The sequence below is a fragment of the Microbulbifer maximicatervae (SeqCode) genome, assembly GCF_052467225.1.
Map to the genome: position 1 here is coordinate 1576812 of NZ_CP174303.1, position 56995 is coordinate 1633806.

Sequence of the window (56995 nt, forward strand, 5' to 3'; positions counted from 1 at the left end):
GTTACCCACTTCGTGGGCTACGCCGGCGGCCAGGCGACCCACAGAGGCCAGGCGCTCGCTGTGGATAAGTTCCTGTTCCAAGACCTGTGTTTCAGTAATGTCCTCCAGTAACAACATTTGTGCATCGCCGCGCTCGTCGCGGGAGCGTTCGCTGCGGCTGCGTTTTTGCCGTGCCTTGTGCAGGTTGAGCCAGTGGCTATTGCCGTCGAGGCTCACCTGTTGCTTAAAGCGGCTGGCATCAGTGGATAGGGCGAATTCCCCCAGCAGGCTGCGCCAGGGTTCCGCCAAGTATTCCAGTTTCGAGCCGATTACCTCGCTGGCACTGATACCGGTGAGGTCCTGCATGGCGTAGTTCCACAGCAGGACTTCTCCGTCGCGCCCCAGGGAGCAAGCGGCCATTGGCAGCTCTTCCAGCATTTGGCGGTGATACAGACGCAGGTTATTGAGTTCTGCGGCCAGGCCAGTGAGCTGGTGCTTATAACGGCCCAACCGGGTCTCGATCAGGTGAATGTCCTTGTTTGCCGGCTGATCGCTGTTCTGGAACGGGAAGTGTCGATCAATAATTTGCACCGCCAGAACACGCCCCAGCAGGCCGGAGAGATTGGACTCCAGCTTGTTGCGCAGTTGACGCAGGGCGTAGGGGCGGCGCTCGTTGTCCGGCAGATTGAGGGCGGCGAGAGCGCGTTTAACTTCTTTATTCGCAGTAGCGGCTCCGAGGCTTTCAGCCAAGCGCAGGCGAAAATCTGCGGCAGATTCCACATCCAGTCCCAGGCGCAGAGCCTGGGCGATGGTGTCGTCGCTACACAGGTCAGCGGCGTACTGCTCCAGGCTGCTGGTGCGGGTGAACAGAGATAGGCCGACAAATAACAGGACATTGACCCCCAGTGACAGGGTGGTGATCTGTGTCCAGATAGACATCCCCAGGGGGATCTGGAGGGAGGTGCCGGGCAGGGTGATGCCGGTAATCCCAAAAATTGACGGAATTAGCAGGCCGCCCCCCCAAAGCAACATGCCCGCCAGCAGGCCACCGACAAATCCGCGTCGATTGCCTCGCGGCCAGTGGATTACAGCAAAAATCCCAGGCAGAAATTGGAGTGATCCGATAAATGCCAGCAGGGCCAGATCCGACAGGGAGAGTCGGTTGTTGAGTAACAGGTAAAAGGCAAAGCCGGCAATAAATAGAGCGGCGATCAGAGCGCGGCGCAACCACACCAGCTGCCGGTACATATTGTCCTCAGAGTGCCAGCGGGTGCCGGGTAGCAGCCAGTGGTTCATCACCATGGTGGCGAGGGCCAGGGTGATCATAATCAGCGCGCCAGTGGCTGCTGACAGGCCGCCGATAAAGGCCAGGGTGGTGAGCAGTGCCGAGCCACTGGCGCGGGGAACCGCCAGGGAGAAGTACTGCACCGGGCCGGCCACATCCAGGGCAAAGCCCGCCCACATGATGGGGAAGATGGGCAGGGCCATCAGCAGCAGGAACAGGGGGAAGCCCCAGCTGGCGGTGCGCATTGCCTGTCCGGTGGGGCGCTCGGCAATACTCAGGTAAAAAATATGTGGCATAGCCACGGCAGTGGCGATAAACACCAACAGTAGGGTATGGGATGAGCCCTGCTTGATGGGGGTGTAGAGCAGCTGGTGCATATCGGGGTTCTCCAGCAGCCACTCATCCAGGCCGGAAAACCCTCCGAAGACGCCGTAAATGGCATAGCCGCCCACAGCGGTGAGAGCCACCAGTTTTACCAGGGACTCCAGGGCCATGGCACTGGCCAGGCCCTCGCCACGCTCGCGGGTAGCGCCGTACATACTGGTGAATACCGCCAGCAGCACGCAGTAGAAAAATGCGATTAAATTTTTGCTCGATACACCGCTGTCCGGCAGCGCCAGGGCTGCCACACTATCCCGCGACAGCAGCGCCAGGGTCTCAGATACCGCCTGGATTTGCAGGGCGATCAGGGGGAGCAGCGCCAACAGCATAAACAGGGTGGCGAGAGTCCCCGCCTGGCGGCTGTGATAGCGGAACACCAGAAGATCTGCCGGGGAGTACAGCTGGTAGCGCTGTGCCAGGCGCGCCAGTGGCTCCAGGGCTACTGGCGCAAACAGGAACATGGCGCCGGTGCCCAGATAGTAGGCGAGTACCCCGTAACCATATTGCCAGGCCAGGTCGACGATACCGTAGAAGGTCCAGGCCGATAATGATACGCCCAGGGAGAGCACATAAACCAGCGGATGGCGCACCCAGCGGGAAGGCAGCCAGCCCTTGGAGGTGGCGAAGGCGACAAAAAACAGGGTGGCGATATAGGCCACTCCCACCAGGGCAATGTGGGCAATATCAAAGCTCATTCGATTTGCGCCTCCACTGGATAAAAATCGCCAGTAGGATCAGCACGAACCAGAGGATAAAAGGCCGGTACCAGGCGCCGACGGGATTGATCATCCAGGTAAAGATGGTGGGGGAGAATACATAACCCACCAGTACCAGCAGAATTAATAGTGTGCGGTTACTCATAGATCGCCTTGAAAACCCGCTAGAGAAATTTGTTGCCCGCGCACTGTACCGGTGAGAAGTCATCCCTGTGTAATCGTCAACGCGGGTTATCAGCCGGACCCCTAAGGGCGGCTGGCGCGGAAATGGTAAGTGCAGCTTGGAATCAGTGCAATTGGCGGTTGCGCATATCTACCTGGTGGCGGCGCCAGCGTGCGGTAGCCCACTTGAGAATATGCTCGGGGGATTCTGTTAGGGCAGTGTTTGGCAGTTTGAAGCCGAGGAACTGTAAAGCCTTACACAGGTTACCGGAAGCCATGTTGTCGTCGATAGCCGGCGCGTGATTTTGTTTGCTGAGTTTTTGCCTGTAGTCAGGGCCCATCACCAGCGGCAGATGGCCGAACTGGGGGGGAGTAGCGCCGAGGATTTTAAACAGGCGCTGTTGTGCACCGGTGGTATCCAATAGATCTGAGCCGCGCACCACCTGGTTGATTTGTTGGTCGATATCGTCGACAACGACTGCCAGTTGGTAGGCATAGAGGCCGTCGCGGCGCTTGAGAATGGTGTCTTCGCGGATGAGCTGCCGTTGCTCTCCGTGCCAAATATCCACAAAGCTTTCCTCGCCGCCTGCGCATTGCAATCGCAGCGCTGAGGGTTCGCTCACATCGTATTTAAGGCGACAGAAGTCGTTCGCATGTCCACCATTTTTCTTAATCTGGCTGCGTGAGCAGTCGCAGGGGTAAATCAGTTGCCGTTGGCGCAGTGTGGACAAGGTTTCCTCGTAGAGTGCGTAGCGCTTGCTCTGCCATTCGACGGGGCCGTGCCAGTGCAGTCCGTGGGCTTCCAGGGATTTCAGAATGCGGGTTGCCGCGCCGGGCTCTTCCCGGGGAGGGTCGAGGTCTTCCATGCGCAGGAGCCAGTGTCCGCCATGGGCGAGGGCGTCAAGGTAGCTGCCGACGGCGCACACCAGTGAGCCGAAGTGGAGCGGTCCACTCGGGGAGGGTGCGAAGCGACCAATATAGGGAGTTGTGCTGTTCAAAATGAATAGGGGCGATACATTGATCGCCCCCTCCGAGCAGGGCGATCGCAAGCGAACGCCGTGCCGCTATCGGTTGTGGATCAGCCGGAGATCTGCCGTTCCTTGATTTCCGCGAGGGTTTTGCAGTCCACGCACAGAGTGGCGGTTGGACGGGCCTCCAGGCGGCGAATGCCGATATCAACACCACAGGCTTCGCAGAAACCGTAGTCATCCTGGTCGATAAGCTCCAGGGTGGCATCGATCTTCTTGATCAGCTTGCGCTCGCGATCGCGGGTGCGCAATTCCAGGCTAAATTCTTCTTCCTGGCTGGCGCGGTCTGCGGGATCGGGGAAGTTTGCGGCCTCGTCTTTCATGTGGGAAACGGTGCGGTCCACTTCCGCCATCAGCTCGGCCTTCCAGGCCAACAGCAAGTTGCGGAAATGCTCCTGCTGCTTCTCATTCATGTACTCTTCGCCCTGCGTCTCCTTGTAGGGCTCAAAGCCGTGCAGAGATTCGGTGCTCGCAGCAGTTTTGGGCATAGTCGTTGCCTCTCTTTCTATACGGGCCCCCCTTTATGGGGGCGATACCACCAAATTCAATCTAGCCTAGACCGGAATCTTTCTAAGTGATGCTTTTTTCACCTATCAAATTCGCTGCGGTGTCAGGCTAATCCTGTTCTCGGTACCGATACCCCTGGCGACCGAGAGCGAGGAAGCTATCAAATCTGCGCGATTCGCGCCACAAATAGTTGTCTGCTATTTTGTGGCGCCTGAAATTACAGCCAAGTGGTCCAGCCCGTGAAATTTACCCCCCCGTTGCAAAAGGCAACACTTTTGCGCCGATACAAGCGCTTTCTCGCCGATGTGGAATCTGCCAGTGGTGACGTGTTTACCATCCACTGCCCAAATACGGGGTCTATGAAGAATTGTTGGGTGGAGGGGGGAGACTGCTGGTACTCCGATTCTGGCAACCCCAAGCGCAAGTATCGCCACACTCTGGAAATCTGTACGACCCCGGATGGAGCCCTGGCGGGGGTGAACACAGGCCGCGCCAATGCTCTGGTTGAAGAGGCCATTCTGTCTGGCGTAGTCAGCGAGTTACAGGGCTATGAATCCCTGCGCAGGGAAGTGCGTTACGGCGAGGAAAACAGCCGTATCGATCTGTTGTTGTCCGGCGCCGATGGGGACTGCTACGTGGAAGTGAAAAATGTGACCCTGGCAGATGGGGTGCAGGGTTACTTCCCCGATGCGGTAAGTACTCGGGGCGCCAAGCACCTGCGCGAACTGCAAAAGTTGGCTGAGAGCGGAGTGCGAGCGGTACTTTTTTACTGCGTCCAACACAGCGGTATCGAGATGGTGCAGGCGGCGCGGGAAATTGACTCTGCTTATGCTGATGCCCTGGATTCCGCTGTCGATGCTGGTGTGCAAGTGCTTGCATACCGCGCGAAGCTCGATGCTGAAGGCGTCGAGCTGGCGGAGGCCCTGCCTTTTCTCCTGTGAGGGAAAGGCAGGGGGCTGTCAGTCGGCCAGTAATGCGTAGAGACCATCCTGTGCATATTCCACGGGTACTGGGGTCAGGGCATCACCAGTACAGGGCCCGGCGATACACTCCCCGGATTCAATCAGGAATAGCGCGCCGTGGGAGGCGCACTGAATAAGTGCGCCATCGGGATCGAGGAACTGGTCTTCCTGCCAGTCCAGATTGATGCCCCGGTGAGGGCAGGTATTTTTGTAGGCGTAGACCTCGCCATCTTTCATCACAGCAAACACATTGTCAGTGCCGGCGGCAGTGTCTCCGAGGGAGAACCCTTTAGATTGACCTTCGCTTATTTCGTCATAGCGACACAGGAAGTACTTCTGCATAGATTATCGGCTCCCGGCCTAATTCTTGTTCAGGGCGCAAGCGCCTGCTTATTCGGGTGCCGCGAGTCTAATGGACGTATAGCGAATTGTCCCGTCACGCAATATGCCGATAGTGATTTCGTCACCGGCACTGTGCTTTTCCAGGGCATTGAGCAGATCGTCGTAGCTGCGAATCGGCTGCTGTTCTATTTCTACAATCACATCGCCTAATTCCCAGCCTCCACCCCGGGTGCGGTGGATACCGCGCAAGCCGGCTTTCTCTGCGGGAAGCCCGGGAGCGGTACGCAATACGGCGACCCCTTCAAAGCCGTAGCGGCTACTCCACTGGTCCGGGGCGGATTCGATACCAATAATCGGGCGCACCAGGCGGCCGTGATTGATCAGTTCCGGCACAATTTTTTTGACCGTATCCACTGGAATCGCAAAGCCAATACCGACACTGGCGCCACTGGGGCTGTAAATTGCGGTGTTGACCCCGATTAAACGCGCTTGGGAATCCAGCAATGGGCCGCCGGAGTTACCTGGATTAATAGCAGCATCAGTTTGGATAACATTACGAATGGTGCGGTTGTTGGCGGCTTCAATTTCCCGCCCCAGGGCGCTGACCACCCCGGTGGTGAGAGTGGTGTCCAGGCCGAACGGGTTGCCGATAGCCAGTACTTTGCGGCCTACCGCGAGATTGCTGGAGGTGCCCACAACCAGCGGTTTTAGCAACTCCCTGGGAGCGTTAATTTTCAGAACTGCCAGATCTTTTTCCGGCGCAGATCCCACCAGTTCGGCCGGCCACTCGCTGCGATCCTGCAAAGTAATAGTGATTTGCCGCGCACCCTCAATAACGTGAAAATTGGTGACAATATGGCCCTGAGTGTCCCAGATAAATCCGCTGCCGGCGCCTTTGGGCACTGAGTGGAGGCGCAGGGTCCTGCGATCCCGCACCAGGGTTTCATTGGTGACATAGACCACTGACGGACTGGCAAAATTGAACACCTGCATGGTGTTGCGCTCGTCGTCGGTGGCAAAGGTTTCCGCCTGCGCAGATATTGCCGGGGTAAGCAGTAAAAAGACTGAGATTAAGCTGGCGCGTAGAGTTTTAAGTAGAGTCATTAATACAATCCTCCCTTTGAACTACCGGATTGGAAGAGACGTCTGTAACTGTCGTCTTCCTTTTTGTTTGTTGCTGTTTTGAAAGTGTATCTTGTTTGCAATCGTTATGCGGTGTTGGCTGTTTATTGGGGGCTGCTGGCGAGATTTAAAGTTGGGGGCTATGGATCGGAACTCACTTTAGCTGAGCGTCGCCGACTGCTGCTGGAGCAATGAAATTTCTGCGGTGGGATTAATGGTGACATCTGCGCTAGTTTTGTCGAACAGTACAAAACCTGTTACGGCCTGTCAGGTTGACTCGCAACGGGCCTGGTGATTAAAAAACAGTACCAGGTTCCGGACCGTTGTTACCTTGCCAAAATAGGGATTGCTTTGATAGTCCTCAAGGGTTCGCCCGGTTCTTTGTGCGATCTCTTCAAATAAGTCCAGATAGAGATCATCTTCATCCAGTTTTAGGGTATTAAAGAAATCATCTGATGTTTGAATTGGGACCAGTTGTTTGGTGGGAAGTGTCGCTTGTAGTTGCTCATACACCGCTCTAATAATCCATGTATCTACAATTTTGCAATCAAACTCCCGGGCAAATTCACAAATGGATAAACCTTTGCGGTTGTCACGTAGATGTTGGAAATGCCTATCAATTTTGGGTTGTTCGAGATAGCCCCAAATTATGGCCAATAATACTAAGCCAACTAAAGCTAAAAGGTATATTGGATGGTAAATAAGGAGAGCTAACACTGCTGTTAGAAAAGCAAATAGTGTAAATTTACTTGCCCTTTTAGGCTTGTATTTAGGCATAAATCTTGATGCTTTTCTCATGTTTTTATTATTGCTCCAATGTTGGTAGTTTTAGCTTTTGTTCCAGTTGAACAAAGGTTTTTTCTGTGTAGGGGCCAAAAACAAACTTGGAAGAATCTGCAAATTTGTGGTCTTTAAGTCGATCTATGTAATAGTAAACGCAGGCACCCTCAGGGCAAGCGTAGACTGAGACGAACATCTCGTTTGCACTGATATGATGTGGCTTATCGATACGGCGGATGTAGGCATCGTCACCCAAATTAAAACCAAGGGCTTTTTCGCCATCTATCCAATAAATCTCGTAAGGGCCGTCACTCCATGAAGGAGAACACCCAATTAAAAATATTGCGACGAGTAGTGGGATGTACTTCAGGACACTTCTTTGCATAAATGCTTTTACTTTGCATCTGTCCACATAGAAAATAACTACGTTTTAGTGGCAGCTCTGTGAGAAATTGAAACTACAGCTCTGATCACTTATCTATCCAATTAGGCACTAATTACGGAAGTTTTGCAGGGCGAGAATACGATCATCCAGTGGTGGGTGCGTGGCCATAAGCGCTCCCATGCTACCGAATATACCGAAGGCTTTCATATTGCCGGGTAGGGGTTCCTCGTGGCCGCGATCGGACTCCACCTTGAGCCGTTGCAGCGCGGCAATCATGGATTGGGGGCTGGCCAGTGTGGCGCCGGCATGGTCGGCCCGATATTCACGGCGGCGACTGAACCAGGCGACAATCATCATGGCGAAGAAGCCGAATATGATGTCCATAACAATGGATGTGACAAAATAGCCGATGCCCAATCCCTCTTCGTTGCGCAAGATAACCCGGTCTACGAAGAACCCAACCAAGCGGGCAAGGAACATCACAAAGGTATTTACCACGCCCTGGATCAGTGCCAGCGTCACCATATCGCCATTGGCCACGTGACCAATTTCATGGCCAATAACGGCGCGGGCTTCCTCTCGGCTGAAGCGCTGCAACAGACCGGCACTGACAGAGACCAGGGCGCTGTTGCGATTCCAGCCGGTGGCGAAGGCATTCGCCTGGGGCATTGGAAATATCCCCACATCTGGCATACCGATGCCCGCCTTGCGGGAGAGTTCCCGTACGGTTTCTACCAGCCACTGTTCATCGGCGCTGCGGGGCTGCTCGATAATTTGTGTGCGGGTACTGACCCGTGCGATGGTCTTCGATAAGAGCAGGGAAATAAAAGATCCGCCAAAACCAAAAATCGCGCACATCAGCAACAAGGCGCCGAGGTTGAGATCGACACCGTTTGCCTGAAGAATTCCCCCAATTCCAAAAATATTGAAAATAATGCCAACCAATACAAGGACAGCAAGGTTGGTCAGCAGGAATAGCCCAATGCGCAACATCGGATCTCTCCTTTGAGTGAGTGTCTTTACGGAATTATTCCGCGGCTCCACCGGTAAGTTTAGATAGGGTTGGCGCAACTTGCCTTACTGTAGATCGGCACAGCTTGGCCTGCTGTGCCGAGTCCGTCGAGTGCGCGTGTCTGCGACTCTTTCCGTGGTGCTTGAGGGGAATTACTAGTCAGAGTTTTGGGTGGCAAGGAGGCGGTCGACCTCGCTGGTGAGGTGTTGTTTCAGCTCCGGCTCCAGGTCGTTCCAGTGCACATCCATCAGCGCGCCCTGAAGAGCGTAGAGCATTACTTTGGAGGCGTTAATCCCCCGATTGCGAATGCTGATAAAGGCCTCGACAGGCCCAACCCTGCGCAGGTCATCGTGGGAGCGAATGCCAATAGAGTGGAGAATATTGACCGAGGCCAGGCCCAGGTTTTTTAGTTTTAATAGTTCTGATTGACTCGGGTGCATTCGGTTTTCCCTACCAGTTTGAGCGTCCGTTGTCGCAGCCAACCCCTCGACTGCGGCTTTGAACTTAACATAAATTAACAGGTGGCTAACAAACATTACCGCCAGATTATTGTGCGGCGCGCCTGCTTTTGGTGCCCCTGCTTTGGTGCCATAGTTAAGGGCGATTGTCTGCGCTCTGTTAAAGTAGGCATAGCCTGTTGAATAATTTAGCCTGCCCTTTGGAGTTCGCCTAATAATGAGATGCAAATGTTATCGACACCGCTGAAGCGTATGTTATTTGGACTCGGCGATGAGCATGTCATTGTCGACCCAGCTTCTGACCAGCTTTTACATCCCGAAGCACTGATCGCCTTCCAGCGCTTGAGTCGGGATGCCCGTGAAGAGGGGTTTGCCCCTAAAATCGTTTCCGGTTTTCGCGCCTTTGATCGACAACTGTTGATTTGGAATGCCAAAGCGCAGGGTCACCGCCCGGTTCTCGATAGTCACGGTACTCCCCTGGATATTGAACAGTTAAGCGAGCGGGAGCTGATCTTCGCTATCCTGCGCTGGTCCGCATTGCCGGGAGCATCCCGTCACCACTGGGGTACCGATTTCGATATTATCGATGCGGCGGCAGTCCCCGCTGACTATGCAGTCCAGCTCACCCCCCAGGAGGTGGCGGACGACGGAGTTTTTGGCGCCTTCCACCGCTGGCTGGATAACCAAATCAGCACGGGTAATAGTTATGGGCTGTTCCGGCCCTATGCAGAGGATCGCGGCGGAGTCGCACCGGAACGCTGGCACCTGAGCTATGCCCCCAGGGCCCGAGAGCTTCAGGAACTTCTCAGCGTGGAGCGCCTGTCCGAGTTGCTGCAGGAGTCAGAACTATCCCTGGGCACTGCGGTTTGCGAGCACCTTCAGGACATCTATACGCGCTATATCTGGGTTCCGGATCACTGCTACCCCCCATTTAATGGGCAACTATAGCGGCCTGTTGAGATAGGTTGGTTACAGTTCATTACCACCTCAATGGGGGGTGGCAAGAAAGCTACTTTGCGATGGAGGCTTCCTCTTGAAAGGGGCTAGTGATCCTGCCAAGCTGCGCCGCAGTGAATGCCCTGGGGAATATAAGGGAGATGAATTATGGGTGAGGAAGCGGCCGTTCAAGGGCAGCGGGATATCTGGCAGGCGATGCGGGCTGAAGCCTCAGAGGCGGCTGCTGGCGAACCTATCCTGGCAAGTTATTTCCACAATACCATTTTGCGCCACAAGTCTCTGGGTGATGCTATGGCGGATCACCTGGCTTCGGTGTTGGAGCACAATGCCCTCACGGCAACCGCACTTCAGGAAGTGATTGCCACGGCTCTGGCTAATGATCCGAGTATTTCCCACTGTATGAGCGAGGATATTTGCGCTTGGTATGACCGGGACCCGGCTTGCGACCAGTACCTGACGCCTTTCCTGTATTTTAAGGGTTTTCACGCCCTGCAATCCCACCGGATAGCGCACTGGTTGTGGAATCAAGGCCGCCATACCTTGGCGCTCTATTTCCAGAGCCAGGTATCGGAACAGTTCTCGGTGGATATCCACCCAGCAGCGCGATTTGGCTGCGGGATTATGATCGATCACGCCACTGGATTAGTGGTGGGGGAGACCTGTGTGGTTGAGGACAATGTCTCGATTCTCCACTCGGTGACATTGGGCGGCAGTGGCAGCGGCAGCGGCGATCGCCATCCGAAAATTGGCCCCGGAGTGATGATTGGCGCCGGTGCTAAAGTACTGGGTCCGGTTAAGGTGGGAGAGGACGTCAAAATTGCCGCCGGTAGCTTGGTCTTGCACGATGTGCCCGCTCATACAACCGTCGCCGGTGTTCCCGCCCGCCAGGTAGGAGGGCGTGTTGAAGGGGCCCCGGCTTATACCATGGACCAGACTCTGGATTCGGAAGAGTAACTCAGGGAAATATTATTGATGTCGCAATCCACCTACAGCTTGGTTTTTCGCGGTGATTTGGTGGCGGGTTTTACCGCTGGTGATGTAAAAGCCAGTATGGTGCGCCTGTTTAAAAGTAATCCCCAGGCGATAGAGAAACTATTCAGTGGGCGCCCGCTGGTACTGAAAAGAGGCTTGTCTCTGCCCCAAGCACAGCAGTTTCAGGCAAACCTGGCCAAAATAGGCGCACAGGTCAGCATTAAGGATGAAAGCGGAACAGCTGTTACTGAGCAGAGCAAGCCCAAGGAGGAAGCTGCGGCCAAACCGCAGTGGACCTTGGCACCCATGGAGGGAAACCTCGTAAAGGAGCATGAACGCAAGTCGGTGGAACCGGTCAGCGTTGAGGTAGAGCATCTCAGTTTGCGTGCAGCGGAAGGCCAGCTTCTGGATGAGAGTGAGCGCAAGGGGGAGGAGCCGTCTCCTGTCCCTGTTCCCAATTGGGAAGTTAACTGACAGGGTCTCTCCTAACAGGCAATAAAAAAACCGGCACTAGGCCGGTTTTTTTATTGCTCAGAGTCTTCTGAAAGAAGTGAGGCTTAGCCTTCTTCTTTCAGGTAGCGCTCGCGGGAAGCCATAACTTCTTTGCGTGCAGCTTCGGCGTCAGCCCAGCCTTCTACTTTAACCCACTTGCCCGCTTCCAGGGCTTTGTAGTTTTCGAAGTAGTGCTCGATCTGCTTGATCAGCAGCTCGGGCAGGTCGCTGATTTCTTCAATGTGATCGTACAGCTTGGTCAGCTTGGTGTGCGGTACGGCCAGCAGTTTGGCATCAACACCGGATTCGTCGGTCATGTTCAGAACGCCAACAACACGAGAGCGGATTACAGAACCAACCATTACCGGGTAAGGCGCGACAACCAGCACGTCCAGGGGGTCACCGTCTTCAGACAGAGTCTGGGGCACATAGCCGTAGTTTGCTGGGTAGAACATGGGAGTGGCAACGAAACGATCCACAAATACTGCGTCAGAGTCCTTGTCCACTTCGTATTTGATCGGGTCGTGGTTGGCAGGGATCTCGATGATTACGTTGATATCGTTGGGCAGTTCTTTACCTGCCGGGATCTTTTCGAAGCTCATTGCTGGTCCTGAATGAATAGATAACTGAAAATCTGGAGCGCGGATTATATATGCTGAGGGGCTCGGCTGAAAGTCACGCCTGCGCCGGGTTTATGGCGTCGAAGCTCGTCTGGCGGGTCTATCCTGTAACTCGGAGATAACAACAACGGGGCAGGACCAGTCATGGTAAAGGCACGGGAGGTAAAAACCGCTCAGGAGGCCCGCGCAATTGTCGAAGAACGAGGCCTCAGTCATGTCAAAGTGGGCTTATTCGATACCGATGGTGTAATGCGTGGCAAATATATGAGCCGCGCCAAATTCCTCTCATCCCTGGAAAAGGGCTTCTCGTTTTGTGATGTGGTCCTGGGCTGGGATGTTAAGGATCAGCTCTACGACAACACTCGTTATACCGGTTGGCATACCGGATATCCAGACGCCCCGGTACGTATACTCCCCGATAGCTGCCGTGATGTGCCTTTTGAAGGCGATATGTTGTTGTTTCTCGCGGAGTTTGATGGTCGAGCCCAGGCGCTGTGCCCCCGCGCAGTTCTGCGCAGGGTGATTGAACGCTGTCGCTCATTGGGATTTGATCCCTGTGCCGCCCTGGAATACGAATTTTTCCTGTTTGACGAAACGCCCGATTCAGTGCGGAACAAGGGTTTCCGCAATTTAAAGCCTTTTACCCCCGATGTGTTTGGCTATTCCATACTGCGAAATTCCGTACACGGAGAGCTGTATCGGGAAATCCTGGAGCTGAGCGAGCGCATGGATTTCCCCTTGGAGGGATTACACACGGAAACAGGCCCGGGAGTTTTAGAGGCGGCTATTGCAGTGGATGGTGCTGAGGCTGCTGGAGACAAAGCTGCCCTGTTTAAAACCTTTATAAAAGTGCTGGCACAGCGGATGGGTTTGATGGCTACTTTTATGTCCCGCTGGTCCAGTGAGTACCCGGGGCAAAGCGGGCATATTCATTTGTCACTGCGCAATAGTGGCAGCGGTGATTCCGCCTTTCTCGATTCGAGCCAGCCTGATGGTATCAGCCAGATAATGCGTCAGTTCATAGCTGGGCAGCAGAGGCTGATGCCGCAATTCCTTGCCCTGATGGCACCGACCGTTAACAGTTATCGCCGCCTGGTACCAGGTTTTTGGGCACCGACGGGAGCCAATTGGGGGGTGGAAAACCGCACAACGGCACTGCGTGCTATCCCCGGCGGCGACACTTCCCAGCGCGTCGAATACCGCTTGGGGGCCGCCGATGCAAACCCCTATTTAGCACTGGCAGCAGCTTTGGGCTCGGGTCTTTACGGCGTTATGCAGCAGTGGCAGCCCAGTGAGCCTGTCGCCGGTAATGCTTACTCGCTGGAGTTGGAAAACGAACAAGTGCTGCCGGGCACACTGTGGGAATCCACGCAGCAATTCAAGGCGTCAGAAGCGGCACAGGAATTATTTGGCAGCGACTTTGTTGAACACTTTTCTGCCAGTCGCGAGTGGGAGGAGCGGGAATATCGCCGCCATGTGAGTGACTGGGAGTTGGAGCGGTACTTCGAAATTATTTAATTGGGAGTATCGACGCCGATGAAGACTACAAAAATCATGCACCACCTTCAGTGTATTTCTCCTATTGATAACAGTGTTTATGTAGAGCGCGCTCTAGCGGGAGAGGTGGAAATCCGTGTAGTGCTGGATAGGGCCAGTAAGGCACAAAAAGCATGGAGGCGAACTCCCCTCAATGAGCGCATCGCTATTATCGAGCGGGCTGTGGAAATATTTGCCGTTAAGAAAGAGCGTTTGGGGCGGGAGCTGTGTTGGATGATGGGGCGCCCAATCCGTTATGCAGGAGGAGAAATTAACGGGTTTATGGATCGTGCGCAGACCATGGCACAGCTTGCTACTGAAGCCCTCGCTGACATTCAGTTACCTGAGAAGCCGGGTTTTACCCGGTTTATCCGCCGTGAGCCATTAGGGGTCTCCCTGGTAATTGCCCCGTGGAATTACCCTTACCTGACGGCGGTTAATGCAGTGGTGCCGGCATTGCTATCGGGTAATGCAGTTATTTTAAAACACTCGGCACAGACGCCGCTGTGTGCTGAGCGAATGGTGGAGATTTTTCGCGAGGCGGGATTGCCCTACGGTGTTTTTCAGTTTCTTCATTTAAATCATGCTTATACCCAGCGATTAGCCTGTGCGGGGGAAATCCAGCATGCTGCCTTCACCGGCTCGGTTGGCGCTGGCGCGAATCTAGAACGCACAGTTGCCGGTCGATTTATTCAAGTGGGACTTGAACTGGGGGGGAAAGATCCAGCCTATGTTCGCGCCGACGCCGATATTAACCAGGCTGTGGCAGCGGTAGTCGACGGCGCCTATTTTAATTCCGGGCAGTCCTGTTGCGGTATTGAGCGGGCCTATGTGCATGAAGATATTTTTTCTGAGTTTATTTCCCAAACGGTCGACTTACTACGCGACTATCGACTGGGGCGCCCGGATCAAGTGGAGACCACTTTGGGGCCTTTGGTGCGTGCGGAAGCTGCCGATCGGGTTCGCGCGCAGGTGGATGAAGCGATAGCGGAGGGCGCGAAGGTCCACTTGGATGTGAGTGAATTCCCAATGGACAAGCGGGGCACCCAATATATGGCACCGCAACTGTTAACCCGGGTGCGACACCATATGCGAGTGATGCGCGAGGAGACTTTTGGGCCGGTGCTGGGGGTGCAGAAAGTGCATGATGATGGCGAAGCTCTAGAATTTATGAATAACAGCCCATTTGGTCTTACTGCGGCTATTTTTACCCGCGATGAAGATGTAGCAATGGAGATGGGAGGGTATTTAGAGGCCGGCACTGTTTTTTTAAATCGTTGTGATTACCTGGATCCGGAATTGGCCTGGACGGGTGTTAAGCAATCTGGTCGTGGATGTACGCTTTCTAAAATTGGATTTGAGAATTTAACCCGCCCCAAGTCATTTCATTTTAAACATGATGGTTAGCGGGAACGGTTGCCGGATGCAGAAAGTGAAATTGTCTGCCTGTTTTCCGAAAGGTCACAGCCTATTTTGAATATGCAAAAGTGACAGAACGTCAGAGAGGAAATTGTGGATAAATACCATGTCAATTGGAATTATCCCACGACCGTTTGGGTTGGCCCCGGTCGCATTACTGAATTGGCTGAAGCTTGCCTGGAGCTGAATATTCACAAGCCTCTATTAGTTACTGATCCTACAGTCGCCGCATTGCCACTGGTCGATAGTGCGATTAACCCATGCCAACAGGTGGGTCTGGAAGTTAGCGTTTTTTCCAAAATCAAAGGTAATCCCAATGAGATAAATATCGCCGATGGGGTAGCCAAGCTGCGTGAGCAGAAGTGCGATGGGGTCATTGCCTTGGGCGGGGGCTCGGCCCTGGATGCGGGCAAAGCCATTGCCCTTATGGCGGGACAGCAGCACAGTATTTGGGATTTTGAGGATATTGGCGATAACTACAGGCGTGTGGACCCAGAGGGTATTTTACCGCTGATTGCCATTCCCACGACGGCTGGCACAGGTTCTGAAGTTGGCCGGGTTGCGGTAATTACCGATGAGAAAGCACAGGTTAAGAGGCTGATTTTCCATCCGCGCATGATGCCGGACATCGTTATTCTCGATGCTCAATTGACAATGGGGTTGCCGCCAGACCTCACCGCAGCGACGGGAATGGATGCGCTGTCACACAATCTCGAGTCTTTTTACTCCCCTCAATACCATCCTATGGCCGAGGGAATCGCCCTGGAGGGGATGCGCCTGATCAAGGAGTATTTGCCTCGAGCTTATGCTATAGGCGCAGAACTCGAGGCGCGTCAGCAAATGTTGGTAGCTTCCTGTATGGGGGCTACAGCTTTCCAGCGGGGCTTGGGCGCTATCCACGCCCTGGCACATCCATTGGGGGCCCTGTATGACAAGCACCATGGTTTGTTAAATGCGATATTGATGCCCTACGTTCTGATCGCCAACCGTCCAGCCATCCAGGTGCCTATGGGGCATCTGGCACTTTATCTACAACTGGCCGGTAATGAGATGTTTGATAGCGGATTTGATGCGGTACTCAACTGGTTGCTCGGATTGCGCAAACAGCTGGGGATTCCCCACAGCCTGTCGGAGATTGGAATTGATGACACTGATGCCGACAGAGTTGGGAAAATGGCATCGGTGGAGCCTTCCGCTAGTACTAACCCGATGCGTTTTAACGGGATAGAGTATCGGGATATTTTCTTGCGCGCCTGTGAAGGTACCGTCACCCTGTAATAAATTCCTGCGAATAGACGACAGAAGAGAATGTGTTCCATCGACAATCGGTAAAGGACTGAATGATGCGCAGTATTATTGCTCTCTTGTTCCTCTCATTGGCCAGTATTTCCCTGGCTCAGGATTCATCGAATATTCGCACGGCTATTTTTGCAGGAGGGTGTTTCTGGTGCATGGAGCCGCCATTTGACAAGGTCGATGGCGTCCTGGAAACCACCTCAGGATACAGCGGTGGCCATGTCAAAAACCCGACCTATGAACAGGTATCTTCCGGTGGTACGGGGCATGCGGAAGTTGTTCAGGTAAAGTACGATGCGAATAAAGTCAGCTATTCCGACTTACTGAATATTTTTTGGCACAATGTTGACCCTTTTGATTCCGGTGGTCAATTTTGCGATCGCGGTGACCAGTACCGAGCCGAGATTTTTTACGGCAATCAAGAAGAAAAGGTGTTAGCAGGGGAGAGCAAGAAAAAGGTAGAAGCGGAGTTGGGTAAAAAGGTGGTGACACAAATAAAACCCGCTGCAACCTTTTATCCCGCAGAGGCCTACCATCAGGACTATTACCAACGTAATCCCCTGCGTTACAAGTATTATCGCTACCGCTGTGGGCGTGATAAGCGCTTAGAGGAGGTCTGGGGGAAAGCGCCAAGTTAACGGATTGCCTCTCCGCAGGGTGAATATGGCACCGAGTCCCACTTTGTTTGACGGGGAAGTCCTGGAAATAATCAATGACTTTCCAGTGCTTTACCGTTATATCCCGGCGGTTAGTACCAATCCGCTAATGGTATTTATTCCAGGCACAGCACATCTAGCGCGTATTTTCTACGGCTATCCCGGTGGCCGCCCAGATGATTTTATAAGTCACTGGGTCAATCGAGCGGGTTTTCCCTTCCTTGCTATTTCTTACCCTATGGAAAATGCGGTTTTTTGCAGTACTCACCCGGAGTTTACAATTCAAGATTGGGGAGATCAGGCTGCAGAAATTATTGCCAAGATTTTGTCTGAATATAACCTTCCAAATTCGGTAGTGGTGTGCGGCTGGAGTATGGGAGGGAAAATCGCTGGGGCTCTAGCGAGGGCGGCCAAAGCCTTGAATTTTTCGATTGAATGCTTTGTGGCTATGGCCGCAGAACCCGCGTTGCCGGGCTTTCTTCCCGAAGCTAATGCCAAAGCCATCGAAATGACAGTTGATGGGATGGCCAGTCGAAAGGGCATATATCCTGCCTTTTTGGCCGCGCTTGATGAGCAAAATGCCTTAAACCAACACACAATTATCCCCAAAGATATCTATCGGGAGGCGTTCCTTGGAGCAATTCCCATCGCACTTATTGGCACTGGGTTAATGTATGATGGGCAAGGGTTTAAGGAAGATCTTTCCAGGGCATTGAAAACGGCAAACACCTTTGACTTCTTGGACTATCCAATTCCCGTTGTTATTCAGAGTGATTCAATGGGGGATTTGGAAAACGTGCTGTGTAATATTGATGATTGGGCATTTATTCGCAATCGAATTCTTGCCAGTAAACTTTTAGGGGGTGCATCTCCAGAGCAGATTCCAAGGGAAAGGTGGGAGCTAGTACAGCTTATTATCCGCTCGTCTTCCGCTTATTTTTCACAGACCGTTACAGGTAACCATTTCTTCTTTGTTGGCGCTATTGGGGCGCGCACTACTGTTGATAGTATCGAAAAGCTTTTGGCCAGGGTGAGAAGTATCCAGTCCTAATAAAGCACTTTTTAATAGCCACATGGTGCTCTGGTTAAGCTGTCAGAGATTTTTAAATTAACATTTTGGTTATTTTACGATCCGCTCTACTTGTTTAAGGCTTACTACTGGGGTGGAAGAAAAGAATCACCATAGGGTCCAAGCGCGGTGTATTCTTCCCTTCTCCCTTTTTAGTAGGCTATGCAGGTTGTAAGGCTTGTTCATGCTGATATTGGGTGAAATAGAGTTTCTCAGAAAGCTCGGTAATAAAATCGATGTTTTCGACCTTGTCGGCCATGCTTTCCATTCGGTCTTCTCCATTTAATGCCCCCCAGATGCTAGCAGCCATGGCACCCAAGGTATCTGTGTCACCACCTAGAGAAAAAATATTAGCTAATACAGACGTTAAAGGAGAGTTTCGATACTTAAGTCCAAAGTAAATGGCGGTGATACAGGACTCTGGCGCGGTAATGCCATTACCCAGCCATTGCTTGATTTGCTGCGGATGTGGGATCTTCTGGTTAAACAGTAGAGTCGCACACTTTTCCAGTTTGCAGCGATATATTTCGGACTTACAGCTTACTTCCAGTTTGTTCAAAATCTCTCTGTTTGAGCGATCTTGCAGGGATTCACAGATGGCGATAGCGATCAAGTATGCTCCCTCGACAGCAACTGGATGGGCGTGGGTGATTTCAGACACCGATTGTACATATTGCTTGAGGCGGTAGTCATTTTGGGGATGGCAGAGGGCAATAATAGGTGCCCTCATGGCGGCCCCATTGCCGATAGAACCGTGCTTAAATTTTTTTCGGTTTAAATCTTGCCAGCGTTTACCATCCCTGACGCCTTTGAGTAGTTTCGCTGCACTGGGACCATACCCTCTGCTCCAGCGATAACTTTGGGCAAATTTTTTGGCTATGTGGTCCTGATCAAGGTAATTATGTTCAAGAAAGGAGGTCGCAATATCAATAGACATCTGCGTGTCATCGGTGTAACGCTTTCTACCCTGTTCGGTTTTCCCGATAATTTTCCAGAGTTGTCTTTCTAGAATGCCGCCTTCGTACGGGGCGCCAAAGGAATCGCCGATGGCTATTCCTTTAAAGCAACCTCTGTATTTACTGAGCTTTATCATTTTTTGATTTCTATACCTTACTCTCAGGGGAAGTCGCTACTAGCTATAAGGACCACTATTAATTGCTGTTATAAGTAACAATTTTATTCTAGAAAACATCTATTGGTAGTTGATGGCCCGCGAGGGGAAGGGTTTTGTTTTAGGTGAGAGCGAGCCGATATTTAAAACTAATCGGCTCGCCACTAAAGTCGCTATATCATTTAATTAATACAGGCATCGTTAGCACTTCCAAAAGTATTTCTAATCCATACATTGCCAGTGCAAGCAGGGTGGTTGTGGTCAGCAAGATCTGCGCCAGCATTATTTTCTGCGGTATTGCCAATGATCAAGTATCCGACTTGCCCCAGTCCCAACATCATAATGCCGTTAACGCCGTTATTATCTGATAGATTGTTGGCAACAATGCCGCCATCCCCACTATCAATTACAATCCCACTCGACATATTGAGAATCGTCTCATTGAATCTGATGAGAGTATTGTCACCAACGATCTTTATTCCTTGGAGACCGTTACTTGATGCAACAGAGTATCTCACACGATTACCGTCACCCATAACGCGTATGCCCATACCCCCATTGCCGCTAGCATCGGAGGCTTCAACAGTATTGCCTGAACTCCAAAGGGCGATTCCTGCAATAGAGTTTGATGAAGCAGTGATATCAAAGATTTGATGGCTGCCATCGCCTTCGGCAGATACGCCATTGTTACAGTTTGTGATAGTGCTTCCACCAACAGTATCCTCAAGGACTCTATCGCTGTCTTTCAATTGAATGCCAATTCCGCTGCCATCGCAGCTGAGGTGGTAACCCGCCATATCGAGTGATCCGCCAGCATCTATCACGAGTGCAGGATGGCTTGCGCAGCCAAGAATATCGCCGGTAAGTGATTCTGCGGTTGTAATGGTATCTCCACAGCTGACAGCTGATGCGACGGCGGAGAGCGATAGTGCTGCAATACCGGATACAGCGAGCAATGATGCTTTTATAGAATTCATATTTCTATTTTTCATATCAAATTTCCCTAATTATCTGAGTAATTAAAAAAGAGAGTGAACACCCAAAGCCATGGAGATTGTGACCTAGGTTTGGGAAAGAACCATAGGAAATTTTTCCTAATTTATTGGGTTTTATTTGATATTTTGGTGATAATAGATTGTTTTTATTCTATTAAAATATTTACTTTTTTATTTTAGGTGGAGGTGCTTAATGCTGGTGCGAAAAATGAAGAAGCCGGCATTATAAAAATAAGCGTTGTTTGGGTGTGCAATGGCTACTTTTTAAGATTTTTTGCGAGAATCTTTACGCAATCTGCCCTCTGTTCGAAAGTTGTATTGGCAAACCCGAGCACCAACCCTGAATCTTCAGTTTTATTGGAATAGAAGAGCGATAGTGGTGTGCTGCCAAATCCGTATTCGCGTAGTTTTTTTGAAAGGGTGATGTCGTCGTGTCCCGGCGTGGATATAACCAAGTGCATACCGGCACTACTGGCAATTAGTCCGGCTGGAGGTGGTATTTCTTCTCGAATAAGCTGACAGAAATGTTCCCATTTCTTCATATAGCTAGAACGCATTTTGCGAAGATGTCGCACAAAATGCCCCTCATCGAGAAAGTCTGCCACGACAGCTTGTGTGACTAAGGGGGAGTGGCCAGATAACATTTCTTTTGCTTGGGTAAATGCCGCTACTGTAGATTTAGGCACCACTAAATAGCCCAATCGTAGGCTGGGTAGTAAGGTCTTACTAAAGCTCCCCATGTAGAACACAGGTGTATTTTCTCCCATGCCCTGGAGTGCCGCGACGGGTTTATGTTGGAATGAAAACTCACTGTCGTAATCATCTTCAATTATCCAGCAGCTCGCCTGTGTCGCCCAATCCAGCAGTTTGATCCGTTCACATGCGGGCATAACACCACCCATTGGGTACTGATGTGTTGGCGTAGTAAAAAGTAACTTGGCTTGGGTTGCACTATTGACCAGCTTATCAACATCCAAGTGCTTATCTTTCAGGTTCGCTGGTACGAGCTTTGCTCCAACAGATTGGAAAGCTACTCGAGCACGGCGATATCCCGGGTTTTCTATATAAACCTTGTCTCCCTGGTTAATCGCGACCAGTGCACATAGATTCAGGGCCTCCTGAGCTCCATTGGTAATAATAATTTGTTCAGCCTTACAGCGAACTCCCCGGGAGTTGCGCAAGTATTCCGTAAGTGCCATACGCAAAGGTAAATAACCTTGGCTTTGCCCGTAACCTGTGAGAGCTAACCTGGATTGGTGGCGGCGGTATAATTTGTTCCAAATAGTGAATGGAAATGCGCTTAGATCCGGTAGGCCGGGGGTGAAGGGGAGAGATTGATCTTCACTTTTCTCACCCCAAGATAATGTCTGTGCAAAATCACCATAGTGAGAAAGTGATGGCAGGTACCTATTCCTCTGTGCTTGCCAACCTTGCCTATGTGTTTTCTTTGTGTAGGCCGGCAATTCGGGAGATACAAATACGCCTTTCCCAGGATGGCTGGTAAGGAAGCCCTCCGCTTTCAGCTGGTCCAGAACTAATGTCACTGTATTGCGGCTGATAGAGAGGAATTCTGCCAACCGGCGCGAGGAGGGGAGCTTGGTACCAGCAGCCAGCCGGCCGTTGCAGATCCAATCTACCAATTGCCGATACAATTGTTCCTGTAGCGGCTGGCCTGATTCGAGAGTTAGGTCTGTAAGTTCGGCGGCACTCAAAACTGGCACCATAAAATAATTAAAACTGGCGCTTATCAGCGTACCAGTAAGATCCTACATTGGCGATATCTATTTCATACCAGAGTGAATTAAAGGAGGTTTTATGAATTTACATTCGCCAATCTCTGATGAATTGCCAACCTCAGCGAAGAGTCGTGTACGTCGTGCTCCCAAGCGTGCCAGTTATCGGCGAGAGGATGTTTATAAGCTTGTCGACGAGCTAAAACTGGGCCATGTCGGATTTATTGAAGACGGTGAAGTCATCATTATTCCTTTAACCGTTTGGCGCCTGGGGGAGTTTTTGTATTTTCACCTGGCTAACAAGAGTCGGCTACAAAAACTATTGGAGGCAGGAGAGCAGGTCTGTATTTCATTTGCCCGTTATGATGAGTGGGTACTGGCCAAGTCAGCCTTTCATCACAGTGCTAATTATCGCTCTGCGGTATTGTTTTGCCGAGGTGAGAGGGTCAAAGAGCAGCGGGAATTTGATGCGGTTTTTAAAGCGATTATTGATGATATAGAGCCGGAGCGCTGGGATCAGGTGCGCCTCCCCAGCCTACAGGAGCGCAAGGGAACAGCTTTGATGCGCCTGACTATAGAGGAGGGGGCTTTCAAAAGCCGAACTGGCGCGCCATCCGATAATAAAGAGGATTTGGCTCTGCCTGTGTGGAGCGGGGTCAAGCCTGTGTGCCCGTTTCGCTAGTGCTCAATTTAGCAAAGTAAAGGGAGCCTTATAGGGCCTCTGCCACTACTTTTAATGCGATTTGAATGATCTCCTGCTGGCCGGCTTCAATATCGGGGATAACACCCTGTCCTTCCCAATTGGGGCGGCTGCCGGCAATCGTAGAAACCGGGCGTTTATCTGGGATACCGATTTCAAAGCCATAGGGGAGGGATTTGGGGGACTCCATCATATGTGCCCCACCGGCGCTGGCATTACCGACAATCGTGGCTCGGCCCAGCTGTTGTAGTGCGAAGGCGGTACTCTCAGATGCAGAGAAGGATCTCCCATCAATCAGAATGACCATTGGTCTGTCACTCCCATAGGTGGGCCAGGGTTGAGGTGAAATACGTTTCGGTATTTCTCTCCCCTTGCGGCTTTCAATAACAAAGGGAAAGGGAGAATGGGGGTCAATAAATGACTGCAGAACAGCATTGGCGGTTTCTTCGTCTCCGCCGCCATTACTGCGTAAATCGAGTATTAGGCCCTCGCTGTGGCGAAGCAGGGTGAAAGCCGCAGCGAGGGTTTGGTGGGCATTTTTATAGGTGTGGAAAGAAGAGAGAGAAAGGTAGCCAATGTTACCGGGAAGAATCTCAATTTTCTTAACGCCGTAGTTATTGCTGGGCGCTTCAGCCTGCCACTGTTCAATCCAATTGTGGGCTTCTTTTTGGTTATCTATATGCTCTATATAGAAATGCTTATCACCGGAAAGGGTGCGAATTTCTTTGGTAAGTGCGCTGGCTAATTGTTGGTAGTCACTACAAAGATGATTAAAGTGTTTGGATTCTGCCAGGCTATTGAGTTGAGCGGATAGCGCCTGTCCTTTTTCCTCCAATATATAGTGCTTCTGAATAGCTACTGCAGCAGCTTTAATAACCGGGCCTGTCTCAAACTGGCAGGAACTCATTGCGCCGGAACTTGCCGCGAGAGACATGGAAAAAAAACTGATTAATACCGCTAAACTCATCTTGAGTTGGCGTTTCATATTTATGTAGCCTCTATTGATAGATTTTCTTGTATCCGCTCTAAATAAGGACGTTTCTCTAAAGCTTGAATTGCTTGATTGAGCAGCTCTGATAGTTCTGTCGGTAATTCGCTATTGAGGGACTGCTCAGCTTCCAGAGTTGCTATCCACTGCTGTTTTAACTTGGGTATCAACGCACTGCCTTTGCGGGTCAAGCGTATTTTGCGCTGGCGAGCATCCTCTCCAGAAGAGGTCTGTACCAGCCCTTGCTTAATCATGTCTTTTACAGTTTGACTCACTGCGGGCTGGGAAATGTGGGTGCTCGCTACCACCTCACTAATGGTGATATCTCTCTTGTGGATAAGTGCACGCATTATCGGGGTGTAGCGGGGTTTGTAATTCTCCAGGCCACAGGCCCTATAGCTCTCTGCTACATCGCCATCCAGTAATTCCAGAATGTGACGAAGCTGAGTCCCCAGTTGGCTGTATTTCATAAAAGCTGTTCCATAAGCACTTATATAAGTGATTATATAACTTTTGGCGAACTTTTCAAGCTTCTTTGCCGCTATTCATCACCCCGTACAAATTCTTTGGCGCTTTTTTTGCATTGTGTGGCGAGTTTGGCGGGTTCTGTGTGAAATGGATTTTTGAACAAAGAGCTGAAATTTAAATTTCATATTTCATTCATCGAACTTTAGGAATTAACCGCCAATCTTTGCGCCGCGTGATCTGTGTCAGGTACGAGTGAAGAGAACATTATGAAAGAGATTGGCTTGGCTGCCCTTGCAGCCCTGGGGTTACCATTTTTGGCTGAAGAGGTCCAAGCCAGCGACCTCATTATTTCTGAATATATCGAGGGCAGTAGCAACAATAAGGCCCTTGAAATTTACAATGGCACGGGTGCAGCGGTTGACCTCAGTAGCTACAGCATTGAACTTTACTTCAATGGCTCCTCTGCGGCGGCTTCAATCATCGCCCTAAGTGGCAGCTTGGCAGACGGCGATGTTTACGTATTCGCCCACGCCAGTGCTGACTCCTCAATCCTGTCAGTAGCCGATAAGATTTATACCAGCGGCCTGTTTAATGGGGATGATGCGGTTGCCCTGAGTGGCCCCAATGGATATGTGGATGTTATCGGCCAGATCGGTGTTGATCCCGGTAGCCAATGGGGCGATAGCAGTCTGGGTACCCAGAACCAAACCTTAACTCGCAACTGGAGTGTGAGTGAAGGTCGTGTTGATGGCAGCACGGATTTTGACCCTGCTGCGCAGTGGTCCAGCTTGGGCCAGGACGACTTTTCCAACCTCGGTTGGCACAGCGAAGACGGCACTGGTGGCGGAGATGACGGCGGTGATGACGATGTTGTTCTCGGCGATTGCGGAGATACTTCTACGTTAATCAGCCAGGTTCAGGGTGATGAGTTTGAAAGCGCTCTGGAGAATGAGCGCCACGAAATTGAAGCCGTTGTTGTTGGTGATTTCCAAGATACCAGCACCGGCCTTTCCGGCTTCTTCCTGCAAGAGGAAGACAGTGATCAGGATGGCCAGATCAATACCTCTGAGGGACTGTTTGTACACGACAAAGGCTTCGGTGTAGATGTGCAAGTCGGGGATTTGGTTCGTGTCGGTGGTGTGGTTACTGAATACTATGACTTTACCGAGTTAGATGAGGTAGATGGCGTTACGGTTTGCGGTAGCGGCTACAGTGTGACTGCCGAGGAAGTCTCCCTGCCGTTTAGTTCTGCTGAAGAGCAGGAGCAATACGAGGGGATGTTGGTTGAGTTCCCGCAAGCCCTGATGGTGAATGACCACTATAACCTGGGGCGCTATGGTGAAGTCACCCTGGCCAATGGCCGTCTCTATATTCCCACCCACAACAATGAGCCTGGGGTTGCAGCCGTAGCACAGGAAAGTGCAAACGATCTTAATAGGATTGTGTTGGACGATGGTTCCAGTGTGCAGAACCCGGAAGCGGTGCCATACCCGGTCTCTGGCCTCAGTGCCAGTAATACCTTACGCAATGGTGATACGGTAGAGGGATTGCGCGGTGTAATGGGGTATAGCTACAGCGCCTACCGAGTACATCCCGTGGAGGCGCCAGAATTTGTTGCTGCCAACCTGCGTGAAAGCGCTCCACAATTACCGGGTAAGGGCAGTTTAAAGATCGCCAGCTTTAATGTTCTGAATTATTTTAATGGCGATGGTTATGGCGGCGGTTTCCCTACTTCCCGTGGGGCTGATACTGAAGAAGAATTCCTGCGCCAGAGAAATAAAATTATCTCCGCTATTTTAGACCTGGATGCCGATGTAGTTGGCTTAATGGAAATTGAGAACGATGGCTACGGTTCAGAAAGTGCTATTCAGGATTTAATTAATGGCCTTAACACGGCTACTGGCAGTGAAAACTATCAATTTATTAATCCAGACCTGACTCAACTGGGCACCGATGAAATTTCTGTGGGGCTGATTTATCGCAGCGATCGGGTAATGCCTGTAGGCGCTGCTGCGACAACTGATAGCTATCCCTTTGATGACGGTAACCGCCAACCACTGCTACAAGCTTTTGCCGAACTATCAAGTGGTGAAGAGCTGGCCGTGGTGGTCAATCACTTCAAATCAAAGGGAAGTTGTCCTGACGATGGCAGTTTGAACGATGATCTGGGTGATGGACAGGGCTGCTGGAACTCGCTGCGCACCGAAGCCGCAGATGCCCTGGTTTCATGGATTGACTCTGACCCGACAGGTAGCGGCACCGATCGTGTTCTGGTGCTCGGTGACCTCAATAGCTACGCCCGTGAAAACCCAATTAGCACTCTAAAGGACGCTGGCTACGCTGATTTGTTGGAGGTTTTCGGTGAAGGAGAAGCCTACTCCTATGTCTACAGCGGTGAGTCCGGTTACTTGGATCACGCCCTCGCCAGTGAATCACTGGCTCCTTTGGTAACAGGTGCGGCCGATTGGCATATCAATGCCGACGAGCCTCGGGTGCTGGATTACAACATCGAGAATAAAACTGATGAGCAGGTGGAGAGTTTCTACTCGGCTGATGCATTCCGCGCTTCAGATCACGATCCGCTTGTGGTTGAGCTGGATCTGGGGGCGGATAACCAGGAGCCGGTTGCTGGATTTGAGTGGGGTGTGGAAGGCTTCGAAGTGAACTACTTCGACAGCAGCGTCGATACCGATGGCACTATCGTTAGCTGGGCCTGGGATTTTGGTGATGGCACTACCAGTACTGAGCAAAACCCCCATCATAGCTACGATGCAGCAGGCACTTATTCTGTAATCCTCCAGGTTGAGGACGATCGGGGAGCGGTCTCCACCGTTGAGCAGCTTGTACCAGTTGAGGACATTGTTGATATTCGAGCTGATTTTAAAGTCCACAGCTTCCTGCGCTGGGTGTGGGTTGAAGAGCGCAGTAGTTACGATGGCGACGGCAACCTGATCTATGAGTGGGGCTTTGGCGATGGCACCAGCCGCTCCGGCCCCATGGCACTGCACCGCTATGCCACCGGTGGGAGTTATGAAATTACCCTGACTGTGAAAGATGATCTGGGTAATGAAGATAAAGCCTACCGTGAAATTGAGATTCGCAAGCCGTTTTGGCACTGAGATGGATATCAACAACAATAAATAATTAACTCCACATATTGAACGGTCGGATATTAAGGCAAGAGATATTCGGCCGTTTTCTTTCCTCCCCGCGTTAATTACGTATTTTTCATCTTTACCTCCTTGGGCATATGCCCGAGTGTTTCACTTCCTCGTTTTCATATTGGTAGCCCGGCAAGACTCCATTGCGAGCCATTAAAATCTTTATTATATGGATTATTGGAGGGGAAAGTGTTTGTGCGTGCCCGATCCCTGAATTGGAAAAATACTTAAGTAAAGTGCCTAAGGTGTCTTTCTGGAGTGTCGAGATATCATTGGGGCCTATCGGAGACGTATCAAAATAGATAAATATTTAATACAAGGAGTGTCGTTTTCAGTCAGCGTGTGTTTTATTGCTTCAGGTAAATCAGTTACTAGTGATCAGCGAAGCTATTAAACCACTGGGGGAGACATAGTTTGCAGGCATTTAAGACATTGGAAGGTTTAAGCCTGGAATGGACCGGCACACACTATTCAAAACAAGGTGATTTCCCCGACCTTTCTACCCACACGGTAACCTATGAAACCGCGACACATTGTTACGTTACGGCGTCAGGAAAGTTAGTTGGGGAAGCTTCATATACCTATGAAGCCATGGACGATAGGATGGCGGCGTTGATTTATCGGCCTGATATATATCAGGGGCGAAAAGGTGTGGTGCTTTATGCGATGCTCGATTTTGTACAGATGATGGATCGCGCCATTATTCTCTATCAGGATCGGCCACTAGCGCTGGCAAATGGCAGTTTTCAGGTGGTGAATACTCCGGTGCGACCTACAGCCTGAAAATTGAAAAATAAGGAAAATGGTGAGCTTATGAGAGAGTGCGAGAAAATTAATTATATTGAGTTGCCCTCCAGGGATTTGGGTAAGACAAAAGCATTCTTTACCGAGGCTTTTAATTGGACTTTTACCGATTACGGTCCGGAGTACACCGCTTTTTCAAATGCGGGATTGGACGGTGGCTTTTTCAAGGCAGAGCTGCAGAGCACTACTGAAAATGGATCTGCATTAGTGGTGTTATACAGCCGCGACCTGGAGGGTACCCTGGAGAAGGTCACGCGATGCGGAGCCGAAATAGCCAAGCCAATTTTCCCGTTTCCTGGTGGCAGGCGCTTCCATTTTAGGGAACCTTGCGGCAATGAATTTGCGGTTTGGTCTGATGTGGGGTCTGCGTAGAGGCGTTTACAGAAAAAAGCCCCCGATTTTACTCGGAGGCTTTTGGGAGACTGGCAACCGTTTCTATTAAGCTTCGAAATCGGTACCCAGCTTCTTTTCCACCAGCTGCTTTTTCAGGGTGGCGTACTGGGGAATGCCATTTTTGTAAGGAGGGTAATCCTCGCCTTGAATTAATGGCAGCAGGTACTTGCGTCCCTCTTCAGTAATTCCAAAGCCGTCTTCGCTGATATATTCGCGCGGCATAAATTTTTCTACGTTGGCGACTTCAGACAGTGGCGCCTCTGCGATGGACCAGCTGTACTCTTCACCTTCTGCGCGAATAATGGCAGGCATAATGGCATTTTTGCCTGCTGCAGCCATTTCCACTGCGGCGCGACCTACGGCGTAGGCTTGCTCAACGTCGGTAGCAGAAGCGATATGGCGGGCGGCGCGCTGGAGGTAATCTGCCAGGGCCCAGTGGTACTTCAGGCCGAGTTCGCTTTTGACCATGTTGGCCAGGGTCGGTGCAACACCGCCCAACTGCTTGTGGCCAAAGGCGTCGGTGGTGCCGGCATCGGCAAGGAAGGTGCCGTCGCCGTACTGGGCGCCTTCGGAGGCGACGATAACGCAGTAGCCTTTCTCGTCTACGGTCTTTTGTACCTTGGCGAGGAACTTCTCTTTATCGAAAGCGATTTCCGGGAACAGGATAATGTGGGGTGCATCGCCTTCCTGTTCCTGGGCCAGAGCGCCGGCAGCGGCAATCCAGCCCGCGTGACGGCCCATCACCTCGAGAATAAATACCTTGGTGGAAGTAGCGCACATGGAGGCCACGTCCATGGCCGCTTCCTTGGTGGAAACGGCAACATATTTGGCAACGGAGCCAAAGCCCGGGCAGTTGTCGGTCAGGGGCAGGTCGTTATCTACAGTTTTGGGAATATGGATGGCCTGGATTGGATAACCCATGGTCTCGGACAGCTGGGATACTTTCAGGCAGGTGTCTGCTGAGTCGCCACCACCGTTGTAAAAAAAGTAGCCAATATTGTGCGCTTTGAAGACTTCGATCAGGCGCTCGTATTCTGCGCGGTTCTCTTCCAGACTCTTCAGCTTATAGCGGCAGGAACCAAAGGCACCGGAGGGGGTGTGGCGCAGTGCAGCAATATCCTCTGCGCTCTCTTGGCTCACGTCGATCAGCTCCTCGCGCAGCGCGCCGAGAATACCGTTTAGCCCTGCGTAGACATTGCCAATCTGGTCCGGGTTTTCACGCGCAGCTTCAATTACGCCGCAGGCGGATGCGTTGATCACGGCGGTAACGCCACCGGACTGCGCATAAAAGGCGTTCTTTTTCGACATGGTTATCCTGTGCTTATAGAGATATAGAGAAGTATCCCGATCCGGTAGTCCGCCTCGCATCTAGTTTTAAACATTTGTGCCAGTGGGGATAACCGGGAGCTCGTATCGGGTGTCGACCCTTTCGGGAAAATTCCTACCACCGTACCGGGGATGAGGCCGACCAATGCGGGGGCGGAGTCTAATGGAATAGCGAGTAAATTGCATGGTAACTGGGGTATTTGGCAATTACTGGCCCGAATTGCCGTGTTAAGCTTGCGCCGCAACCCGTAGGAGTACATTTTTCCGCTATGCATATTCATATTCTAGGTATTTGCGGCACATTTATGGGCAGTTTGGCCCAACTGGCGGTGGCGGAAGGGCACCGCGTAACCGGCAGTGACGCCAATGTTTATCCACCTATGAGCACCCAGTTGCAACAGGCGGGTATCCAAATTACCGAGGGCTATGATCCCGCACAGCTGGAGCCCGTCCCGGACCTGGTGATTATTGGTAATGCCATGTCCCGGGGAAATCCGGCGGTAGAGGCGGTGTTGGAAAAAGGGTTGGCTTACACCTCTGGCGCCCAGTGGTTGTGCGATCATTTCCTGGGTGGCCGCTGGGTATTGGCGGTTTCCGGAACCCACGGTAAAACCACCACCGCCAGTATGCTGGCCTGGATTTTGGAAGCGGCAGATATGCAGCCCGGCTTCCTGATTGGTGGAGTTCCGGCTAATTTTGGTGTCTCTGCTCGTTTGGGAGAGTCTCCCTTCTTTATTGTCGAGGCGGATGAGTATGACACTGCCTTTTTCGACAAGCGTTCCAAGTTTGTGCACTACCGCCCGCGCACGGTGATTATCAACAATCTCGAATTTGACCACGCAGATATCTTTGAGGACCTGGCGGCAATCCAGAAACAATTCCATCACCTGGTACGAACTGTGCCTGCTAGCGGCCTGATAGTGGCCTCTGCCGAAGAGAATGTAGAGCAGGTGCTTGATAAAGGCTGCTGGAGTGAAGTGCAGCGGGTTGGCAGCGAGTCTGCCGAAGGTGTGCGAGTGGGTGATTGGTGCGCAGTGGATATTGCCGCCGATGGCAGCAGTTTTACGGTTCAGTTCAAAGGCGAAGCTGTGGCGCGGGTCGAGTGGGACCTGACCGGGCAGCACAATGTGCAAAATGGCCTCGCGGCTATGGCTGCGGCGCGGCATGTGGGTGTCACCCCAGATTTGAGTGCGGCAGCTCTGGCACGCTTCCAGGGGGTTAAACGCCGTATGGAGTGCCTGGGAGAAGTGGCCGGCATCCGTGTTTACGATGATTTTGCCCATCACCCTACCGCGATTGAATCCACCCTCAATGGTCTGCGGGCGAAGGTAGGGGAGGATAAAATCATTGCCCTGATTGAACCGCGTTCCAATACCATGCGTATGGGAGTGCACCAGGGCAAGCTGGCCGACTCCTGCTCCGGAGCCGATATGGTGCTCTGGTATCAGCCTGAGGGAGTTAACTGGTCCCTGGAAGACGTCGCCCACCACTCATCGGTGCCGGCCAAAACTTTTGATTCGATTGAAGATGGTGTGGAATCTGTGTTGCAGCTAGCCGATTCCGGTAGCCATATCGTAGTGATGAGCAACGGCGGCTTTGGCGGTATCCACCAGCGCCTTATCGGTGCCCTGGAACAGAAATACGATCTCTAAGTCAGAAGACTAATGTTTCCTGCGCAGTCCTATGCTCGCAGGGCTTAATAAGGTATCGACTTTGCATCAATCCTCTTTCGAAAAGACCGTGACCCTGGCTATGACCGGGGCCTCCGGCGCTCAGTATGGTTTGCGCCTGTTGCAATGCCTGCTGGCATCGAATGTGCGCGTGTGGTTGCTGTTGTCTGAGGCGGCTCAGGTGGTCATCAACACCGAAACTGATATGCAGTTGCCGGAGGGCGATGAGCGCGAGTTGCAGAATTTCCTCGCCGATCGTTTTGCCGCGCAGGAAGGCCAGCTGGCCCTTTTCAGCAAGCGCGATTGGTTTTCCCCGGTGGCTTCTGGAACCGGGGCGCCAGCCAGTATGGTGATCTGCCCGGCAAGTGGTGGCACCTTGTCTGCGGTGGCCTGTGGAGCATCGAACAACCTGATTGAGCGGGCTGCGGATGTAGCCCTGAAAGAGCGCCGCCAGCTCATTCTGGTTCCCCGCGAGGCGCCTTACTCAGAGATTCACCTGGAAAATATGCTGAAACTCACCCGCATGGGGGCCATGATCCTGCCGGCCAGCCCTGGCTTTTACCAGAGGCCCAGTTCGGTGGAAGATATTGTGGACTTCGTGGTGGCGCGGTTGCTCGACCAGTTGGGCATCGAGCAGAAGCTGTTGCCCAGCTGGGGAGAGCAGGATGGGCAATGAGATAAAACCGAGTATTACGATTCACTACTGTGTGCAGTGCAACTGGATGTTGCGAGCCACCTGGATGGCCCAGGAATTGCTGCACACTTTCGCCGATGACCTCAATCAGGTTGCATTGCAACCGGGTACTGGGGGAGTATTCGAGATTCGGATTGGCGAAATTTTGATCTGGGAGCGCAAGCGTGACGGCGGCTTTCCCGGTGCTAAGGAGCTCAAACGTCGCGTCAGGGATACCCTGTTTCCCGAACGCGACCTGGGGCATATCGACAATCCCTGAAAAAAGTTCCAATAAAACGGTGCGGTGGCAAATTTTAGGTTTGCTAATTCATCGCATAGGCGAACAATATGCGCGCCGCAATGCGGCCAGTTTTTAGTTTGGAAAGAAGCGGAAATTTATGCTGTCAGCTTTACAGAAGTCTTATGAATACTTGGTGACCAAGCGGCCCGCTGTGGTGTTGGTGGTTATCGGCCTGTTAACCCTGCTGGCAGCCCTCGGATTGTCCCGCCTGAAGATCGACGCCTCTGCCGATTCCCTCACTCTGGAAGCTGATAAATCCCTGGATTATTTCCGCGAGATTTCCGAGCGCTATGCCAGTGGCGACTTCCTGGTTGTCACTTACCGCTCCAAGACTGGGGACCTGTTCAGTGATGAGTCCCTGGAAACCCTGGGCAAGTTGCGGGATGAATTGGCCAAGGTAGATGGTGTGTCCAGTGTGCAGAGCATTCTCGATGTCCCACTGCTGTACAGCCCCAAGCTGGTTCTCACCGATATCAGCGATGAGGTGCGCACGCTCGCCAGGCCCGATGTCGATCGGGATATGGCCCGGCAAGAGTTCCTCTCAAGCCCGATTTATCGGGAGTTGATCCTGAGCCCGGACGGGCAGACGACCGCCATTCTGGCGAACCTGAAACTGGATAGCCGCGGCATCGAGATGGTGCGCGAGCGGGATGCTTTACGCAGCAAGCGCAATACAGAGGGGCTGACTCCGGAAGAGGCCGTTCGCCTGGAGGAGATCAGCGCGGTCTATCTGGCCCACCGTACTGAGCAAGAGAAAATTGCCCACCAGCGAGTCGATACCGTGCGCGGAATTCTGGCTGGCTACAACGGCGAAGCGGAGCTGTTCCTCGGTGGTGTCACCATGATTACCGCCGATATGATTTCATTTATTAAAAGCGACCTGCTGGTATTCGGTGTGGGGATCCTCGCTTTTATCGTGATTACCCTGTTGCTGATTTTCCGCCAGCCGCGCTGGGTGCTGTTGCCGCTGATGACTTGTGTTACCACTGCGGTGGTGATGCTGGGGCTACTCGGCTGGCTGGATTGGCGACTGACAGTGATCTCGGCCAACTTTGTCGCACTGCTGTTAATTATTACCTTGGCAATTACCATCCACCTGGCGGTGCGCTACCGGGAATATATTGCCCAGAACCCGGATTGGAATCTTGAAAAGCTGGTATTGCAGACAGTGCGCTTTATGGCCAAGCCCTGCCTGTATACCGCACTGACCACCATCGTGGCTTTTGTGTCCCTGGTGGTGAGCGGCATTCGCCCGGTTATCGATTTTGGCTGGATGATGACGATGGGTGTGACTGTGGCTCTGCTGCTGTCGTTCCTTATTATTCCCAGTTTCCTGATGGTGCTGCCGAAGCGTGTGGGCAGTGTGAGTGCAGATAACTCCCACGCATTTACCCTGCAGTTTTCCCGCTTTGCTGAGCGCCACAAGTTTGTGGTGCTAGGTATTTCACTGCTGGCAGCCGTCGTGAGTGTGGTGGGTATATCCCAGCTGAAAGTGGAAAACCGCTTTATCGATTACTTCGATGATTCCACGGAAATTTATCAGGGCATGCTGGTGATTGACCGCCGCTTGGGTGGCACTGTGACCTTGGATATTATTCTGGATCAGCCCGAGGAGCAGGAGGCAGCTTTCGAGGGAGAAGAAGATCCGTTTGCGATGGAAGCAGAGGAAGATCCCTTCGCTGTAGAAGAGGACCCCTTTGCCTCCGATGATCCATTTGGCGGTGAAGAGGAGTCAGTGGAGCAGAGCTACTGGTTTACGGTTGCCGGTTTGGCAAAGCTGGAGCAGCTGCATGATTACCTGGAGGAGCAGCCGGAGATAGGCAAGGTTCAATCTCTGGCGACCCTGTATAAAGTTGCCGTGGATCTGAATGGCGGTCCCCTCAATGACTTTGAGCTGGCGGTGGCCAATACCAGCCTGCCGGCCGAAATTCGCTCTGTCCTGGTAGACCCCTATTTATCTGTGGAGAACAACCAGGCTCGTATCACCCTGCGGGTGATGGAGACAGACCCCACCCTGCGTCGCGATGAGCTGATCCAGCGTATCTACAACTACGCTCACAATGAGATGGGCATAGCTCCAGAGAATGTTCATCAGACCGGCCTGTTGGTTCTGTACAACAATATGTTACAGAGCCTGTTTAAATCCCAGATCCTGACCCTGGGTGCCGTCTTTGTCGGAATCCTGCTGATGTTCCTGGTGCTATTCCGCTCTCTGTGGATTGCTCTGATTGCACTGGTGCCAAATATGCTGGCGGCCTGTGTGGTACTTGGTGGTATGGGGCTCGCGGGTATTCCGCTGGATATGATGACCATCACTATCGCCGCGATTACCGTGGGTATCGGGGTGGATCACGCGATTCACTACCTGTATCGCTTCCGCGCGGAGTTTGCCAAAGATGGCAATTACCTGGCGACCATGCACCGTAGCCATGCAACGATTGGCCGTGCCATGTTCTACACGGCGATCACGATTATTGTCGGTTTCTCAATTTTGGCGCTGTCGAAGTTTGTTCCGTCGATCTATTTCGGCCTCCTAACCGCGCTGGCGATGTCCGCCGCACTGTTGGGTTCCCTGACACTTCTGCCCCTGTTGCTGGTGATGTTCAAGCCGCTCGGTCGTCAAAGGCAAGCTGATAAAGTTGAGCCCGAGGCACCGATGCAGGAGGCGCCCAGCGCCTGAATCGAAGAAATTTGAAATATAAAAAAGCCGGGATAACCCCGGCTTTTTTTATGTCTGCTCAACAGTCGGGACTCAGTCCTGGCGGCTGGTAATTTCCAGCAGGTGGTAGCCAAACTGGGTTTTGACTGGGCCATGCACCTTGTGCAGCTCTTCGGAAAATACGACCTTGTCAAATTCGGGAACCATCATTCCCTTGCTGAAAGAGCCCAGGTCACCGCCGGAACGGCTAGAGGGGCACTGGGAGTACTGCTCGGCAATTTTACCGAAGTCAGCGCCGTTCTCGATTTGCTGTTTCAGGTCCTGGCACTGCTGTTCATTTTCAACCAGGATATGGCGAGCGGTTGCTGTAGGCATGAAAAATCTCCGTTTGGTCAATTTACCGCAGCAGCTTAAAGGCTGGGTGTTGGGCTTGCCAGCGACAATTACCGCAAAGTGGAAAAACTTGCTCCCAATCCAACCGGTTGGCGGTAAAAAGTCTCTTAACCTGCCGCAGAGTTCCCTAGGGCGATGTTATCTTTAGGGTACACAAAAAATAATGAGTGATGACTTTGCAACAGATACCCCTTTTTCCCCTGAGTGTCCCTCTATACCCCGGCGTGACTTTGCCCCTGCGGATTTTTGAGCAGCGCTATATTCACCTTGTCAGTGAGTCCATGAAAACCAATAGCGGCTTCGGCATTGTTTTGATTCGCTCCGGGGGCGAAGTGGGGCGCGCTTCAGTATGGCCTCTCGGTGTTTATGTCGACATCGTGGATTGGGGGCAGGGTGAGGGAGGGCTGCTAAATGTGGAGGTTAAAGGTCGGCGTCGCTTTCGCATTGTCCACACCCGTCGCGCAGAAGATGACCTGCTTCTGGGGGAGGTGGAATGGATACCAGATGAAGATGAAAAGCCGATTCCGGCGGATTGCGATGGTCTTCTGTCGGTATTGGAGGAGTTGAAGGAGCGGGCACAGACGCTATCACTTAAATTTGAGCCGGTGGAGTCTGCGGACTCACTTTCCTGGCAATTGGCTCAGCTTCTGCCATTGGAGGATAAGGTTCGCACCGATCTGCTGGCGGTAGAAGATCCTCTTATGCGACTTGCTACTATCGCCGAGAACCTGGACCGTTGGACGCGGGAATAGCTAGATACAAAGCTGTGCGGCCCGGTAATCGGCACTTTAAACCGGGTCTCGCTGGGTTATACTGCGCGGCCGACCGGATTTTGCACGGAGAGCCAAGTGACCGCCACAGACACCGCTGATCAGCAATCCACTCGCGCCAAGCTCGAACAAATGGGGCGCGCCGCCCGTACCGCCGCCAAACAGATAGCTGCCGCGGATACCTCCACCAAGAATAATGCTCTCAAAGCCATCGCTGCCCAACTGGAGACTCAGCGGGTGTCTCTACTGAAGGCCAATGCATTGGATATGCAGGCGGGTCGCGAGCGCGGCTTAGATGCGGCTCTTCTGGATCGTCTGGAGCTTAACGATGCCCGCATCGATGGCATGATCGAGGGCTTGGTGCAGGTGGCAGAGCTGCCCGACCCGGTGGGAGAAGTTGAAGATTTACGCTATCGCCCCAGCGGTATTCAAGTGGGCAAAATACGTGTGCCCCTAGGGGTGGTGGGCATTATTTATGAGTCCAGGCCCAATGTGACCATTGATGCAGCGAGCCTGTGCTTAAAATCCGGCAATGCCACAATTTTGCGTGGAGGCAGTGAAGCGCTGCACTCGAACAAGGCAATTGCCACCTGTATTACCGCTGGCTTGCGAGAAGCGGGTTTACCGGAAACGGCGGTGCAGGTTGTCGATACCACCGATCGAGCAGCGGTGGGTGCCCTGATTACTATGCCGGAATATGTGGATGTGATTGTACCCAGGGGTGGAACCGGCCTGATTGAAAGGGTCAGTCGCGAAGCCCGGGTGCCGGTGATCAAACACCTACACGGTGTTTGTCATGTGTATATCGATGATCGGGCTGACCTGGACAAAGCTTTCGATATCGCCCTCAATGCCAAGACCCATCGCTATGGTGTTTGTAACGCCATGGAAACACTTTTAGTTGCCGAGATGGTTGCGGCGGATATACTGCCGCGCTTGGCTGGTGCCTACGAAGACAAAGGGGTTGAATTGCGCGGTTGTGACCGGACCCGTGAAATCATTGCTCACTGTGTAGCGGCGACAGAAGATGACTGGAGTGAGGAATACCTTGCCCCGGTTCTCGCTGTGCGTGTTGTTGCGGATATGGAAGCGGCTATGGACCATATTGCCTGTTACGGATCCGGCCACACCGAGGCAATTGTCACCCAGGATTACAGTCGCAGCCGCCGTTTTATGAGTGCTGTGGATGCCAGCTCAGTGATGATTAATGCCTCAACCCGCTTTGCTGACGGTTTCGAGTACGGCTTGGGGGCGGAAATTGGTATCAGTACTGATAAAATCCACGCCCGCGGCCCGGTTGGCCTGGAAGGGCTCACTTCGCAAAAATGGATTGTGTTCGGAGATGGCCATATCCGGCAATAAGCACTTTTCCCTTTGGGGCAGCGAGTGCGGGGGGTACGAGAAATAATTGTGGCGAGCAAAAGGCATAAGTTGGCCCTGTTTGGCGGAACCTTTGATCCGATTCATCTCGGCCATTTGCGCATGGCGCTGGAGCTGCGCCAGGTGCTCGAATTTGATGAAATGCGCCTGCTACCCAGCCACCAGCCTGCCCACCGGCAGACGCCAGGTGTATCGTCCCGCCAGCGTAGCGAAATGCTGGCTCTGGCGCTTGAGGGGTGTGATGAGCTCACCCTGGATGAGCGAGAACTCCATCGTGGCGGAGCTACTTATACGGTAGATACCCTGGAGGAGCTGCGCAGTGAACTGGGAGGTGAAGCCTCCATCAGTTTCTGCATGGGATTGGACTCCCTATTGAGTCTGCACCGCTGGCACCGCTGGGAGCGCCTCTTGGAGCTGGCACATCTGGTGGTGGTAACAAGGCCGGGCTGGCACCTGCCAGATCGCGATAGCGAAGAGCATGGCCCTCTGGCAGAACTGCTGGAGAATCATCGGGGCACGGTTGCAGGCTTGCATACACGAGCATGTGGTTGCCTGCTGTTGCGGGAGCAGACCATGTTGCCAATTTCCGCGACGCAAATTCGCGAATTAATTAAAAGTGGCCAGTCGCCACGCTATTTACTGCCCGCAACTGTGTTGCAGTACATAGAAGATCATCGACTTTATACAGAGGTTGCTTCAGGCGACCCGCAATGAATCAAGGTGTTATGACAAATATTAAAGATATCGCTCTCAATGCGCTGGAAGATTTGAAAGGTAAGGATATTGTTTCCCTGGATGTTTCCGGGCTTTCAGATGTAATGGACAATCTGCTGATCTGTACTGGTACTTCCAGCCGCCAGGTTAAGTCCCTGGCAGAGAACGTTGTAGACGAGCTGAAAAAAGAAGGTATTCGCCCCATTGGTGTTGAAGGTGTTGACCAGGGCGAGTGGGTATTAGTCGACTACGGTGACTTGGTTGTTCACGTGATGCTCGCAGATGTTCGCGGTTTCTACGATCTGGAAAAACTCTGGTCTATGACTCCGAATACCCGTGACGATGCCGATGGCAGTGATCCGCACCAGGGTTAATTGCTGTGAAAATCCGCATTCTTGCCGCCGGTGGAAAAATGCCGGCTTGGGTGCAGGAGGGCTACGCCGAGTACGCTAAGCGCCTGCCCCGGGAAATTGCTCTGGAAATGGTGGAAATTCCACTCGGCCAACGAGGCCAAAAGAGCTCTGCAGCCCTGATTGAAAAAGCGCGAAAAAAAGAGGGCGAGGCGATGCTCGCCGCTTTGGGACCGCGGGACCACGTGGTAGCGCTCGATGTGAAAGGCAAGCCCTGGAGTACCGAGCAGTTGTCGGCGCAATTAAGTGATTGGCAAATGCTTGGGGAAAATATCAGCCTGTTAATTGGCGGGCCCGACGGTTTATCCGAAGACTGCCTCGCCCGTGCGCGCCAGCGCTGGTCTCTGTCCCCACTGACCTTGCCACACCCGCTGGTGAGGGTGGTTCTGGCTGAACAAATTTATCGCGCCTGGACATTATTGGCCGGCCATCCCTACCACAAATAAAATATTTGCGATAAGTCGCGGAGAGATTTGCCGACTCGGTTCTCTCTCCTGACTCGCCCTGTGTTAATGTAGGGAATTAGATTTTTTGCACGCCAGTCAAAAACCATCGAATAAATTCTGATGCCGCACGATTACCATCTCAAGGACCCCCATACCGAGCAGCGATTGTTTCGCAATCGTATGTTGGTGGCGCTTGTGGGGGTTATCTTTTTATTGGGTGTTCTCGTAGCGCGTTTCTACAACCTCCAGGTGGTTAATTACGAAGACTACCGCACTCAATCTGATGAGAACCGTATCCAGGTGCGCCCGGTCGCGCCGACCCGTGGATTGATCTACGACCGCAACGGCATTTTGCTAGCCGATAACCGCGCCAGTTATAACTTGTCGATTGTTCGCGAGCGCGTGCGCGATATGGATGCCACTTTAGAGCTGATCGGTAACCTGGTGCGACTCGATGAAAATGATGTCACCAAGTTCCAAAAACGCCTCAAGCGCCGGCGCCCCTATGAGCCAGTGCCTCTCCGGTTTCGATTGAACGAAGATGAAATCGCACGGATCAGTGTTAATCAATTCCGTATGCCTGGGGTGTCAGTGGAGGCGGAGTTGGTGCGCTACTACTCCCTTGGGGATTTATTTGCCCACAGTGTGGGCTATGTGGGGCGAATCAGTGACCGGGACCTGAGTAACTTTACCGAGGGTGATGTGCGCCGCTATCGCGGTACCCGCAGCATCGGTAAGGTTGGGTTGGAACGCTCCTACGAGGACCTCCTGCTCGGAGAGGTCGGCTATGAAAATGTTGAAATTAATGCTCGTGGCCGGGTTTTACGAGTACTGGAGCGCCAGGACCCCAAACCGGGCTCGGATCTGGTGCTCAACCTGGATGCTCAACTGCAACAAGTCGCCTCTGATGCCCTGGGAGATCGCCGCGGTGCAGTAGTTGCGATCGATGTAAATAGCGGTGGCGTGTTGGCGTTTGTCAGCAAGCCGTCCTTCGACCCCAACTTGTTTGTGACCGGCATCAGCTTTGCCGACTATCGCGCCCTCAGCGATTCCCTCGATGTGCCCCTGTTTAATCGGGCGGTGCAGGGTCAGTATCCACCGGGTTCCACTTTAAAGCCGTTGATGGGGCTGGGTGGACTCCAGGCGGGCATTATTACCCGAGAGAGTACAGTCAAGGACCCCGGCTTTTACAAGCTGCCCAACGATCCGCGCATCTACCGCGACCACGTGCGCTGGGGGCACGGTGAGAAAGTGGATCTGATACAGGCCATGGCGCAGAGCTGTGACGTCTACTTTTGGGATATGGCGCACCGCTGGGATATCGATGATATGCACAGCATCGCCTCTCATTTTGGCTTGGGCAGCAAGACCGGAATTGATCTGCCCATGGAACGCTCCGGGTTGTTTCCCTCTAGAGATTGGAAGCGCGGCGCCCGCGGAATGCCCTGGTTCCCCGGTGACAGTTTGAATGCGGTGCTGGGGCAGGGGTTTGTGTTGGCGACGCCACTGCAGCTTGCAGTAATGACTGCCACGATTGCCAATCGCGGCACCCACTACCGCCCGCAGATGGTCAAGTCGATCAACGGGGTGGAGCAACCTCCCGAGATACTGCACAACCTCGAGGCCCGCCCTGATCACTGGGATTTGGTATTCGAGGGAATGGAGGCTGTAGTCAACCACCGTACCGGTACCGGGAAACGGGCAGGTAAAGATCTGGATTTCCGCGTGGCGGGTAAGTCCGGTACCGCTCAGGTGGTCGGCATTGCCCAGGGGGAGCGCTATGACTCAGAGGCCCTGCAAGAGCGCCACCGAGACCACGCCCTGTTTGTGGCTTTCGCGCCTGTGGATAACCCCCGTATCGCTGTTTCGGTACTAGTCGAGAATGGCGAGGGCGGCGGCAAGGTTGCTGCTCCGGTGGCAAGAGAGCTATTTGCGGAGTGGATGTCACGCCCGCAGTTGGAACCGCAAAAGACGGCGGATACCACTTATTTGAGCGAGGGGGCTGGCAATGGCTAGTCGCGATTTCTCCCACCGTTTGTCAGATGCCCACGGCAGTCTGCGCAAGCCGGTCAGTCTCTCACGCCGCCTGCATATTGATATACCGCTACTGGTGCTGTTGTTGGTGTTGGCCGCTGTAGGACTTGGAGTGCTGTACAGCGCTTCTGGCGGTGATATGAACTATGTGCGGCGCCAGTCAATTTTTATGTGCGTGGCCTTTGTGGGCATGTTTATCGTTGCGCAAATCCCCCTGGATTTTTATCGGCGCTGGTCCCCCTGGGCCTATTTGGCCGGTTGTGCGCTATTGGTTGGGGTATTGTTCTTTGGTACCAAGGCGATGGGGGCACAGCGCTGGCTGGAGATAGGCGGGTTTCGCTTCCAGCCATCGGAAGTGATGAAGCTCGGTGTCCCCATGGCAGTGGCAGCTTACCTGCATCAACGCCGTTTGCCGCCATCACTGACCACAGTGATTGGAGCTTTGGCAATTGTGGCGATTCCCGCAGCTCTTATCGTACGGCAACCGGATTTGGGGACTTCGATCCTGATTGCGGCGTCCGGTCTTTTTGCCCTGTATCTAGCGGGGTTGAGTTGGAAGATGATCAGTGCGGCAGCAATGGCGCTGTTGGTTGCTGCCTATCCAATTTGGCACTGGGGGCTCCACGATTACCAGCGGCAGCGAATTTTGACCCTACTCAACCCAGATGATGACCGTTTTGGTGCTGGTTGGAATATATTTAACTCCAAAGCGGCTATCGGCTCCGGTGGTGTTTACGGCAAAGGCTACCTGCAGGGAACCCAGTCACAGCTCGATTTCCTGCCGGAGAGCCATACCGATTTTATTATCGCGGTACTGTCGGAGGAGTGGGGTATGCGCGGCGCCCTGTTGCTGCTTTTGCTATATGTACTGATTATTTCCCGCGGCATTTACATCAGCTTTATGGCCCAGCACGTATTTGGCCGACTGTTGGCGGGGAGTATTACCCTCACTTTTTTTGTCTATGTATTTGTAAACATTGGTATGGTTACAGGATTGTTGCCGGTGGTGGGGGTGCCTTTGCCAGTGATTAGTTACGGCGGGACATCCTTGATTACATTGATGGCCGGATTTGGCTTGTTGATGGCTGTTGGCACTGAGCGGCGCAGAGTTCACTTTTGAGGAGCACTGCATAGGGACAATAACCGGATTTAGAGACGCGAGATGAAGACAGGAGCGGTCGTTTTGAAGTGGACCTCGGGATTATTAATCGGGATGGGACTGGCCCTCGCCGCCTGTGCGCAGGAACCGGGTCACGGAAATAATAAACAAGCGCAAGAATTCGTAGATTATATGGTGGAAGAGCACGATTTTAATCGCGAAGAAATGCAGACTCTGATGCGTGAGGCCAAGCGCAAAGATTCCATCCTAAAGGCGATCAAACGGCCAGCTGAGAAAGCCAAGCCCTGGCACGAATATCGCAAAATGTTTCTTACCCCGCAGAGCATTGCCGGTGGGGTAGACTTTTGGGATCAAAATGCCGAGGCCCTGGCTGAGGCTGAAAAGAAATACGGTGTACCGGCAGAGATGATTGTTGCCATCATCGGAATTGAAACCCGATACGGCGGTAATATGGGCGGCTACCGGGTTTTGGATGCACTTTCCACGCTGGCATTTAACTACCCCCGTCGCTCTGCGTTTTTTACCAAAGAGTTAGAAAACTACCTTCTGCTGACTCGTGAGCAGGATATGGACCCCTTGGCTCTCAAGGGCTCTTATGCTGGGGCTATGGGCTACGGTCAATTCATGCCTTCAAGCTACCGCTCTTATGCGGTGGACTTCAGCGACGATGGCAAGGCGGATATATGGAACAACCCTACTGATGCGATCGGCAGTGTGGCTAACTATTTCGTTAAACATGGATGGAAGCCCGGTGAACCGGTTGCGGTACTGGCCAGCCCCCGCCCGAATGCGGACATGACAATCGTCAACGATACTCTGCAGCCGCAGTGGACCGTTGGAGAATTGGCGGACAAAGGCTTTAACGCTACTAGCCAGGTGGCTCCGGAAATGCCGGCCAATGTTTTCTCCCTGCAAACTGAGCAGGGAAAACAGTATTGGCTCGGCTTGAATAATTTCGCGACTATCACCCGCTATAACCGCAGTCGTCTCTACGCTATGGCCGTCAATGACCTGGCCCAAGAGATCGTTAAAGCGAGAGGCGGCAAGTCTTAAGGCGGCTTCAGTCCCGCAGCTAAATTTAACCCAAATGGAGGGAACCATTTGGGTTTTTAGTGTTCATATTTTTCTATTTTATTTAGCAGTTCCAGATAATAGCGGCTTGGAGACGGCAGCAATAAGTTGTCGCGCGCCGGGGGGATTATGTTTCAGTGCAAAGCGCGTTGGGGAGTGGCCCTGGCGGTCCTGATATTAGCGGCCTGTAGTGGCCCGCAGCCAAAACCACAGAAAACCGAAAACACCAAGCAACCGGACTTTAATAGCATCAAGGATAGTGGCCCTGCTGCTCCGGTAAATATGCAAGCAGCCCCTGAGCCGATCCCTGTCCGCGAGCCGATCGGCGACGCCGGCAATAAATCCCCTTATAAGGTCAACGGTGTCACGTATCGTGTACGCAATGACGTCAAGGGCTATAAAGAGGTGGGGCAGGCTTCCTGGTATGGAACAAAATTCCACGGCCGACGCACGGCAAATGGCGAGGTCTACAATATGTATGCCATGTCTGCTGCCCATAAAACGCTACCACTGCCCAGCTATGCCAAGGTCACCAATCTCGACAATGGCCGCAGTATTATCGTGCGGGTAAACGATCGGGGGCCCTTTGTGCACGGGCGCATCATCGACCTCAGTTATACTGCTGCGCAAAAGCTTGGATACATTGATAAAGGCATTGCTCGGGTTGAGGTAGAGGCTCTGGACCCGGCCGCGTTGCCGGCGGCCAATGAAGTGCTGGCCAATAGTGATGGCACCGCTGGTTTGGCGGAAGATACGACTATCAAGTTGCCCGACAATACCTATCTGCAAGTTGGTGCTTATAGCAGTTCCGCGCAGGCCCAGGAAATTCGCACCCAATTGGCAGCGGCCATTGACTATCCTGTTGCTGTTAGTTCTGTTCAGAGTGGCGGCAAGACTTATTATCGAGTTCGAATTGGCCCACTCACCCAGCAGAGAGCTTTGGCAACAGCGCGGGAAACTGTTGAGCAAAAGCAATTTGGACAGCCACAAGTAGTTTACGAATAGTGTTGTGGGCTCTTGGGTATCAATAGGGAAGGGTGATATCTGCCTTAAATGATTGTGACTGATGCTATCGGTGGCAGTCATTTGAATACCCGTTCACAAAATAGTGCGCATTGACGCGTTTTTTCTTGTATTTTGTAATTTTGTAATGATAGGCGGCGTTTGGTGACAAGCTCTAGTGCCGCTGATTAACCTTGTAGATTTCGTTGCAGGTTAAGCCAACGAAAACGAGGAATGACGAGACATATACCTATGATCACACGGATTATCGCCTGTTCTTTCCTGTTGTTATGTGCGGGCCTGGCCCAGGCGCAATCTCTTATCCCTGCACCGCCTCAATTGGCGGCGAAGTCTTACCTGCTCTTAGATGCCAATACCGGTCAGGTCCTGGTTGAGCACGAGGCGGATACTCCGGTACCGCCGGCAAGCCTAACCAAGATGATGACGGCCTATATCGTTTCTGAGGAGATCCTTAAGGGGAGCATCAAAGAAAACGATATGGTTCGTATCTCTGAAAAGGCCTGGCGCAAGGGTGGCTCCAAGATGTTTGTCAAAGTGGGTGACCAGGTGCCGGTTATCGACTTGATGCGCGGTGTGATTATTCAATCCGGTAACGATGCGAGTATCGCCCTTGCAGAACACGTCTCCGGTAGTGAAGAGGTCTTTGCCGAAGTTATGAACCAGCAGGCAGAGCTGCTGGGAATGGAAGATACTAACTTCGTCAACGCCACTGGCTGGCCTGCAGAGGGGCATGTAACGACTGCCCATGACCTGGGTGTATTGGCGCGCGCGCTGATAATGGACCACCCAGAGCATTACGATATTTATTCCGAGAAGTATTTCAGCTACTCCGGCATTAACCAGCCCAACCGCAACCGTTTGCTGTGGCGCGATTCCTCTGTAGATGGAATTAAGACCGGCCATACGGAAGAAGCAGGGTACTGCCTGGTAGCTTCTGCAATGAAGCGCGGCATGCGCCTGGTTGCTATTGTTGTCGGCACCGACAGTGATGAGAAGCGCGCCTCTGAAACCCAAAAACTGCTCGCCTACGGCTTCCGCTACTACCAAACCCATAAGGTCTATGGTCAGGGTGAAGAGTTGCAGGCGGAGCGTGTCTGGGGCGGTAAAGAGCCCAGCGTGGGTATTGCCGTAGCTAAAGATGTATTCGTTACCATCCCCCGAGGTGGTGAGGAAGGCATTAAAGCTGACCTGATTGTGGATGGTGAGCTGGAAGCGCCTGTGCAGAAGGGCCAGCCAGTGGGTAAAGTTGTTGTGACCCTGGATGGTGAGACTGTCGCCGATGTTAAAGCAGTTGCTGCCGAAGATGTGGAGCGTGCTGGTTTCTTCAAGCGCATGTGGGACTCCATCAAGCGCTTTGTAATGGGCTTTTTTAGCTAATTGCTGATTTAGGGATGGGAATGATTCCCATCCCTGTCCATCCCTCCCCACTCTCTGTCCACTTCCCCTTTTGCTCACTGTCCACTGCTGTTTAGCCGCTGTATAATCGCCGCCCGGCTGTGCCTAAGCTTTTCTCAATATCTAACAGCCCGGCCCCGGAGAGTGGTATGAGTCAAGATCCCAATCAAAAAGCCCCGAAAATTGAATTTCCCTGCGAAGACTACATGGTCAAGGTCGTGCGTGATGCCAATGATGAGGCGCACGAATTTGTACTGGATGTGATGCGTCGCCATGCCCCCGGCCTGGATGAAGAGCGCGTTACCTTGCGTGACAGTAGTACTGGTAAATTCACCTCAATGACTTTCTTTATCCTCGCCACTGGTGAGGAGCAGCTCAAAGCATTATTTGAAGAACTGAAACAGCACCCCGCTGTGCATATGGTGCTCTGATGACCATTGTTCGCGATCTTGCGCGGCGAGATTACAAGAGTGTCTGGCAGGCTATGTCGCGCTATACCGATAGTCGCGATGGCGAAACTGCCGACGAGATCTGGTGTGTAGAGCACGAGCCGGTTTTCACCCAGGGGCAGGCAGGCAAAGCCGAGCACCTGCTGAATACCGGTGATATACCCGTGGTTCAGGTGGATCGTGGGGGACAGGTGACTTATCACGGCCCCGGCCAGTTGGTGGTGTACCCATTGCTGGACCTGCGCAGAGCAAAAATCGGCGTGCGTGATCTGGTCACTGCCCTAGAAACTGCCACGGTGGCAATGCTGGAAACCTTTGGTGTTGCAGCGGCACCCAGGGCCGATGCGCCTGGGGTCTACCTCACTGAAGGCCCACGTGCGGGGAGTAAAATTGCCTCTATCGGATTGCGAGTTCGGCGGGGGTGCAGTTTCCACGGTATCGCCATCAATATCGATATGGATCTGGCTCCATTCCTGCGGATCAACCCCTGTGGCTATGCGGGGATGCAGATGGTGCAGATGGCAGAAATATTGGAACCAACCCCGAGTTGGAGCCAGGTCGCCGAGATTTTTGTACGCGAGCTACTCCACACTCTTCAGTTGCCCGACGCCCAGTGGCAACCCATTGATGAAAAAGTATTTGCGCAGCTGAGCGCAGAACAGCAGGAATTAAGTAATGGCTGATAAACCCGACCTGGTGCCCGTTAAGCGCACTCGCCGCCTCCAGCAGGGGGAGAAACTTCGCGATGGCGATAAGGTAGAGCGTATCCCGGTGAAGGTAATTGCCAGCGATAACCTGCTGCGTAAGCCTGACTGGATTCGCGTAAAGGTTCCCGCTTCAAAAGAAGTGGATCGCATCAAAAATATTCTCCGCTCACAAAAACTGTCAACGGTTTGTGAAGAGGCGAGCTGCCCTAATTTGGGAGAGTGCTTTAGTGGCGGTACCGCGACATTTATGATCATGGGTGAAATCTGTACCCGTCGCTGTCCTTTCTGCGACGTAGGCCACGGTAAGCCCAATCCACTGGACCCGGAAGAGCCTAAGAACCTGGCGGATGCCATTGCTGCAATGAGTTTGCGCTATGTGGTAATCACCTCTGTTGACCGGGATGACTTGCGCGATGGTGGCGCCGAGCATTTTGCCAATTGTATTCGTGAATCGAGAGCGCAATCCCCGAACCTGCAAGTGGAAATTCTCACTCCGGATTTCCGCGGCCGTATGGATGTAGCGCTGGACATTCTGGAGAAAGAAGCTCCGGATGTGTTTAACCACAATTTGGAAACTGTGCCACGCCTGTATAAAGAGTCTCGTCCCGGTGCCAATTACAAGTGGTCTTTAAAGCTGCTGCAGGAATACAAAAAGCGTCGCCCTGACGTACTGACCAAGTCCGGGTTGATGGTTGGCCTGGGTGAGGAGAAAGAGGAAATTTTCCAGGTAATGGACGATATGCGCGAGCATGATATCGATATGCTTACGATCGGCCAGTATCTGCAACCGAGTAAAGAACACTTGCCGGTGCAGCGCTACGTCCACCCGGATGAGTTTGAAGAGTATCGCCGCTACGCCGAGCAAATCGGCTTTAAGCACGCGGCCTGTGGTCCCTTGGTACGCTCTTCTTACCATGCTGATAAGCAGGCTCACGGAGAAAAGGTAGGTTAATACAATTTGTAGGAGAGGGGGGTGTTTTTCACATCCCTCTCCCCATTTCTCCCTCCTCAATCTCGCTTTTAACGCCCAGTTAAACACATCTATTTTTAAATAAAACTGACAATGCTTTCGGTGTTGCGAGCTCTGAAAGTATATTCTTGAATGAGAAATTAAAGTTATTTTCTCTGAAGTATTGAGGCGGCTATTTTCAATATTTAAGAGCTGTTAATGTTCTTAATTAAATTAAGGTTATTGTATTAATTGCCTTAAATGGATTTTAAGTCTCCGCGGCTTTTGTCGTTTTTAGTTTTACCTGGGTGCTCGCACTTGCTAAAAGGAAGCTTTTGTAGTTTTCGGGCTTTTTAAGTTGGGTGTTGCTATTTGTTTTTGCTTGTTGTCTCAGGTTGTTTCTCTGTAACCCTGATATCAAACAAGAAATTGGTGCGGATTATTTTTAAGAAATCAAAAGTAATTTTGAATTACACTCATGTGACACTGTGTACCACAATGCTCTAGTTTTTAGTCCTATTAGTAAGTAGCGCCCTGATAAAAGGGATACTTTTGTTAGACCTGATGTCCCAATTAAGCAGCAAAGAGCCTGCTCCTTTGTGACCAGTCATTCGCATTTTATTGTTGATAACAATAATTGCACTAATAGCTGATCTTCAGTAACTTAAGGTAAAACAATAACTGTCAGAGATTCTGCCTTTTTAGGTGTTTCATCTGCCATATTCATTCGGCGGATCTAGCCAAGCCGGGTAAAAGTCGTTATTTAATGGCTTTACTGCTTAGTTATCTTGGTAACTCCGCTCAGGGTGTGCTGCATATTGGTGCAATCTGCCCGGACAAATGATACTGCTCATAATTAAAAAAAACACAATAATCAGAGAGGACTAGCGATGACCCCGGAAGAAAAGTACGAGAAGGTGAAGGGCCTGCAACCTTTAGAGCTTCTTTATCAGAGGGAGGCGCAGCAGGCTGATACGGTCTTTCTTCGCCAAATGCAGCAGCGGCAATGGAGAGACTATACCTGGGGTGAGGTAATGGATCGGGCTCGCAGGATTGCTGGCTACCTGCGCGCTCAGTACGAGCCCGGTGATCGCATCGCTATTCACGGCAAAAATTGTGCGGACTGGATTATTGTGGATGTGGGTATCATGCTGGCGGGAATGATCAGCGTGCCGCTTTACCCAGGTCAATCTGTCTCCTCAATGACTTATGTTTTACAGCACTCTGAATCGAAATTGCTTTTCTGTGGGGCCACCGACAATAATGCGGCTCTACAGGAAGTTGCTGATATGCTGCCCTCGGTCGCTATCCAGCGCTGTGAGATCCGTTGTGACCAGGATCTGGAAACCCTAATCAAAGAGAGTGAGCGCTTTGAGGAGAGGCCGACTTTTGATCTGGATGATATCTTTACGATCATGTACACCTCTGGAACTACAGGTAATCCAAAAGGGGTTATGCATAGCTGGTCTTCGGTGGTTTTTGTCTCCCCAAATATGATTCGCGGTTATGGAATGGATGAGAATGACCGTGTTCTTTCCTATTTGCCCTTAGCTCATGCTGCAGAGCGGATATTGGTTGAATTCCATTGTTTGTATTCTGGTACCCCAATTCATTTCCCCGAATCTCTGGATACTTTCCTGGAAGATTTAAAGCGCACGCGCCCGACGATGTTCTTCTCGGTTCCTCGTCTTTGGACCAAGTTTAAAGAGGGAATTGATGAAAAAATCCCGCCGTCACTGCAAGAAGTACTGCTACGTATTCCTGGAATCAATACCTGGTTGAGAAAGAAAGTTCGCAATGGTCTGGGGTTGGATGATGCAGAAATATTGGTTAGCGGCGCATCCCCTATTTCCATTGAACTACTGCGGTGGTACCACCGCATGGGAATGAAGGTGGCCGATGGCTACGGTATGACCGAGAATTTTATTTATGGTTGCTTTGCTCCGCCGGGGGAAGATCCTGTGCCGGGGACGGTTGGTAAGCCTTATCACGGCTGTGAAGTTAAGATTTCTGAGGAAGGGGAGATACTCTTTAAGAGCGGTTCCTTGATGAAGGGATACTATCTTGAACCGGAAAAAACTGCGGAGGTAATACGGGACGGTTATTACCACACGGGTGATTCTGGATTTATTGATAAGGACGGCCTGGTACATATCACTGGGCGTATTTCAGAAACCTTCAAAACCAGTAAAGGCAAGTTTATTCAGCCCAGCCGACTCGAAGGATTTTTTGGTAATGAGACAATGCTGGCCCAGCTCTGTGTTCTGGGGCACGGTATGGATCAGCCGGTAATGCTGGTGACTATCTCCGAGTCCGCTGAGAAATTACCACGGGGAGAAGTTAATGAGCATTTGCAGAAGCTACTGACTTCGGTAAATGATAAGTTACCGCAACATGAGCGGATTAAGACCATCTTTATTACCAAGGAAGAGTGGACTCCCCTCAATGAATTCCTAACGCCGACACTAAAGATTAAGCGAAAGGTACTTGAAGCTCATTATCAGCCTTTATTTAAACAACACGTGGATACCAAGGGGATTGTATGGGAGCCTCGCACTGCGGTGAGTGAGGGCTCAAAAGAGGCTTCACTTGAACCTGTGAGTTAATCGCCCCCGATTAATAGAAAAGCCCGGTGAATATTGATCCGGGCTTTTTTATTGGGTTGTTGGTTGCCTAGTTAGTGAGTGTAGCTCTGGCAGTGCTGGGATTTTCCTGTCAGTCCAATTTGAATACTTTCTGCTGAGCACTCGAAGTCATCATTAAATTTACAGTCTTCCATTTTGCAGGCACCAACTCCGGCGGTACGGGAGCTGCTTGTATGACGGGAGTTGGTGAAGAAAGTATCACAGTCGGGATCGGCACCGTCACCAATGGTAATTGCTCTGGCGTGGCAAGCATCATTGGCGTTATAAGCGCATTGGCTGGCGGCACATCGACTGACTTCTGGCATATCGGTTGCGATAATCATGGCAGTCCTCTCCTTAATAGTAAGTTGGAGACTAGACCAGCATGGTTGCATGTCAATGAAAAACCACAGGGTCTGTGTGGTATTTTTATTTTGTTAGAACAGGCAAAGCTGTTATCGCAAATAGTTTTTGGGTGGATAACCTTTATTCCGAATAGGAATTTTTCTCCATTACTTCTTGCTGCCAAGCCAGTAACAATACTGTTTTCGTTTCACCGGGCAGCACAATTTCTTTTTCAGCACTTAAGCCCAGCTTCTTTAATAACTTAATTGAGGGCGTGTTACTGGGTTGTGCAATGGCGAGAATGCGTCGTAGGCCCAATTTCTCTCTCGCGTATTGCATGACAGCTTGTGCCGATTCCAGAGCGAAACCCCGGCCGCGAAAATCAGGTAAAAAGGCAAAACCGATATCGATACCATCCAGTCCTGCGCGTTTGACTAATCCGCAGATTCCTATAGCAGTGCCATCTTTCAAGGACACCTTGTACATACCAAAGCCGTGTTCCCGATACATGGCAACGGGGCCGTTCAGGATAAAATGGTAGGCGTCTTCCTTAGTGCGCACGCCACGATCGCCAATATTTTGTAGGAACGCAGAGTCGTTGAGCAGTGACAGAATTAGGGTACTGTCTTGTTCTGCATTTATCTCTTGGATAATAAGATTGTCAGTCTCCAGCTTAAACATATGAGAATCCCTGTTCTTCCAACGCCAAAATGGAGTGGGAAAGTTTTGGTGTTTGCAGATCAATGCAGATCAATAAGGAGGGGGGAGACTGTGCCCCCTGAAAGGGGGCACAGTGTTGCTTAGAAGCGGTAGGTCAAATTGACAGAAGCAGATTCAGTCGTTGGACGGGAAGCGACAGTCGCGCTAACTGCGATAGCGTCAGCTGCTTGCCAGCGAATACCGGCAATCATACCCATGCCACCGTTGAAGATGCCCTCATCGACACTGGCGTAGCTTGGCATGGCATTCATATTGCCTTCCATGGATTTCACGCCAACCTCAATGGTGTCTTCTTCTGTGCCGTTATTATCTTCGTACCAGATTTCGGCGTAAGCGTTAATGGTATCCCAGCTCTTATTAGCGAAGGCGCCAAAACGCATGTTTCTAATACGGCGTTCTTGGTCGCCGTAGTGCATGCCGAGAGGGTCGAGCTCATTACCGCTCAAGTCGGTATAAGTGAAGCCCTCGATAGCGTCTTCGGTGTAGCCGTCTACATCAGTAGTGACCTTGGTAAAGCTTACAAATGGACCGAACTGGAAGGTCTCACTACTGAGTAGGTTGGCACCGGCTGTAATTCCTAGGGACAAGCTCTCGCCAGACGTATTGCCAGTCAGGTTGCCGTTGTAAGTGTCACCCAGAGCGACAGCGCGGCTGACGTCATCGTAATCTACATCGGTCAGGGTCGCGTTACTTTCGACAAAGAAAATTTCGTAGTGCATACGGCCAAAGACGCTGTAGTTGGTTGAAGTGGAGTCAATAGCAAGCTGTGAATTATCCACATCAATATTGGAGCGGCTCACTGCAAAACCGATTTCCGCATTGTCGCGCACGGCGTAAGTCAGGCCGAGAATATTGGAATAGCCATCTCCCCTGACATTGGCGGTGTAATCGGTATCGTAGTCGACGTTACCCAGGGAGCTACCGGCGAAAACGCCAGTCTGAGCGGTGCGGTAACGAACACTGGCCAGGCTCTCGTCAAGGCTGTTGGTGTGGGTGCGAGTAGCCTGGATTGCGATATCAGGCAGCTGACCGGCAACCTGAGCAGCATTCACGATTGCGGTGTAGTAGTCACCGAGGATTTCCTGACCAATTTGAGTGGGGTGAACACTGTCGTTGAAGATCAGCTTGTCTGCATCGGGGTCGGTGCCGTTAATGCCATAAACGGAGTGCTCAATACAGTCGTTGCCACTGCCGTCGTAACAGAACAGTTGGTTCTCTGAGGAGGATAAACCAAAGATGGTCGGGTTATTAAGGGCGACTTTCAGGATACCTGCTTGGTCAACCATCAGAACGCCGTCGATATCCTTGGCCTTAGCTAACAGTGCTGAGTTGAAGGTTTCAGAAGTTGTACTTGCTTCGAAAAGTATCTCTTCGAAGGCGGTGGCCAGCTTGGCATCCGCATCTTCCTGGGTCATCAGTCCAGCATCAACCGCAGCTTGCAGAGCCTCTGCATTGTCGCTGGAGTAAACGGCTTCATATGCAGCAGCGTAAACGCCAGGAGTTTTGCTGACATCGGGTACATTGGATACGAGGATGTAATTGGCACCTGCATCGGACAGGGCGCCAGCTGCGCTTGCCAGCATAGTTGACGCAACGTCTAGGTCCGCAGTGACTTCTTCGATGGTTGAGGTGCCAGCGACGACATCTTCGAAACCGCTGAGCAAGTCGTTACCACCGCCGTTTACCCAATAAAGAGCGTTGTGATCAGCACTTCCCAGAGTGCTTTCCAGGTAGCCCATTCCCAGTGGGTGTGGGTTGCCCGAGGTTCCAGATGTGGCGATAAGACCAGCAAAGGTGCCTTCGATGGCATCGCTCATAGCGGCGGCCTGGGTCATCAGCTCGGCATAAGTAGCCATATCTCCCTCAGCCTTAGCTGCTTCGGCTTCAGCTACTAGTTGGGCTGCTGTGGCCTGTTGTACTAGCAATTGACCCAACAGTTGGGAGTCTGGATAGCTGGGCGTTAAGCCTTCGTCACCAGTGGTTGGCATCAGGGCGCTTAACAGGTTATGACGGCTCGGGTCAGCTTCCAGGCCATATGCTTGCAGGTAGGCCGCATAGTTGTCGGGGCCGATGATATTCATCAGAACATCAGCAGCTTTATGTCCACCTACGGCCCAGCCTGTACCAGCATTGCTCAATCCAGCAGCAATCTGAGCAGTAACGGAAGCTTCAAGATCCTCTGCACTCAGTGAGGGGTCTACGGTGGGTAGGCAAAAGGAAGATTGCATACCTGCACAAGACGGTGTAACTGCACCCAAGCCGAGATTCTGGGATAAAAGACTAATTGCTACTTCACGATCGTCGCCACCATTGGTGAACACATCGTAGTTGCCAACATCAGTCAGACTGTCACCAAAGGCGATAACTTGGGAAAAGGCGGTGTCTTTAGCAAAAGCTGCTGAGCTTGTCATTGTTGCGAGTGCAATGGCCGCTGCGAGGCTACGCTTGGCGTTGTGCATGGTTTTCTCCTTGTCGCGGTAATCTCACACCCGCGGAGACATCGGGAGCAGTCCAGAGGAAACTACAGGGCGCGAGTCTTTATTGTTCTTTGCTCCAGTACTTCGAGGAAGCTGGGCAATGTTAGCGGATTTGACTGAGACTTGAAAATAAGTCACAAATCATCCCGCGTATTCTGGTCGGCCCTCAGGCCGCTTCACTAGCTTTTATTTGGCTGGCGCAATATTACTTAATGAGGGTTTCCCGGTAAATGAGGTTTACCCCCTGATATCCTCACTTTATAGAAAGCATTTTTCGGTATATTGATTTCTGTCAATGGCGAATTGTATCTGTGTAGTGGGACTGGTTAATAGCTGCACTATTTGGGCAAAATAGTCATAGAGTTTTGTATTTTTAGTAAAACGATGTAGCTCAGGCTTTGGATATTTATGGTTTGTGGAAAAGGTAGGATATCGGTTTCTCAAGATGAGATTGAAATGAGTGCGATACGCGCTCAAGGCGCCGGTGGCCAAAATGTAAATAAAGTTTCCAGTGCAATTCACCTGCGCTTTGATATTCAGGCTTCTTCACTTCCTCAGCTAATTAAAGATGGCCTTTTGAAGCTCAAAGATCGGCGTATTTCTTCAGATGGAGTGGTGATTATCAAGGCCCAGAGGTTTAGGACCCAGGAAAAAAACCGCGCAGATGCCCTAGAGCGATTACAGGAGCTGGTGGATAAAGCCGCATTCAGGCCAAAGTTTCGTGTGGCTACCAAGCCCAGTCGAGGTGCCAAGGAGCGCCGTTTACAAGCAAAAAATCGTCGTTCTCAGGTGAAATCAATGAGGGGTAAGGTAAAAGATCAGCACTAATACAGTTCCCTAGAAAAGGGAAAAATTTTCTCAAAGCTTTACTATCACCCGGCTCCTTAGTACGGATGTTCTAGTTGGTGGGTAGGGCGATATCTCAACTCTAGTGTAATCGAATCATTTGTAGAGCCGACCTATTTTTCTTTTCTCATATGAATTCCTAAGCTACTCACAGAGGGTGGCGTAAACCTGGGAAGGGTGTGTGCTGGTTGAAATAAGCTATATAGGTGTTAACCCCTGCGGACTAGAGTGACCGCAGAGGTATCCTCGATGGGGTAGAGATCTATAGGTAAGGAGAGCGGGCGAGGGCTTGCTGGTACTCTGCCTCCCGTTGCATTAGTTCGTATTGTAAGTCCGCTATTTCCATTCCTAGCTCAGAGTGCCTAACCTTTAGGCGAGCGACGTCAGCGATAAGTGTTACTCGTTCGGAATTGTCGATTGCTTCATCGACCAACAGTGCACCAATTTCTGTCATGTCATCGAGAATGTGTTCTCTCTCCAACTCCAAGTTGTGAATTGCCGACACAATTTCCTCAACGGCTGACTTGGCAAGAAAAATATCCTGGCCTGAATTGTACCCCCGCAGGAATAACCCTTCGAGGTCCGCGGGGCAGACACCGTTATAGTGGTTACCGGAGCGCCCTTGGTCAAATCCGCGCAGCTCGGTACAAAAAAGCTCCAGCCCCTCACCTCGCCCATCCCGGTAAGCATTAGTATTGACCGTTACGCCATATTTTGCACAGGATTCGCGGCGTCTCCCCAGGTAGGATAAGTCCCTGCCCGCTGCGCCATCCTCATACCCGATTGCCTGCCAATCTGCGACATAACATTCATCTTCACTCATGGTGGCACACCCTGAGATCGAGGTTGCTAAAAATATGAGGAGGGCAATTGTAGAAGTAGACTTCACGGTGGTTTTCCATCTCATTAGTTTTGCTACAGCCTACTCAAGTGATCCTGACTGGCAGCTGAAGCGCTAGTTTCATATGGCCATTATGTTAACAAATTGCTACCAACAGTGGCGCCGATAATTTTCCGCTGACGACTAATCTGATGGTGTTAGGGGGCCGGTAATTGTGAGCTTGGGTCAATGAGCGATTTCGTTGGGATGACTGCTCTCGAGTTGTTACGCGGATACAGGGCGAAGTGTTTTTCGCCGGTTGAGGTTGTCGAGGGGCTACTCAATCAAATTGAGAAGCTAAATAGGCATGTCAGTGCTTTTTGTCTGATAGACAGGAAGACCAGCATTGCCTACGCACGGGACTCTGAGCGCCGCTATATGTCTGGTACTGTCAAAGGGTTGCTTGACGGAGTGCCGGTGGCAATAAAAGACGTTTTTTACACGCCGATGTGGCCGACAGTTTTCGGTTCCCAAATTATTGACCCAGAGACAACATTGGGTTGTGCGGCCCCTTGCATTGCGGCTTTGCAACGCCATGGGTACATACCAATAGGGAAAACCACGACACCGGAGTTTGGTTGGAAGGCGGTGACGGATAATGCCATAGACGGTATTACGAGAAACCCCTGGGATAGGGATAAGACATCGGGTGGTTCGAGTGGCGGGGCCGCTGTTGCAGTATCACTGGGATTGAGCCCTCTGGCTGTGGGGGCTGATGGTGGTGGATCTATCCGGATTCCTGCTAGCTTTTGCGGCACAGTTGGGTTCAAACCGAGTTTTGGGCAGGTTCCCCATTGGCCATTAGGTACCTTCTCCTCCCTAGTGCATGTGGGGCCCTTAGCATCGACGGTGGAAGACTGTGCACTGATGATGAATGTAATCAGTGAACCGGATCATCGGGATATCCGCGCAATACCACGTCGGAACATTGATTTCCTTGCAGCTATAGAGGGAAGGTTGATTGAAAGAACAGGAAAGTTGCGTATTGCTTACAGCCCCAGTCTTGGTTACGTAGAACCTGATCCCATGGTGGTGAGCAACGTTTCTGCTAGTGTAATGCACTTCCAGGAATTGGGTGCTGAAGTTGTAGAGGTTGACCCAGGTATTGATGATGCTAGTGCAGC

General features: G+C 51.9%; 55 protein-coding genes (2 of these 55 only partly in view). 33 read left to right on the plus strand and 22 right to left on the minus strand.

Going from position 1 to position 56995, the window contains the following annotated elements; all coding sequences use genetic code 11:
- The 4 genes from ACJJIZ_RS06825 to dksA form a co-directional block, all read right to left on the minus strand.
- A protein-coding gene (locus tag ACJJIZ_RS06825; RefSeq protein WP_444907387.1) for an ATP-binding protein crosses the window boundary here: on the minus strand, positions 1-2340 show its 5' portion. Its footprint begins 624 nt before the window's first position; 2340 of the gene's 2964 nt are visible here — the first part of the coding sequence; it begins with the start codon at positions 2338-2340; its stop codon lies off the left edge, out of view.
- Positions 2330-2506, minus strand: coding sequence for a hypothetical protein (locus ACJJIZ_RS06830; RefSeq protein ID WP_169337099.1), 177 nt, complete (start codon positions 2504-2506; stop codon positions 2330-2332). The genes ACJJIZ_RS06825 and ACJJIZ_RS06830 overlap by 11 nt, the downstream gene beginning before the upstream one ends.
- A gap of 142 nt (positions 2507-2648) precedes the next feature.
- Positions 2649-3572, minus strand: a complete 924-nt coding sequence (gene gluQRS, locus ACJJIZ_RS06835; RefSeq protein ID WP_444915633.1) for a tRNA glutamyl-Q(34) synthetase GluQRS — start codon at positions 3570-3572, stop codon at positions 2649-2651.
- A gap of 29 nt (positions 3573-3601) precedes the next feature.
- Positions 3602-4039, minus strand: a complete 438-nt coding sequence (gene dksA, locus ACJJIZ_RS06840; RefSeq protein ID WP_108734345.1) for an RNA polymerase-binding protein DksA — start codon at positions 4037-4039, stop codon at positions 3602-3604.
- 258 nt (positions 4040-4297) lie between these two features.
- On the opposite strand from dksA, the gene sfsA reads away from it, so the two are divergent.
- Entirely contained in the window at positions 4298-4999 is a 702-nt protein-coding gene (sfsA, locus tag ACJJIZ_RS06845; RefSeq protein ID WP_444915634.1) for a DNA/RNA nuclease SfsA, read from the plus strand.
- A gap of 18 nt (positions 5000-5017) precedes the next feature.
- Here sfsA and ACJJIZ_RS06850 read toward each other — a convergent pair whose 3' ends face one another.
- From ACJJIZ_RS06850 to ACJJIZ_RS06875, 6 genes are all read right to left on the minus strand, one after another.
- On the minus strand, positions 5018-5362 hold the full coding sequence (locus ACJJIZ_RS06850) for a Rieske (2Fe-2S) protein (RefSeq protein ID WP_444915635.1): 345 nt from the start codon (positions 5360-5362) through the stop codon (positions 5018-5020).
- A gap of 48 nt (positions 5363-5410) precedes the next feature.
- The gene (locus ACJJIZ_RS06855) at positions 5411-6466 is read right to left on the minus strand and encodes a S1C family serine protease (RefSeq protein ID WP_282931426.1); all 1056 of its coding nucleotides are present in this window, start codon (positions 6464-6466) and stop codon (positions 5411-5413) included.
- A 285-nt stretch (positions 6467-6751) separates the two neighbouring features.
- Positions 6752-7282, minus strand: a complete 531-nt coding sequence (locus tag ACJJIZ_RS06860; RefSeq protein WP_444915636.1) for a hypothetical protein — start codon at positions 7280-7282, stop codon at positions 6752-6754.
- Positions 7283-7289: 7 nt separating this feature from the next.
- Positions 7290-7649: a hypothetical protein gene (locus ACJJIZ_RS06865; RefSeq protein WP_444915637.1), complete on the minus strand. Its 360-nt coding sequence runs from the start codon at positions 7647-7649 to the stop codon at positions 7290-7292.
- A gap of 108 nt (positions 7650-7757) precedes the next feature.
- Positions 7758-8642, minus strand: coding sequence for a protease HtpX (gene htpX, locus ACJJIZ_RS06870; protein WP_282931439.1), 885 nt, complete (start codon positions 8640-8642; stop codon positions 7758-7760).
- Positions 8643-8816: 174 nt separating this feature from the next.
- Complete coding sequence (locus ACJJIZ_RS06875) at positions 8817-9101, minus strand: TfoX/Sxy family protein (protein WP_108735343.1); 285 nt, start codon at positions 9099-9101, stop codon at positions 8817-8819.
- Positions 9102-9347: 246 nt separating this feature from the next.
- On the opposite strand from ACJJIZ_RS06875, the gene ACJJIZ_RS06880 reads away from it, so the two are divergent.
- From ACJJIZ_RS06880 to ACJJIZ_RS06890, 3 genes are all read left to right on the plus strand, one after another.
- Entirely contained in the window at positions 9348-10067 is a 720-nt protein-coding gene (locus ACJJIZ_RS06880) for a M15 family metallopeptidase (RefSeq protein WP_444907393.1), read from the plus strand.
- A gap of 156 nt (positions 10068-10223) precedes the next feature.
- Positions 10224-11030 (plus strand): serine O-acetyltransferase, encoded by an 807-nt coding sequence (gene cysE, locus ACJJIZ_RS06885; RefSeq protein WP_282931441.1) that lies wholly within the window; start codon positions 10224-10226, stop codon positions 11028-11030.
- 18 nt (positions 11031-11048) lie between these two features.
- Positions 11049-11522, plus strand: a complete 474-nt coding sequence (locus tag ACJJIZ_RS06890) for a hypothetical protein (RefSeq protein ID WP_444915638.1) — start codon at positions 11049-11051, stop codon at positions 11520-11522.
- Between the two features lie 83 nt (positions 11523-11605).
- On the opposite strand, the gene ppa is transcribed toward ACJJIZ_RS06890, so the two are convergent.
- On the minus strand, positions 11606-12142 hold the full coding sequence (gene ppa / locus ACJJIZ_RS06895; RefSeq protein WP_444915639.1) for an inorganic diphosphatase: 537 nt from the start codon (positions 12140-12142) through the stop codon (positions 11606-11608).
- Positions 12143-12304: 162 nt separating this feature from the next.
- Between ppa and ACJJIZ_RS06900 the strand changes: the two genes are divergently transcribed.
- The 5 genes from ACJJIZ_RS06900 to ACJJIZ_RS06920 all read left to right on the plus strand — a co-directional run bounded on the left by ACJJIZ_RS06900 (position 12305) and on the right by ACJJIZ_RS06920 (position 18118).
- The gene (locus ACJJIZ_RS06900; protein ID WP_444907395.1) at positions 12305-13678 is read left to right on the plus strand and encodes a glutamine synthetase family protein; all 1374 of its coding nucleotides are present in this window, start codon (positions 12305-12307) and stop codon (positions 13676-13678) included.
- Between the two features lie 18 nt (positions 13679-13696).
- On the plus strand, positions 13697-15103 hold the full coding sequence (locus tag ACJJIZ_RS06905; RefSeq protein WP_444915640.1) for an aldehyde dehydrogenase family protein: 1407 nt from the start codon (positions 13697-13699) through the stop codon (positions 15101-15103).
- A 105-nt stretch (positions 15104-15208) separates the two neighbouring features.
- On the plus strand, positions 15209-16393 hold the full coding sequence (locus ACJJIZ_RS06910) for an iron-containing alcohol dehydrogenase (protein ID WP_444915641.1): 1185 nt from the start codon (positions 15209-15211) through the stop codon (positions 16391-16393).
- A gap of 62 nt (positions 16394-16455) precedes the next feature.
- The gene (msrA, locus tag ACJJIZ_RS06915) at positions 16456-17049 is read left to right on the plus strand and encodes a peptide-methionine (S)-S-oxide reductase MsrA (RefSeq protein WP_444915642.1); all 594 of its coding nucleotides are present in this window, start codon (positions 16456-16458) and stop codon (positions 17047-17049) included.
- Positions 17050-17074: 25 nt separating this feature from the next.
- Positions 17075-18118 (plus strand): alpha/beta fold hydrolase, encoded by a 1044-nt coding sequence (locus ACJJIZ_RS06920; RefSeq protein ID WP_444915643.1) that lies wholly within the window; start codon positions 17075-17077, stop codon positions 18116-18118.
- A 178-nt stretch (positions 18119-18296) separates the two neighbouring features.
- Here ACJJIZ_RS06920 and ACJJIZ_RS06925 read toward each other — a convergent pair whose 3' ends face one another.
- From ACJJIZ_RS06925 to pdxR, 3 genes are all read right to left on the minus strand, one after another.
- On the minus strand, positions 18297-19229 hold the full coding sequence (locus ACJJIZ_RS06925) for an ADP-ribosylglycohydrolase family protein (RefSeq protein ID WP_444911429.1): 933 nt from the start codon (positions 19227-19229) through the stop codon (positions 18297-18299).
- 200 nt (positions 19230-19429) lie between these two features.
- Positions 19430-20239 (minus strand): right-handed parallel beta-helix repeat-containing protein, encoded by an 810-nt coding sequence (locus tag ACJJIZ_RS06930; protein ID WP_444911428.1) that lies wholly within the window; start codon positions 20237-20239, stop codon positions 19430-19432.
- A gap of 260 nt (positions 20240-20499) precedes the next feature.
- Entirely contained in the window at positions 20500-21954 is a 1455-nt protein-coding gene (pdxR, locus tag ACJJIZ_RS06935) for a MocR-like pyridoxine biosynthesis transcription factor PdxR (protein WP_444915644.1), read from the minus strand.
- A gap of 103 nt (positions 21955-22057) precedes the next feature.
- Between pdxR and ACJJIZ_RS06940 the strand changes: the two genes are divergently transcribed.
- Positions 22058-22657, plus strand: a complete 600-nt coding sequence (locus tag ACJJIZ_RS06940) for a pyridoxamine 5'-phosphate oxidase family protein (protein WP_444915645.1) — start codon at positions 22058-22060, stop codon at positions 22655-22657.
- A 28-nt stretch (positions 22658-22685) separates the two neighbouring features.
- Here the strand turns inward: ACJJIZ_RS06940 and ACJJIZ_RS06945 are convergent, their stop codons facing one another.
- Both ACJJIZ_RS06945 and ACJJIZ_RS06950 read right to left on the minus strand, forming a co-directional pair.
- Entirely contained in the window at positions 22686-23660 is a 975-nt protein-coding gene (locus ACJJIZ_RS06945; RefSeq protein ID WP_444911425.1) for a S41 family peptidase, read from the minus strand.
- A 2-nt stretch (positions 23661-23662) separates the two neighbouring features.
- Complete coding sequence (locus ACJJIZ_RS06950) at positions 23663-24133, minus strand: MarR family winged helix-turn-helix transcriptional regulator (protein ID WP_444911424.1); 471 nt, start codon at positions 24131-24133, stop codon at positions 23663-23665.
- 264 nt (positions 24134-24397) lie between these two features.
- On the opposite strand from ACJJIZ_RS06950, the gene ACJJIZ_RS06955 reads away from it, so the two are divergent.
- The 3 genes from ACJJIZ_RS06955 (at position 24398) to ACJJIZ_RS06965 (ending at position 28468) form a co-directional block, all read left to right on the plus strand.
- On the plus strand, positions 24398-27250 hold the full coding sequence (locus tag ACJJIZ_RS06955) for an ExeM/NucH family extracellular endonuclease (protein WP_444915646.1): 2853 nt from the start codon (positions 24398-24400) through the stop codon (positions 27248-27250).
- A gap of 456 nt (positions 27251-27706) precedes the next feature.
- A complete protein-coding gene (locus ACJJIZ_RS06960; protein WP_413663153.1) occupies positions 27707-28075 on the plus strand; it encodes a hypothetical protein in 369 nt (122 codons plus the stop codon).
- A gap of 30 nt (positions 28076-28105) precedes the next feature.
- Complete coding sequence (locus ACJJIZ_RS06965; protein ID WP_444915647.1) at positions 28106-28468, plus strand: VOC family protein; 363 nt, start codon at positions 28106-28108, stop codon at positions 28466-28468.
- A gap of 66 nt (positions 28469-28534) precedes the next feature.
- Here ACJJIZ_RS06965 and ACJJIZ_RS06970 read toward each other — a convergent pair whose 3' ends face one another.
- Positions 28535-29797: a 6-phosphofructokinase gene (locus tag ACJJIZ_RS06970; RefSeq protein WP_444915648.1), complete on the minus strand. Its 1263-nt coding sequence runs from the start codon at positions 29795-29797 to the stop codon at positions 28535-28537.
- A gap of 287 nt (positions 29798-30084) precedes the next feature.
- Between ACJJIZ_RS06970 and mpl the strand changes: the two genes are divergently transcribed.
- The 4 genes from mpl to ACJJIZ_RS06990 all read left to right on the plus strand — a co-directional run bounded on the left by mpl (position 30085) and on the right by ACJJIZ_RS06990 (position 35139).
- A complete protein-coding gene (gene mpl / locus ACJJIZ_RS06975; RefSeq protein ID WP_444907407.1) occupies positions 30085-31467 on the plus strand; it encodes a UDP-N-acetylmuramate:L-alanyl-gamma-D-glutamyl-meso-diaminopimelate ligase in 1383 nt (460 codons plus the stop codon).
- Between the two features lie 31 nt (positions 31468-31498).
- Positions 31499-32161 carry a flavin prenyltransferase UbiX gene (locus ACJJIZ_RS06980; RefSeq protein WP_444915649.1) on the plus strand — a complete coding sequence of 221 codons (663 nt, stop codon included), beginning with the start codon at positions 31499-31501 and terminating at the stop codon, positions 32159-32161.
- A complete protein-coding gene (locus tag ACJJIZ_RS06985) occupies positions 32151-32438 on the plus strand; it encodes an Rdx family protein (RefSeq protein ID WP_282931461.1) in 288 nt (95 codons plus the stop codon). Before ACJJIZ_RS06980 ends, ACJJIZ_RS06985 begins: the two co-directional genes overlap by 11 nt.
- A gap of 118 nt (positions 32439-32556) precedes the next feature.
- Complete coding sequence (locus tag ACJJIZ_RS06990) at positions 32557-35139, plus strand: efflux RND transporter permease subunit (RefSeq protein ID WP_444915650.1); 2583 nt, start codon at positions 32557-32559, stop codon at positions 35137-35139.
- Positions 35140-35211: 72 nt separating this feature from the next.
- Here ACJJIZ_RS06990 and ACJJIZ_RS06995 read toward each other — a convergent pair whose 3' ends face one another.
- Positions 35212-35493, minus strand: coding sequence for a peptidylprolyl isomerase (locus ACJJIZ_RS06995; protein WP_282931463.1), 282 nt, complete (start codon positions 35491-35493; stop codon positions 35212-35214).
- A gap of 188 nt (positions 35494-35681) precedes the next feature.
- Here ACJJIZ_RS06995 and ACJJIZ_RS07000 point away from each other — a divergent pair, with 188 nt between their 5' ends.
- The 14 genes from ACJJIZ_RS07000 to ACJJIZ_RS07065 all read left to right on the plus strand — a co-directional run bounded on the left by ACJJIZ_RS07000 (position 35682) and on the right by ACJJIZ_RS07065 (position 50585).
- On the plus strand, positions 35682-36263 hold the full coding sequence (locus tag ACJJIZ_RS07000) for an LON peptidase substrate-binding domain-containing protein (RefSeq protein ID WP_444915651.1): 582 nt from the start codon (positions 35682-35684) through the stop codon (positions 36261-36263).
- Positions 36264-36359: 96 nt separating this feature from the next.
- Complete coding sequence (locus ACJJIZ_RS07005; protein WP_444915652.1) at positions 36360-37643, plus strand: glutamate-5-semialdehyde dehydrogenase; 1284 nt, start codon at positions 36360-36362, stop codon at positions 37641-37643.
- 48 nt (positions 37644-37691) lie between these two features.
- Positions 37692-38375, plus strand: a complete 684-nt coding sequence (nadD, locus tag ACJJIZ_RS07010) for a nicotinate-nucleotide adenylyltransferase (RefSeq protein WP_444915653.1) — start codon at positions 37692-37694, stop codon at positions 38373-38375.
- Positions 38372-38749 (plus strand): ribosome silencing factor, encoded by a 378-nt coding sequence (gene rsfS, locus ACJJIZ_RS07015; RefSeq protein ID WP_413663146.1) that lies wholly within the window; start codon positions 38372-38374, stop codon positions 38747-38749. The genes nadD and rsfS overlap by 4 nt, the downstream gene beginning before the upstream one ends.
- Before the next feature lie 5 nt (positions 38750-38754).
- Complete coding sequence (gene rlmH / locus ACJJIZ_RS07020) at positions 38755-39231, plus strand: 23S rRNA (pseudouridine(1915)-N(3))-methyltransferase RlmH (protein ID WP_444896240.1); 477 nt, start codon at positions 38755-38757, stop codon at positions 39229-39231.
- Between the two features lie 120 nt (positions 39232-39351).
- On the plus strand, positions 39352-41247 hold the full coding sequence (mrdA, locus tag ACJJIZ_RS07025) for a penicillin-binding protein 2 (protein WP_444915654.1): 1896 nt from the start codon (positions 39352-39354) through the stop codon (positions 41245-41247).
- Positions 41240-42385: a rod shape-determining protein RodA gene (gene rodA / locus ACJJIZ_RS07030; RefSeq protein WP_444907411.1), complete on the plus strand. Its 1146-nt coding sequence runs from the start codon at positions 41240-41242 to the stop codon at positions 42383-42385. Before mrdA ends, rodA begins: the two co-directional genes overlap by 8 nt.
- Positions 42386-42427: 42 nt before the next feature.
- On the plus strand, positions 42428-43438 hold the full coding sequence (mltB, locus tag ACJJIZ_RS07035) for a lytic murein transglycosylase B (RefSeq protein ID WP_413663142.1): 1011 nt from the start codon (positions 42428-42430) through the stop codon (positions 43436-43438).
- 147 nt (positions 43439-43585) lie between these two features.
- Positions 43586-44461 (plus strand): septal ring lytic transglycosylase RlpA family protein, encoded by an 876-nt coding sequence (locus ACJJIZ_RS07040; protein WP_282931471.1) that lies wholly within the window; start codon positions 43586-43588, stop codon positions 44459-44461.
- Between the two features lie 249 nt (positions 44462-44710).
- Entirely contained in the window at positions 44711-45856 is a 1146-nt protein-coding gene (locus ACJJIZ_RS07045; RefSeq protein ID WP_444915655.1) for a D-alanyl-D-alanine carboxypeptidase family protein, read from the plus strand.
- 167 nt (positions 45857-46023) lie between these two features.
- Positions 46024-46305 carry an HP0495 family protein gene (locus ACJJIZ_RS07050; RefSeq protein ID WP_282931473.1) on the plus strand — a complete coding sequence of 94 codons (282 nt, stop codon included), beginning with the start codon at positions 46024-46026 and terminating at the stop codon, positions 46303-46305.
- Entirely contained in the window at positions 46305-47006 is a 702-nt protein-coding gene (gene lipB, locus ACJJIZ_RS07055; RefSeq protein ID WP_444915656.1) for a lipoyl(octanoyl) transferase LipB, read from the plus strand. Before ACJJIZ_RS07050 ends, lipB begins: the two co-directional genes overlap by 1 nt.
- Positions 46999-47982 (plus strand): lipoyl synthase, encoded by a 984-nt coding sequence (lipA, locus tag ACJJIZ_RS07060; RefSeq protein ID WP_282931475.1) that lies wholly within the window; start codon positions 46999-47001, stop codon positions 47980-47982. Before lipB ends, lipA begins: the two co-directional genes overlap by 8 nt.
- An 887-nt stretch (positions 47983-48869) precedes the next feature.
- Entirely contained in the window at positions 48870-50585 is a 1716-nt protein-coding gene (locus ACJJIZ_RS07065; protein ID WP_444915657.1) for an AMP-binding protein, read from the plus strand.
- A gap of 71 nt (positions 50586-50656) precedes the next feature.
- Here ACJJIZ_RS07065 and ACJJIZ_RS07070 read toward each other — a convergent pair whose 3' ends face one another.
- The 3 genes from ACJJIZ_RS07070 to ACJJIZ_RS07080 all read right to left on the minus strand — a co-directional run bounded on the left by ACJJIZ_RS07070 (position 50657) and on the right by ACJJIZ_RS07080 (position 54127).
- The gene (locus ACJJIZ_RS07070) at positions 50657-50947 is read right to left on the minus strand and encodes a DUF1540 domain-containing protein (protein ID WP_413663139.1); all 291 of its coding nucleotides are present in this window, start codon (positions 50945-50947) and stop codon (positions 50657-50659) included.
- A gap of 142 nt (positions 50948-51089) precedes the next feature.
- Positions 51090-51629 (minus strand): GNAT family N-acetyltransferase, encoded by a 540-nt coding sequence (locus tag ACJJIZ_RS07075; protein WP_444915658.1) that lies wholly within the window; start codon positions 51627-51629, stop codon positions 51090-51092.
- Positions 51630-51748: 119 nt separating this feature from the next.
- Positions 51749-54127 (minus strand): autotransporter domain-containing protein, encoded by a 2379-nt coding sequence (locus tag ACJJIZ_RS07080; RefSeq protein WP_444915659.1) that lies wholly within the window; start codon positions 54125-54127, stop codon positions 51749-51751.
- A gap of 426 nt (positions 54128-54553) precedes the next feature.
- Here ACJJIZ_RS07080 and arfB point away from each other — a divergent pair, with 426 nt between their 5' ends.
- Positions 54554-54973 carry an alternative ribosome rescue aminoacyl-tRNA hydrolase ArfB gene (gene arfB, locus ACJJIZ_RS07085; protein WP_444915660.1) on the plus strand — a complete coding sequence of 140 codons (420 nt, stop codon included), beginning with the start codon at positions 54554-54556 and terminating at the stop codon, positions 54971-54973.
- A gap of 280 nt (positions 54974-55253) precedes the next feature.
- Here the strand turns inward: arfB and ACJJIZ_RS07090 are convergent, their stop codons facing one another.
- Positions 55254-55814: a DUF2799 domain-containing protein gene (locus ACJJIZ_RS07090; protein WP_444915661.1), complete on the minus strand. Its 561-nt coding sequence runs from the start codon at positions 55812-55814 to the stop codon at positions 55254-55256.
- Between the two features lie 246 nt (positions 55815-56060).
- Between ACJJIZ_RS07090 and ACJJIZ_RS07095 the strand changes: the two genes are divergently transcribed.
- Positions 56061-56995, plus strand: the 5' portion of a protein-coding gene (locus ACJJIZ_RS07095) for an amidase (protein ID WP_444915662.1). Its footprint extends 487 nt past the window's final position; 935 of the gene's 1422 nt are visible here — the first part of the coding sequence; it begins with the start codon at positions 56061-56063; the stop codon falls past the right edge of the window.

Excerpts from the sequence above, each read along its gene's own strand:
- ACJJIZ_RS07070 (WP_413663139.1), bottom strand. The coding sequence starts at position 50,947 with ATGATTATCGCAACCGATATGCCAGAAGTCAGTCGATGTGCCGCCAGC.
- ppa (WP_444915639.1), bottom strand. The coding sequence starts at position 12,142 with ATGAGCTTCGAAAAGATCCCGGCAGGTAAAGAACTGCCCAACGATATC.
- ACJJIZ_RS07080 (WP_444915659.1), bottom strand. The coding sequence starts at position 54,127 with ATGCACAACGCCAAGCGTAGCCTCGCAGCGGCCATTGCACTCGCAACA.
- lipA (WP_282931475.1), top strand. The coding sequence starts at position 46,999 with ATGGCTGATAAACCCGACCTGGTGCCCGTTAAGCGCACTCGCCGCCTC.
- ACJJIZ_RS06890 (WP_444915638.1), top strand. The coding sequence starts at position 11,049 with ATGTCGCAATCCACCTACAGCTTGGTTTTTCGCGGTGATTTGGTGGCG.
- ACJJIZ_RS06905 (WP_444915640.1), top strand. The coding sequence starts at position 13,697 with ATGAAGACTACAAAAATCATGCACCACCTTCAGTGTATTTCTCCTATT.
- ACJJIZ_RS06925 (WP_444911429.1), bottom strand. The coding sequence starts at position 19,229 with ATGATAAAGCTCAGTAAATACAGAGGTTGCTTTAAAGGAATAGCCATC.
- htpX (WP_282931439.1), bottom strand. The coding sequence starts at position 8,642 with ATGTTGCGCATTGGGCTATTCCTGCTGACCAACCTTGCTGTCCTTGTA.
- ACJJIZ_RS07075 (WP_444915658.1), bottom strand. The coding sequence starts at position 51,629 with ATGTTTAAGCTGGAGACTGACAATCTTATTATCCAAGAGATAAATGCA.
- ACJJIZ_RS06980 (WP_444915649.1), top strand. The coding sequence starts at position 31,499 with ATGCTCGCAGGGCTTAATAAGGTATCGACTTTGCATCAATCCTCTTTC.
- ACJJIZ_RS06995 (WP_282931463.1), bottom strand. The coding sequence starts at position 35,493 with ATGCCTACAGCAACCGCTCGCCATATCCTGGTTGAAAATGAACAGCAG.
- cysE (WP_282931441.1), top strand. The coding sequence starts at position 10,224 with ATGGGTGAGGAAGCGGCCGTTCAAGGGCAGCGGGATATCTGGCAGGCG.
- ACJJIZ_RS06865 (WP_444915637.1), bottom strand. The coding sequence starts at position 7,649 with ATGCAAAGAAGTGTCCTGAAGTACATCCCACTACTCGTCGCAATATTT.
- ACJJIZ_RS06955 (WP_444915646.1), top strand. The coding sequence starts at position 24,398 with ATGAAAGAGATTGGCTTGGCTGCCCTTGCAGCCCTGGGGTTACCATTT.
- mltB (WP_413663142.1), top strand. The coding sequence starts at position 42,428 with ATGAAGACAGGAGCGGTCGTTTTGAAGTGGACCTCGGGATTATTAATC.
- ACJJIZ_RS06940 (WP_444915645.1), top strand. The coding sequence starts at position 22,058 with ATGAATTTACATTCGCCAATCTCTGATGAATTGCCAACCTCAGCGAAG.
- ACJJIZ_RS06850 (WP_444915635.1), bottom strand. The coding sequence starts at position 5,362 with ATGCAGAAGTACTTCCTGTGTCGCTATGACGAAATAAGCGAAGGTCAA.
- ACJJIZ_RS07000 (WP_444915651.1), top strand. The coding sequence starts at position 35,682 with ATGACTTTGCAACAGATACCCCTTTTTCCCCTGAGTGTCCCTCTATAC.
- ACJJIZ_RS06855 (WP_282931426.1), bottom strand. The coding sequence starts at position 6,466 with ATGACTCTACTTAAAACTCTACGCGCCAGCTTAATCTCAGTCTTTTTA.
- ACJJIZ_RS07065 (WP_444915657.1), top strand. The coding sequence starts at position 48,870 with ATGACCCCGGAAGAAAAGTACGAGAAGGTGAAGGGCCTGCAACCTTTA.
- ACJJIZ_RS07090 (WP_444915661.1), bottom strand. The coding sequence starts at position 55,814 with ATGAGTGAAGATGAATGTTATGTCGCAGATTGGCAGGCAATCGGGTAT.
- ACJJIZ_RS06970 (WP_444915648.1), bottom strand. The coding sequence starts at position 29,797 with ATGTCGAAAAAGAACGCCTTTTATGCGCAGTCCGGTGGCGTTACCGCC.
- lipB (WP_444915656.1), top strand. The coding sequence starts at position 46,305 with ATGACCATTGTTCGCGATCTTGCGCGGCGAGATTACAAGAGTGTCTGG.
- ACJJIZ_RS06965 (WP_444915647.1), top strand. The coding sequence starts at position 28,106 with ATGAGAGAGTGCGAGAAAATTAATTATATTGAGTTGCCCTCCAGGGAT.
- msrA (WP_444915642.1), top strand. The coding sequence starts at position 16,456 with ATGATGCGCAGTATTATTGCTCTCTTGTTCCTCTCATTGGCCAGTATT.
- ACJJIZ_RS07050 (WP_282931473.1), top strand. The coding sequence starts at position 46,024 with ATGAGTCAAGATCCCAATCAAAAAGCCCCGAAAATTGAATTTCCCTGC.
- mpl (WP_444907407.1), top strand. The coding sequence starts at position 30,085 with ATGCATATTCATATTCTAGGTATTTGCGGCACATTTATGGGCAGTTTG.
- ACJJIZ_RS06830 (WP_169337099.1), bottom strand. The coding sequence starts at position 2,506 with ATGAGTAACCGCACACTATTAATTCTGCTGGTACTGGTGGGTTATGTA.
- ACJJIZ_RS06875 (WP_108735343.1), bottom strand. The coding sequence starts at position 9,101 with ATGCACCCGAGTCAATCAGAACTATTAAAACTAAAAAACCTGGGCCTG.
- rsfS (WP_413663146.1), top strand. The coding sequence starts at position 38,372 with ATGAATCAAGGTGTTATGACAAATATTAAAGATATCGCTCTCAATGCG.
- dksA (WP_108734345.1), bottom strand. The coding sequence starts at position 4,039 with ATGCCCAAAACTGCTGCGAGCACCGAATCTCTGCACGGCTTTGAGCCC.
- mrdA (WP_444915654.1), top strand. The coding sequence starts at position 39,352 with ATGCCGCACGATTACCATCTCAAGGACCCCCATACCGAGCAGCGATTG.
- ACJJIZ_RS07040 (WP_282931471.1), top strand. The coding sequence starts at position 43,586 with ATGTTTCAGTGCAAAGCGCGTTGGGGAGTGGCCCTGGCGGTCCTGATA.
- ACJJIZ_RS07045 (WP_444915655.1), top strand. The coding sequence starts at position 44,711 with ATGATCACACGGATTATCGCCTGTTCTTTCCTGTTGTTATGTGCGGGC.
- ACJJIZ_RS06950 (WP_444911424.1), bottom strand. The coding sequence starts at position 24,133 with ATGAAATACAGCCAACTGGGGACTCAGCTTCGTCACATTCTGGAATTA.
- rodA (WP_444907411.1), top strand. The coding sequence starts at position 41,240 with ATGGCTAGTCGCGATTTCTCCCACCGTTTGTCAGATGCCCACGGCAGT.
- ACJJIZ_RS06990 (WP_444915650.1), top strand. The coding sequence starts at position 32,557 with ATGCTGTCAGCTTTACAGAAGTCTTATGAATACTTGGTGACCAAGCGG.
- ACJJIZ_RS06945 (WP_444911425.1), bottom strand. The coding sequence starts at position 23,660 with ATGAAACGCCAACTCAAGATGAGTTTAGCGGTATTAATCAGTTTTTTT.
- ACJJIZ_RS06880 (WP_444907393.1), top strand. The coding sequence starts at position 9,348 with ATGTTATCGACACCGCTGAAGCGTATGTTATTTGGACTCGGCGATGAG.
- ACJJIZ_RS06920 (WP_444915643.1), top strand. The coding sequence starts at position 17,075 with ATGGCACCGAGTCCCACTTTGTTTGACGGGGAAGTCCTGGAAATAATC.
- ACJJIZ_RS06930 (WP_444911428.1), bottom strand. The coding sequence starts at position 20,239 with ATGAAAAATAGAAATATGAATTCTATAAAAGCATCATTGCTCGCTGTA.
- ACJJIZ_RS06900 (WP_444907395.1), top strand. The coding sequence starts at position 12,305 with ATGGTAAAGGCACGGGAGGTAAAAACCGCTCAGGAGGCCCGCGCAATT.
- ACJJIZ_RS06860 (WP_444915636.1), bottom strand. The coding sequence starts at position 7,282 with ATGAGAAAAGCATCAAGATTTATGCCTAAATACAAGCCTAAAAGGGCA.
- ACJJIZ_RS06985 (WP_282931461.1), top strand. The coding sequence starts at position 32,151 with ATGGGCAATGAGATAAAACCGAGTATTACGATTCACTACTGTGTGCAG.
- arfB (WP_444915660.1), top strand. The coding sequence starts at position 54,554 with ATGGTTTGTGGAAAAGGTAGGATATCGGTTTCTCAAGATGAGATTGAA.